At 68.0% G+C, this 57,671-nt stretch carries 33 protein-coding genes and 1 pseudogene (2 of these 34 cut by a window edge); 13 read left to right on the top strand and 21 right to left on the bottom strand.

Translation table 11 applies throughout. The annotated features are described in order from the left end of the window. Window positions 1-271, top strand: the 3' end of a protein-coding gene (locus MOQ72_RS08435; protein ID WP_242181660.1) for an isocitrate lyase/PEP mutase family protein. 521 nt of this gene lie to the left of the window's left edge; only the last 271 of its 792 coding nucleotides appear in the window; the start codon falls outside the window, past its left edge; its stop codon occupies window positions 269-271. Between the two features lie 28 nt (window positions 272-299). On the opposite strand, the gene MOQ72_RS08440 is transcribed toward MOQ72_RS08435, so the two are convergent. Next, a complete protein-coding gene (locus MOQ72_RS08440; RefSeq protein WP_242181662.1) occupies window positions 300-770 on the bottom strand; it encodes an MEKHLA domain-containing protein in 471 nt (156 codons plus the stop codon). A gap of 261 nt (window positions 771-1,031) precedes the next feature. On the opposite strand from MOQ72_RS08440, the gene MOQ72_RS08445 reads away from it, so the two are divergent. Further along, window positions 1,032-1,673 (top strand): VC0807 family protein, encoded by a 642-nt coding sequence (locus MOQ72_RS08445; RefSeq protein ID WP_242181664.1) that lies wholly within the window; start codon window positions 1,032-1,034, stop codon window positions 1,671-1,673. Window positions 1,674-1,709: 36 nt separating this feature from the next. On the opposite strand, the gene MOQ72_RS08450 is transcribed toward MOQ72_RS08445, so the two are convergent. Next, on the bottom strand, window positions 1,710-2,636 hold the full coding sequence (locus tag MOQ72_RS08450) for a ketopantoate reductase family protein (protein ID WP_242181666.1): 927 nt from the start codon (window positions 2,634-2,636) through the stop codon (window positions 1,710-1,712). Between the two features lie 200 nt (window positions 2,637-2,836). Continuing rightward, a complete protein-coding gene (locus MOQ72_RS08455) occupies window positions 2,837-3,337 on the bottom strand; it encodes a winged helix-turn-helix transcriptional regulator (RefSeq protein WP_242181667.1) in 501 nt (166 codons plus the stop codon). A 174-nt stretch (window positions 3,338-3,511) separates the two neighbouring features. On the opposite strand from MOQ72_RS08455, the gene MOQ72_RS08460 reads away from it, so the two are divergent. Together MOQ72_RS08460 and MOQ72_RS08465 are read left to right on the top strand one after the other, a co-directional pair. Further along, a complete protein-coding gene (locus MOQ72_RS08460; protein WP_242181669.1) occupies window positions 3,512-3,967 on the top strand; it encodes a lipocalin-like domain-containing protein in 456 nt (151 codons plus the stop codon). Window positions 3,968-3,974: 7 nt separating this feature from the next. Then, window positions 3,975-4,487 carry a DUF302 domain-containing protein gene (locus tag MOQ72_RS08465; RefSeq protein ID WP_242181671.1) on the top strand — a complete coding sequence of 171 codons (513 nt, stop codon included), beginning with the start codon at window positions 3,975-3,977 and terminating at the stop codon, window positions 4,485-4,487. A 258-nt stretch (window positions 4,488-4,745) separates the two neighbouring features. On the opposite strand, the gene MOQ72_RS08470 is transcribed toward MOQ72_RS08465, so the two are convergent. Then, window positions 4,746-5,333, bottom strand: a complete 588-nt coding sequence (locus tag MOQ72_RS08470; protein ID WP_242181673.1) for a TetR/AcrR family transcriptional regulator — start codon at window positions 5,331-5,333, stop codon at window positions 4,746-4,748. Between the two features lie 126 nt (window positions 5,334-5,459). Between MOQ72_RS08470 and MOQ72_RS08475 the strand changes: the two genes are divergently transcribed. Beyond that, a complete protein-coding gene (locus MOQ72_RS08475; protein WP_242181675.1) occupies window positions 5,460-6,494 on the top strand; it encodes an MBL fold metallo-hydrolase in 1,035 nt (344 codons plus the stop codon). A gap of 37 nt (window positions 6,495-6,531) precedes the next feature. On the opposite strand, the gene MOQ72_RS08480 is transcribed toward MOQ72_RS08475, so the two are convergent. Continuing rightward, a complete protein-coding gene (locus MOQ72_RS08480; protein ID WP_242181677.1) occupies window positions 6,532-7,290 on the bottom strand; it encodes a methyltransferase domain-containing protein in 759 nt (252 codons plus the stop codon). Window positions 7,291-7,486: 196 nt separating this feature from the next. Here MOQ72_RS08480 and MOQ72_RS08485 point away from each other — a divergent pair, with 196 nt between their 5' ends. Further along, window positions 7,487-8,140: an MOSC domain-containing protein gene (locus tag MOQ72_RS08485; protein ID WP_242181679.1), complete on the top strand. Its 654-nt coding sequence runs from the start codon at window positions 7,487-7,489 to the stop codon at window positions 8,138-8,140. Window positions 8,141-8,228: 88 nt separating this feature from the next. Beyond that, on the top strand, window positions 8,229-9,491 hold the full coding sequence (locus MOQ72_RS08490; protein WP_242181681.1) for an MFS transporter: 1,263 nt from the start codon (window positions 8,229-8,231) through the stop codon (window positions 9,489-9,491). 7 nt (window positions 9,492-9,498) lie between these two features. Here MOQ72_RS08490 and MOQ72_RS08495 read toward each other — a convergent pair whose 3' ends face one another. Next, window positions 9,499-10,389 carry an alpha/beta fold hydrolase gene (locus tag MOQ72_RS08495; protein ID WP_242181683.1) on the bottom strand — a complete coding sequence of 297 codons (891 nt, stop codon included), beginning with the start codon at window positions 10,387-10,389 and terminating at the stop codon, window positions 9,499-9,501. Window positions 10,390-10,795: 406 nt separating this feature from the next. Between MOQ72_RS08495 and MOQ72_RS08500 the strand changes: the two genes are divergently transcribed. Both MOQ72_RS08500 and MOQ72_RS08505 read left to right on the top strand, forming a co-directional pair. Continuing rightward, on the top strand, window positions 10,796-11,185 hold the full coding sequence (locus tag MOQ72_RS08500) for an FAD-dependent oxidoreductase (RefSeq protein WP_242181685.1): 390 nt from the start codon (window positions 10,796-10,798) through the stop codon (window positions 11,183-11,185). Then, window positions 11,182-11,733, top strand: a complete 552-nt coding sequence (locus MOQ72_RS08505; RefSeq protein WP_242181687.1) for an FAD-dependent oxidoreductase — start codon at window positions 11,182-11,184, stop codon at window positions 11,731-11,733. The genes MOQ72_RS08500 and MOQ72_RS08505 overlap by 4 nt, the downstream gene beginning before the upstream one ends. A 59-nt stretch (window positions 11,734-11,792) precedes the next feature. Here the strand turns inward: MOQ72_RS08505 and mhpA are convergent, their stop codons facing one another. After that, window positions 11,793-13,334, bottom strand: coding sequence for a bifunctional 3-(3-hydroxy-phenyl)propionate/3-hydroxycinnamic acid hydroxylase MhpA (gene mhpA, locus MOQ72_RS08510; RefSeq protein WP_242181688.1), 1,542 nt, complete (start codon window positions 13,332-13,334; stop codon window positions 11,793-11,795). 228 nt (window positions 13,335-13,562) lie between these two features. Here mhpA and MOQ72_RS08515 point away from each other — a divergent pair. After that, window positions 13,563-14,120 (top strand): annotated as a pseudogene (locus MOQ72_RS08515) (sigma-70 family RNA polymerase sigma factor); the annotation flags it as partial. A gap of 417 nt (window positions 14,121-14,537) precedes the next feature. On the opposite strand, the gene MOQ72_RS08520 reads toward MOQ72_RS08515, so the two are convergent. Both MOQ72_RS08520 and MOQ72_RS08525 read right to left on the bottom strand, forming a co-directional pair. Beyond that, entirely contained in the window at window positions 14,538-16,958 is a 2,421-nt protein-coding gene (locus tag MOQ72_RS08520) for a right-handed parallel beta-helix repeat-containing protein (RefSeq protein WP_242181690.1), read from the bottom strand. Next, window positions 16,955-19,861 (bottom strand): helix-turn-helix transcriptional regulator, encoded by a 2,907-nt coding sequence (locus tag MOQ72_RS08525; protein WP_242181692.1) that lies wholly within the window; start codon window positions 19,859-19,861, stop codon window positions 16,955-16,957. Before MOQ72_RS08525 ends, MOQ72_RS08520 begins: the two co-directional genes overlap by 4 nt. 267 nt (window positions 19,862-20,128) lie before the next feature. Between MOQ72_RS08525 and MOQ72_RS08530 the strand changes: the two genes are divergently transcribed. Further along, entirely contained in the window at window positions 20,129-23,002 is a 2,874-nt protein-coding gene (locus MOQ72_RS08530; RefSeq protein WP_242181694.1) for an AAA family ATPase, read from the top strand. Window positions 23,003-23,103: 101 nt separating this feature from the next. On the opposite strand, the gene MOQ72_RS08535 is transcribed toward MOQ72_RS08530, so the two are convergent. The 12 genes from MOQ72_RS08535 to eccD all read right to left on the bottom strand — a co-directional run bounded on the left by MOQ72_RS08535 (window position 23,104) and on the right by eccD (window position 53,038). After that, window positions 23,104-23,658 carry a type VII secretion system-associated protein gene (locus MOQ72_RS08535; protein ID WP_242181696.1) on the bottom strand — a complete coding sequence of 185 codons (555 nt, stop codon included), beginning with the start codon at window positions 23,656-23,658 and terminating at the stop codon, window positions 23,104-23,106. A 68-nt stretch (window positions 23,659-23,726) separates the two neighbouring features. After that, the gene (locus tag MOQ72_RS08540; RefSeq protein WP_242181698.1) at window positions 23,727-24,185 is read right to left on the bottom strand and encodes a YrhB domain-containing protein; all 459 of its coding nucleotides are present in this window, start codon (window positions 24,183-24,185) and stop codon (window positions 23,727-23,729) included. Continuing rightward, entirely contained in the window at window positions 24,185-42,652 is an 18,468-nt protein-coding gene (locus MOQ72_RS08545; protein WP_277953745.1) for a DUF8616 domain-containing protein, read from the bottom strand. The genes MOQ72_RS08540 and MOQ72_RS08545 overlap by 1 nt, the downstream gene beginning before the upstream one ends. A gap of 128 nt (window positions 42,653-42,780) precedes the next feature. Then, on the bottom strand, window positions 42,781-43,098 hold the full coding sequence (locus tag MOQ72_RS08550) for a hypothetical protein (protein WP_242181700.1): 318 nt from the start codon (window positions 43,096-43,098) through the stop codon (window positions 42,781-42,783). A 45-nt stretch (window positions 43,099-43,143) separates the two neighbouring features. Beyond that, complete coding sequence (locus tag MOQ72_RS08555) at window positions 43,144-43,614, bottom strand: YbaB/EbfC family nucleoid-associated protein (protein ID WP_242181701.1); 471 nt, start codon at window positions 43,612-43,614, stop codon at window positions 43,144-43,146. 33 nt (window positions 43,615-43,647) lie between these two features. After that, window positions 43,648-45,210, bottom strand: coding sequence for a flagellar export protein FliJ (locus MOQ72_RS08560; RefSeq protein WP_242181703.1), 1,563 nt, complete (start codon window positions 45,208-45,210; stop codon window positions 43,648-43,650). Between the two features lie 36 nt (window positions 45,211-45,246). Then, entirely contained in the window at window positions 45,247-48,402 is a 3,156-nt protein-coding gene (locus MOQ72_RS08565) for a WXG100 family type VII secretion target (protein ID WP_242181705.1), read from the bottom strand. A 270-nt stretch (window positions 48,403-48,672) separates the two neighbouring features. Beyond that, window positions 48,673-49,065, bottom strand: coding sequence for a hypothetical protein (locus MOQ72_RS08570; protein WP_242181708.1), 393 nt, complete (start codon window positions 49,063-49,065; stop codon window positions 48,673-48,675). A 113-nt stretch (window positions 49,066-49,178) separates the two neighbouring features. Continuing rightward, the gene (locus MOQ72_RS08575; RefSeq protein WP_242181709.1) at window positions 49,179-49,469 is read right to left on the bottom strand and encodes a hypothetical protein; all 291 of its coding nucleotides are present in this window, start codon (window positions 49,467-49,469) and stop codon (window positions 49,179-49,181) included. Between the two features lie 45 nt (window positions 49,470-49,514). Then, window positions 49,515-49,862, bottom strand: a complete 348-nt coding sequence (locus tag MOQ72_RS08580) for a WXG100 family type VII secretion target (RefSeq protein WP_242181711.1) — start codon at window positions 49,860-49,862, stop codon at window positions 49,515-49,517. 143 nt (window positions 49,863-50,005) lie between these two features. After that, a complete protein-coding gene (gene eccB, locus MOQ72_RS08585) occupies window positions 50,006-51,442 on the bottom strand; it encodes a type VII secretion protein EccB (RefSeq protein ID WP_242181713.1) in 1,437 nt (478 codons plus the stop codon). A gap of 51 nt (window positions 51,443-51,493) precedes the next feature. After that, the gene (gene eccD / locus MOQ72_RS08590; RefSeq protein ID WP_242181715.1) at window positions 51,494-53,038 is read right to left on the bottom strand and encodes a type VII secretion integral membrane protein EccD; all 1,545 of its coding nucleotides are present in this window, start codon (window positions 53,036-53,038) and stop codon (window positions 51,494-51,496) included. Between eccD and eccCa the strand changes: the two genes are divergently transcribed. Together eccCa and MOQ72_RS08600 are read left to right on the top strand one after the other, a co-directional pair. Beyond that, window positions 53,031-57,062 carry a type VII secretion protein EccCa gene (gene eccCa / locus MOQ72_RS08595; RefSeq protein WP_242181717.1) on the top strand — a complete coding sequence of 1,344 codons (4,032 nt, stop codon included), beginning with the start codon at window positions 53,031-53,033 and terminating at the stop codon, window positions 57,060-57,062. The two genes, eccD and eccCa, sit on opposite strands and share 8 nt — an antisense overlap. 310 nt (window positions 57,063-57,372) lie before the next feature. After that, window positions 57,373-57,671, top strand: partial view of a VOC family protein gene (locus MOQ72_RS08600; RefSeq protein WP_242181719.1) — the 5' portion only. The gene runs 55 nt beyond the window's last position; 299 of the gene's 354 nt are visible here — the first part of the coding sequence; its start codon is at window positions 57,373-57,375; the stop codon falls past the right edge of the window.

Genomic DNA, 57,671 nt, shown 5'->3' on the forward strand with positions numbered 1-57,671 from the left:
GCCCGGTCTGCTCGACCCGCAGGTTCTGCGCGAGATCGTCGACGCCGTTCCGGTGCCAGTCAGCGTCATGGCCGCGATGGGTGGTCCCACGGTGTCGGAGTTGGCGGCCGCCGGGGTGCGGCGGATCAGCGTCGGCGCAGGTCTAGCCGCAGCTGCTTTCGACTTCGCGCACACCATGGCTGCGCGCATCCTCGACGAGGGCGTGTTCCCCGAGGCGGGCACCACGGTTGGCTTCGTGCAGCTGAACCAATGGTTGTCCCGGAGCGCATGACGCATCGAGGATTCTCCGCGGGATGTGATCAGGCGTCGCGCCACCGGCGGAACAGCGCTGCCTGGCCGTGCTGGATCCCGTTGTCGTCGATGAGGTTCCACATGGTGACGTCTTGGATCCAGAACCGCCGTCCGGGCTTCGCGATGCGGATGCCGTTGTAGCCCTCGGCGAAGCCGTGTTCGTGCACGGCCGCGATGAGTTGGTCCCGGTCCTCTTGTCGATCCGGCTCTGTCGACAGGCGGGACGGCAGCCGCGTGAACTCCGCCCAGGAGTACTCGAAGCACTTCTGGGAGACGAGGTTCGCGTAGACGAAGACCGGGTCTGCGGCGGCGTCGTGGGCGAGCAGGCCGAATGGCGCGTCGCGGTAGAGCCATGCCGCGGGCTCTCGCGTCGACTCCGGCAGGAGTGGCTTGCCGACCAAGCGGTGGTAGCTGCTGGCCATCAGATCGGCGAAGGCAGGATCCAGAGCCAGGGATGTCGGGCGGTCGCCTGAGTTCATGTCCACGAGCGTAGGACGGATGCGGCCCGAGCCCACCGCGGGAGTCGTCAGCGTCATAACCGCCCTCCGCCGATAAGGTTCCGATCGTCCCTTGTAGCTATGCCAAGCGACCCCAAATAGGGTACTGTAGTATCTAAATTAGGGACGAGGGTTTCTTGCTGGAAGCTTGGGTGTTGATGACATGACGAACCACCATCCCACTGGCGCGGGCGCCAACCGTGGCGACACCACCGTCTTCTCCGCTGCGAGGAGTGAGCACCGATGAACCGATCGGCAACGCTCAAAGGGATCATCGCCGACATAGGCCTGCCTATCGTGGCGTATTGGGCGTGCCGCAGCGCTTTCGGCTTGAGCGAAGAGGTTTCGCTGGCTGTTGGTGGGGTCGTCGCGGTGGGTCGTGCTCTGTTCGTCGCCGTCGCGCGGCGTCGGTTCAACGGACTGGCCGCCTTCTTGGCCGCTGGCATGGTGGTGAGCCTGTTGCTGACGCTGGTCACCGGCAACCCGCGCCTGATGCTGGCCAAGGAGTCGGTCGATCTGGGCCTGCTCGGGCTCCTCGCGCTCGGTTCGTGCCTGGTGGGTCGCCCGCTGATGTACGCGCTCATGCGGCGGTTGAACGTCGCCGACGAGGCGAAACTGGCGCGGTGGGACCACCTCTGGCAGACGGCTCCGCCGTTCCGCCGGGTTTTCGTCACCCTGACCGCGGTCTGGGGGAGTGGCCTGCTCTTCGTTTCGATCGTCCGGATCCCGCTGATCTACTCCCTGTCGGTCGACGCCATGACGATCGTGTCCCCTGTGCTGCAGTGGGGCACGATCGCCGCGCTGATCGGCTGGTCCCGGCTGTACCGCAACCAGCGGAAGCGCAAGGCCGCTGTTGCGATGGCCGCACCCGGCCGTCGCGGATAGCGGTTCGGCCTGGTCGTGGTCCGCCAGCGGTGGTGGTCAGTTGTCCTTTGTGGACAGCAGGTGGTTGTGGACGCGAAGCGTCAGCGCGGCTGCTTCCAGTCGCGGGGTCGGCAGCCCGAAGTCGTGGGCGCGATGGATGAGATCGCCGAGGACGTTCTCGACCTCGGTCGGGCGTCCGGCCAGTAGTTCGCGAGACATCGACGAGGTGGTCGGCGCGCCAGCGGCCGTGACCACCGCGCGGGTCGCCTTGCGATCAGCTTCGCTCAGCGGATGCCCGGCGGCTTCGGCGACTGCGGCGGCTTCCGCGAACATCGCCTCGGCGAACTCCGCGCCGCCGGGTACGGCGACGGCGTCGCCGATGGTGGCGCGCGCGAGGCAGGTGACGGCCCCGATGCTCGCGATGAAGACCCACTTGCTCCACATCGCGTCGACGATGTCGGATCTGACCTCCACCGCGAACTCCGGTGCGGACAGCGCTTCGGCTGTCCGCGCGAGCCGTTGCGTGCGACTGCCGTCGAGCTCACCGATGTCGATTCGGCAGCCAGGGGCGAATTGGCGGATGTCGCCGTTCCCGTCGAGCTGCGTGACGACCTTCAGCACGCCGCCGAGCACCGCGTTCCCGAACCGCCGGGTGAGCGAGTCTAGGTGGGCCATGCCGTTGAGGAACGGCACGATCACCGTCTCCGGTCCGACCGCCGGAGCGAGGTCGGCCATGACCTTCTCCAGAGCTGTCGGCTTGACCGACAGGAGGATCAGCCCGGCTGGTCCGGTGATCTCAACGGCCGTGACCACGGACGGGGACACGATGTCGACGCTGTCGCCGTTGATGATGCGCAGTCCGCGTTCGCGCAGCAGCGCGGCGCGGGCGGGCCGCACCAGGAAATCAACATCGCGCCCGGCCTGTGCGAGCCGGGCGCCGACGAAACCGCCGACCGCGCCAACTCCGGCCACCAAGATCTTCATGCCGCTCCCCGCCTGGCTTTCACAATGAAAGTCATGCCCCGAGTTTAGGCTGCTAACTTTAATTTTGCAATCGATGCTGAACGTGCCCGCGTCGACTGGGTGCGTCTGTGGTGAATCATATTGGACAAACAGGAGTCAGGCTGGTGTACGGCGAAGCTCTTGTCGTGCAAGGAGAACTGGTCGGGTGCCGCGGCGGGGCATCAGCCTGCGGTGACCGCTGGCGCCAGGGGAGTCGGCTCCGCTGATTTCCACGGGCGCAGCCAGGCCAGGCTCTCCCGCTTGAGCACCTTTCGGCAGTGGGCGCAGCGGGTGCCCGAGCCCGCGGGTTTTCCGCAGGTCTGGTGGATGACCTGCATGGTGCCGTTCGGGTCGTCGGTGCGGGTGTGCGCGTGGCCCCACTCGGCGAGCGCGTGCAGCACGGGCAGGGTGTTGGCGCCCGCCTCGGTCAGCCGGTACTCCTGGCGGGTCCGACCTCCGTCCGCGCGGTACGGGACCTGGATGAGCAGGCCCGCGGCGAGGAGGCGCTTGAGGCGGACGGAGAGGATGTTGTCGGAGATGCCGATGGTGTTCCGGAACTCGTCATAGCGCGTGCAGCCGGTCATCGCCTGGCGCAGGATCAAGAGGGTCCACGGGTCGCCGAGCACGTCGACGGCGCGGCCGATCGGACACGGCACGCCTTCCCAACTGATTCGTATTGCCATGAATACCTCCGGGTTCTCCTGTCCCGTTGGAGGACTGCGGAAACAGCAGACCCTCCTCCTCCACCCTGACTTGCATTATGGGAGTTTGTTGCTAGGGTAACAGGAGCCTGACTTCTGATATGAAAGTCAAAATGGTGTCTCCAGGCCGCGCGGCTGTCCATCGAAGGGCGAGGGATGTTTGGGGACGATTTTTCGAAGTGGGACCTGATCGGGTCGTGGCGCCTGGTGACGTTCTACGCGAGGACGTGGGACGGGACACGGACGGTCTACCCGCTCGGACAGGACGCGACCGGATTCCTCATCTACGGGGCGGATGGGTACATGTCCACCCAGATCATGCGCGCCGCGCGGCCCGCGTACGAGGCGAACGGCCCGATCGAGGACAGCGACTGCGGGTCGGCGTTCGCCGCGAGCGGCTACCTCGCCTACTCCGGGCGTTACTGGGTCGACGGCAACTCGGTCGTCGGGCACGAAATCGAAGTGAGCCTTTTCCCCAACTGGCTGGGAACCACGGTGTCCCGCAACGCCGTGCTGAAGGGGCAACAACTGGAGCTGACCACCATCGAGCCGGTCCTGTTCGGCGATGAACAGCTGACCGGGGTCCTGGTGTGGGAACGCACCGGAATGTGAGGCGAACATGAGTGGAACGGAGAATGTTCACGAGGTTCGGCGGCTGGCGGTGCCGTTGCCCCTGCCGTACGCCGAGGCCGTGGCCAAGTTCGAGGAAATCGTTCCGGTGGTCGATGCGCCCCGGTTCATGGAGCTCTCTTCGTGGGCCGAGGTCGAGGCCCTCGCGGAGAAGGAGGCGCCGCTGGGGTTCATGCGGTACTGGACCGCGGACATCTCTGAGTTGATGGTCGGTGGCACGGCGTTGTGGGAGTGCTCGGAATACCTGATGGGCAACCACGTGATCGCCGAGCGCATGTACCGGTACGACCCGTCGGTGATGCTGCACGCCCCATTGCGCGTGGTGATCCGGGCCGACGACAGTGGTACGGCCGTGTTCGTCATCGATCAGCCCAGCACGCTTTTCGACAGTTACGAAAGACGGGAGATAGCTGAGGTCGGCCGGGAGCTGGATGCGAAAGTCGCCGCGGTGCTGCGGGCACTGGGCGCGGAGCCACCAGCCGTACTCGTCCACGACGAGTGAACTCCCGAGACTTGGGGAAGGATGCGGATCGCCGAGGGCTTCGACGATCCGCAGTGTCCGCAATGGACTAGTCCGGGGCAGTCCGGCAGAACGACGCGGTCACCGCGAACCTCGTTCCGGCCAACAAGGGGGCTGCGCTGTCGATCCTCAACCTGAACGCCGGTCTGTCCATGCTCGCCGGGCCGTTGATCGTGCCGTTTTCGCGACCACGATCGGTTACGTCGTCCCCGAGCGAACCGCCAAGACCGCGAACTGAAGCTACCGGGAGGCCAACAGGCGCTCGGCGATCGAGACGAGGAAGGCCCGGTGGTCGGCGCGGGCCTGGTCGGTTCCGGGGTCTTCGCCGAGGATCATCTCGCCCAGTTGCGGCACGTAGAGGGTCCACTCGGCCATCCCGATCAGGAGCAGCAGCACGCGGCGAGGATCGAGCCGGGCATCGATGTGGCCCTGGCGCTGCGCTTCAGCGATCGCGTCGACTTTGCCCTGGTAGGCGGCTGACCGCTGGGTGAAGCTGGGGGCCTGGCGCGGGGAAAGCGACAGCGCCTCCCACTGCACGAGGCGGACGAGTTCGGGATGGGCGGCGCAGTAGTCGAACAGTTCCCCGGCGAATTCGGGAATGCTTTCGCCACGCAGCTCAACGGCTTTGGCCAACCGGTCGAGGTGATCGGCGAGGACGATGCCGAACAACTGGCTCTTGTCGCCGAAGTGGTCGTAGATCGCGCGCTTGTTCGCTTCGGCCCGAGCCGCGATGCGGTCGATCCGGGCGCCATCGATGCCGTGCTCGGCGAACTCCGCCGTGGCGGCGGCGAGGATGCGCTTCTTGGTGGGGGTGGCGTCTCGGGGCATGGCTCGCGCCAGTCTGCCAGACCTGTTTCGAACGAACCAGTTCGTTTGATACGGTCCCGCTTCGAAACGATCAACGGCTCGTGATGTGCGATCAGCCGAGCCGGATGCTTCCTGGGAGGACCAACCATGTGCGCATCGTGTGACGCACCGGCCAATGAGCCGAATCGGCGGAGCGTGCTGCGCACGACGATGGCCGCCGGGGTCGCGGGTATCGCCGCGCTGACCGCCGGGTGCGCCCCGGCCGCACCTGCGGCGGCACCTGGTGGCCCCAGCGGGGTGCACTTGCGCTGGCTCGGGTTGGCGGGCTGGGAAATCACCTTCGACGGACACCACCTGCTCGTCGATCCGTACTTCACGCGCCAGCAGTACGCGGGCCCCGACGGCAAGATGGACGCGGACCGGCCGCTTGAGGTGAACGCCCGGATCATCGACTGGGTCCTGGACGAGCACCTGCGCACCGCGCCGGAGTTCATCCTGACCACCCACGGCCACTGGGACCACCTCGCCGACATCGCCCCGCTGCTGAACCACCCGCGGTGGAGGGACCAGCGGATCCGCGTCCTCGGCGGCGAGACGCACCTGAACCTGATCCGGGCGATGGACGCACCACCCTCGCGCGAGGCCGACCTGGTGCTGGTCACGGGCGGCGAAAACCTGCGCTATCCGCTCAGGAGTCCCGAACAACCCCGGCCCGCTTACACGATCGAGGTCTTCCGGAGCCTGCACAGCCAACTCGGCGGATACGGCTTCGCACCCGCCGGAACCCTGACCGCGCCACCGAAAACCCCGACCACTCTCGGTGAACTGGTCGAAGGCGGCACGCTCGGCTACCAGGTCACGGTCGGCGACCGGCTGCGCGTGATGTTCCTCAGCGGAACGGCCAACTTCGCCGAGCGCGAGGTCGCCGGGGCGACGCCGGACGTGCTCGTCCTCGGTGCCAGCGGCAATGCGGCGGTGCACGACTACTTCGAGCGCGTGCTGGCAACACTCGGTTGGCCCAGGGTCGTCATCCCCAGCCACCACGACGACATGGTGACCCAGCTCGACAGACCCGAAGTGCACGACACCGTCAACCGGGAGATCGTCGCGACCCTGCAGGAGGTCCTGGGCGACCGCGGCCGCGTCCTTGACCCCCGCCATCTCCAACATTTCGAGCTCTGATCCGGCTCATCGACCGTCGTCGCCGTCGACCAGGAGATCAGGTGGGTTTGCGCGCCTCGATCAGCGTGCGAGTCGAGTGCGCGACGAACACGCCGTCGTGCTCGATCTGCTCGTGCAGGTCGCGCAGCCGATCGCGATAGGCGTCCACCGCGAAGTCGGGCACCGTCCAGATCACCTTGCGCAGGAAGAAGATCACCGCGCCCACATCGAAGAACTCGGCGCGCAGTCGTGCCCGGCGCACGTCCACGATCCGCAGACCCGCGGCACGCGCCTCCGCGATCTCCTGGTCCGGATCGCGTTTGTCGCGCGCTCGCCGCTGCGGCCCGAGGAAGTATTCCGCGAGTTTCGACATGGTGCCCGGACCCACGTGCTGGGCGAAGTACGTTCCGCCCGGCCGCAGCACCCGCGCGATCTCGCCCCACCGCGGGGTGACCGGATGTCGGCTGGTCACCAGGTCGAACGCCGACCCGGCGAACGGCAGCGGCGGTTCATCGGAACTCGCCACGACCACGACGCCGCGCGGGTGCAGCAGCTTCGTCGCCGCGACCACGTTGGGCGGCCATGATTCGGTGGCCACCATCACCGGCGGGAACCGCTGCGCCTCGGCCAGCACCTCCCCGCCACCGGTCTGAACATCCAGCGCCGCCGACGCCCGAGCCAAGCGCTGGCCCATCAACCGCTGATAGCCCCAGGGTGGCCGCTGCTCGGTCGCGCGCCCATCCAGCCACGAGAAATCCCAGCCCTCCACCGGGGCCGCCGCTGCTTCACCCACCAACTCCTCGAACGAACGGGACATGCTCCGATCGTCCCAGCGCGCGCCACCGAATTGTGGTGCCGCAACTCCTGGGCGACCGCAGCCACGACGAGATGGTGACCCACCCCGATCCCGCCATCAGACCGCACCTGGTCGGAATTTGCCGCGCGGATGATGCTGTTCTGGTCGGTTCGAAAAGGAGTTGAGGCTCGACGGTCGCGAGCCATACCGTCGTGCCGTGCTGGTCGAATCGGTGAACATCGGCATTGCCCGTCCTGTTGCGGCCAAGTCCGGGTACACCGGGATCGACAAGCGGCCCATCGATGGTGCTGTCCTCGTCCGAGCTCCTGGGCCGAAGGGCTGTGGAAGTGGTTTGGTCGGGGACCAGATCTGCGACAACAAGAACCACGGTGGCGACGATCAAGCCGTCTACGCCTACGCGCGGGAAGATTTGGACCGGTGGCAGGACGAGGCGGGACGTTCGATGCCCTCCGGTACCTTCGGCGAGAACTTGACCACCAGCGGTGTGGACGTCAACCACGCCATCATCGGTGAGCGGTGGCGCATCGGTGCGGAACTGCTCCTGCAAGTGACCACACCGAGGATTCCGTGCCGCACGTTCGCCGCGTGGCTGGGGCTTCGCGGTTGGGTCAGGACGTTCACGAGGAGAGCTCTTCCCGGCGCTTATTTCCGCGTCGTGGAACCCGGACACGTGCGACGCGGAGATCAGATCGTGGTGGCGCACCGTCCCGGTCATGGCCTTGACGTCGAAACGGTCTTCCGCGCGTTTACGACATCGCCTGAGCTGTTGCCGGAGCTCGTTGATGTCGAGGAACTTCCTGCGGAAGGCCGGGAACTCGCTCGTCGGAGGGTGTGCTTCGACCTGGATTAACGGGCATGCGCGGCCGATCTCGTGGAAGTGCTGGGGAGGCGCGGGAATTCGGTTGACTTCGATCACGGCACCAGGCCACGGTGGAGCGATGCGCGACCGGCCAGCAGCTCCGTGGTCGGGCGGAAGCGGGATCGCGTTGGCCAGGCACCGGGACTTCCGGCTGTTCCTCGGTTCGCACCTGTTCAACGACACCGGCGCAGCCGCCACGCAGGTCGTCCTCCCGCTCACCGCAGTGCTCGTGCTGGAAGCCTCGGCCTGGGAGGTCGGCCTGCTGCAAGCCGCCAACCACGCCGCTTACCTCGTGCTGGGGTTGCCCGCTGGGGCGTGGGTGGAGCGGATGCGCCCGCGCCGGGTGATGCTCAGCGCCGACCTGGTGCGCCTCGCGGCGTTGCTGTCGCTGCCGGTGGCATGGGCAGGTGGGCTGCTGTCGCTGCCGCTGATCTGCATCGTCGCGCTGCTGCTGGGCACCGCGCAGTTGTTCGGTGACATCGCTGATCACACCTACCTCCCGCAGCTGACCGGTGGTGGCAGGCTCATCGAGGGCAACAGCGGCCTGCAACTGGTCCGCTCCGGCGCCGAGTTGGGTGGTCCAGGGCTGGGCGGGCTCTGCGTCCAGTGGCTCGGAGCCCAAGCTGCGGTGGTGGCGAACGCCGCTGCCTCGGCGATCTCCGCCGTGCTGCTGTGGCGGATTGCGACCCCAGATGCCGAACCGGCCTCGTCATCGGGTGGTTTGGCCACGCAGATCGGGCAGGGCATCCGATTCCTGTTGCGCCATCGAGTGTTGCGGGGGCTCGCGCTCTCGGCCAGTCTCAACAACCTCGTCTTCTCCGCGATCTTCGCGCTTGAGGTCGTCTTCCTGACCACGGTGGTCGGTTTGTCGTCGGGAACCGTTGGACTCCTGCTGACTTCCGGTGCGGTCGGCGCGCTGGTCGGCGCCAGGGCAGCCCCGAGGCTCGGCCGCGTCTTCGGGGGCGCCCGAGCAGCGCTGCTCGCGGTACCCGTCGCGGCGCCGTTCGCGCTGCTGATTCCGCTGACCGGCAGCGGATGGTGGGTGGTGCCCTTCGTGCTGGGCAACGTCGCGATCGGCGCTGGTGTCACGGTTTTCAACATCATGCAGGTCAGCTACCGCCAGCGCGCGTGTCCTCCGCACCTGCTCAGCCGGATGTCGGCGATGTTCCGCTTCGCGGTGTGGGGAGTCGCGCCGCTGGGCGCGTTGTTGGGCGGTGCGCTGGCCCAGCAGCTAGGCGTGCGGACGGCTTTGTGGTTGCTGGCAACGACTTTGCTCGTGATCTCGCCGGTGCTGCTGCTGTCGCCGCTGCGGCGGATGCGCCACCTCGACGACTGCAAGTGAGCAGTCCTCATGCCTGGTTGGCGAAGAACGTGCGCAGGAGGGCAGCGGTCTGCTCCGGCTGCTCCTCCGGCACGTAGTGGTCGCACGGCAGGGCGGAGCCGCGCAGGTCGCTGGCGTAGTCGCGCCAGGCGGCGAGCACGTCGTAGTTGCGGCCCACGAAGCTGTGCTCGCCCCACAGCGCGAGCACTGGGCATTCGATCGCGCGATCGGCGTCGGCGTTGTCGTGTTCGAGGTCGATCGTCGCGGCGGCGCGGTAGTCGGCGCAGGACGCGGCGATGGCGTCCGGATCGGCGAAGCAGCGGACGTACTCCGCCATCGCGCCCGAATCGAACGGCGTGCCGCCGTGATGCCGTGCGCTCATCCGCGCCGTGATCCAGAACTCGGGGTCCGCGCCGATGAGTCGTTCCGGAATCCCGCCACCGGCGGCGAGGAAGAACCAGTGGTAGTACCCGAGGCCGAACTCCTTGTCCGCGTGGGCGAAGGCGTAGCGGGTCGGCACGATGTCCAGCACGGCGAGCGCGATGACGTGCTCGGCCGCGTCCAGCGCCAGGCGGTGGCCGACCCGCCCGCCGCGGTCGTGCCCGGCCACGCTGAACCGGTCGAACCCGAGTTCTCGCATGACGAGCAGCTGGTCACGGGCCATCGCGCGCTTCGAGTATTCGTGGTCGCCGGGACCGGGTCGAGGTTTGTCGCTGTCGCCGTACCCGCGCAGATCGGCGAGGACGACGGTGTGGTCGGCGGCGAGTTCCGGCGCCACGTGGTGCCAGATCAGGTGGGTCTGCGGGTAGCCGTGCAGCAGCAGGACGGGTGGTCCGTCGCCGCCGACCGCGCAATTGATGCGCACGCCGTCGGCATCGATGCTGTGGTAGGTGAACGTGCTCGGCAGTGGGATGCTCATCGGAAGTCCTCAGTTGTCGCGGACGCGGGTGGTCAGCTCGGCACCGATCTGGACGAGCAGCCGCCTGCTCAGCTCGGGATCGGCCGCGCATCTCGGGGCGCGGTCGGTAAGACCGTAGACGGCGGAGAATCCCGCCGCAGACCATTGATCGGCGTTGCCAGCGGAATTGGCCTGCGAGCGGCGTGGGGGTGGGGGGGGGGGGGGGGGGGGCGCGCGCCCCCCCCCCCCCCGCCCCCCCCCCCCCGCGCCCCCCCACGACCCTGATGTGACCTGCGTCCCACCGGGGTTCGGGTTGTTACGTTTCGTCCAACCCGCCAAGTCAGACCTGCATGCACCGAGTTCAGCAGTTGGTCAGCATCGCGATTTCAGCGGGCGGGTTCTGGATTCAGCACGAAGGGGGAGCGCGATGAGTCACCACGTGGTTGTGATCGGCGCGGGTTATGCGGGCCTGATGGCGGCGAAGCGCACCGCCCGACAAGTCCGCCCCGAGCTGGTTCGGGTGACCCTGGTCAACGGTCGGGATCGGTTCGTCGAACGGGTTCGGCTCCACCAGGTCGCCTCGGGTCAGCGGCTGCGCATGCGTCCGCTCGCCGAATTGGTGGCTGGCACAGGTATCGAGGTCGTGGTCGGCGTGGTGCGCGAACTCGATCGAGAGGCGAAGCAGGTTCGAATCCAGCGAGAAGGTCCACTTCGGACACTTGGCTACGACACGCTGGTCTACGCGTTGGGCAGCGCGCCGCGCATACGTCTACCGGGCTCTTTCCCCGCCTCGGCGTGCAGATCCGGGAGAACGTGAAGGTCGCAGAGGTCTCCGGCGGCGGTTTGAGCCTTGTCGACGGTACGTTCCTCGCTGCTGACGCCGTGATCTGGAACGCCGGATTCACGGTTCCCGAGCTGGCTCGCAACTCGCTGCTGGCGGTGGACGCGAGCGGCCGCATCGTCGTCGATAACACACAGCGCTCGGTCTCGGACCCGGCTGTGTACGCGGTCGGTGACGCCGCCACGGTGCCCGGTCCGGGCGGACGGGAACTGCGCATGGCCTGCGCGACCGGAACGCCGATGGCCGTGACGGCGGCAGACGCCATCGTCGCTCGCCTGACCGGCCGGACGCCGCGGAAGCACAAGTTCCAGTACATGGCGCAGAACGTGAGCCTGGGCCGCCGTGACGGCCTGTTCCAGTTCGTGCGCGCCGACGACACCTCGCGCTCGATCATCTTCACCGGACGACCTGCGGCCTGGGTGAAAGAGCGGATAGTCCGGTACGCGGCCATGCGGTCCCAACGGCTCAACGGCCCGTATCCTCGCGTTCGCCGACGCGAACCGGCGCACCTGCACTCCGACTGACCTGTCCCGTACCAACCGCCCCAGCAGGGCGGTCGGAGGCTCGGGTGCGAAGACAGGCTTCAGGGTTCCGTTCCCGGCTGGGCCAGGTGCGTGCCGCTGAAGTCGGGTAGGGCGGTGCACACTGCCTGGAGTTCGCGGCCGGTGCGCAGGACTGTTCCGTCTGGTCGGACGATCGCCGCGCGGGCACGGCCGCCCCGCAGCCAGCGATGCAGGGTGGTACCCGAGCGGGCGACCAGGAGTACGGCGCCGCGCCGGGTGATCTCGGCGCGTTGGGTCTCCTCCGGTTGGTCGCAGGTGACGACCGCGAACCGGCTCGCGGCCACGTCGTCGAACCGGCGACCGTCTTCGAGGACCGCGTTGGGGCACAGGGTGCCGTCGAGCGCGCGGCCGAAGCGAGGGCGCGCGACGAGCTCGGAGCGGTGCAGTGCCGGGGTTTCGCTGTTGAGGATCTGGTCCTTGAGGCCCGGCAGGAGGTGCAGGCGCGGAGCCACCACCCGGCGAATGGCGTTGCCGATCTTGCCGCCTTCCGTCATCACGGTCCCGACGAGTTTCGCTCGGCGGATCATGGCCAGGGCATGGGGCTTGCGTTCGACCTGATAGGTGTCGAGCGCGGTTGGCGGCAGGGCGCCGTCGAGGACGCCCGCGAGCTTCCAGGCGAGGTTCGCGGCATCGCGCAGGCCAGCGCCGAGGCCCTGGCCGATGAACGGCGGGGTGAGGTGGGCGGCGTCGCCCAGCAGGAAGATCCGGCGATCTCGCCACTGCTCGGCGATCTGCGCGCCGAAGGTGTACTCGGCCACCCGCACGATCTCCAGTTCCGTCTGGGGTATCGCCTTGGTCCAGGGCGAGAGCAGGGGATGCAGGGTGGCGATGTCGCGGTAGTCGTCGGCGTTCTCGTGCGGCGCGAGCCGGAATTCCCAGCGGTAGCGGGTTTTCCCGATGCGCATGTAGGTCGCGGCGCGGAGCGGGTCGCAGACCTGGTGGACGCCTTCCCATTCGGCGAGGTCGGCGCCGGTGGCCACGTCGACCACGAGCCACCGCTGCGCGAAGTCGAGGTCCCGCACAGTGGTCTCGATGGACGCCCTGACCAGGCTGTTGGCTCCGTCGCAGCCGAGCACGTACTCGGCTGCGACCGTTTCGCGCGCACCCGTGCTGCGGTCCGCGCAGTCAACGAGCACCTGCCCGCTGTCCTGCGCAACAGCGGTGACTTCCGTGTTCCCGCGCAACGTGGCGGTGGCGAAGCGCTTGAGGTTGGCACGCAGGACGGTCTCCAGTTGCTGCTGGTCGAACATGTTGGCCTCGGGGTAGCCGTGCTTGCCGCGTGTCGCGTCGCGGGCGAACTCGGCGAGCACCCGCATTTCCGGGGTGATCAGCCGAAGTCCCCGGCACGGCCAGGAGATCGCGGCGAACTCGTCGCGGACGCCGAGGCGGGCGAGGATGCGGTAGACCTCGTCGTCGAGGTGGACCGCGCGGGGTTGGGGGTAGATCGACTCCCACCGGTCGAGCACCACGCAACCGAACCCGCGCTGGGCCAGCAGCGTCGCGGCGGTGAGTCCGGTGGGACCGGCACCGACGATGACCACCGGGAGTGGCCTCGCGGTCATGGGGCGCCCACCACACGCGATGCGATGGCGTACCGGACCGGCGCCGCCTCGACCGTTTCGGCCAGGGCGTCGCAGGCAGTTCGCAGCAGGTGCTCGGTCAGCGGGTCCACCTCACGATTGTGCGCTGCCTGCCCAGTTCGATCGCGCCGTCGGTCGCCCGATGGGGCCAGATCGGCCACGCGCGTCACCCGCGTGCGGCCGGACCACGTCGGCCCGTTCTCGATCTTGATGTGGTCAACAGGTCCTCCGCTCAGCGCTGGAGCTGGCAGGCTTGCTGGCGTGGACCCGCAGGAGCTGGCGCAGTTCGAGACCTACCGAGCGCGCATGTTCGGCTTGGCCTATCGGATGTTGGGCGAGGCGTCTGAAGCAGAAGACGTCGTCCAGGACGCCTACCTGCGCTGGCGGGAAGGTCGGGACATCGCCACTCCAGCCGCGTGGCTGACCACGGTGGTCACCAACCTGTGCCTGACGCGCCTCTCGTCCGCGCGCGCCCGCCGCGAGCGCTACGTGGGGCCCTGGCTACCCGAACCGGTGCTCACCGGTCCGGGGCACGAGCTCGCTCCAGAAGAGGCTGCGGAGCAGCGGGACTCGCTGTCGTTGGGCTTGCTGGTGCTGCTGGAACGGCTCACGCCGCCGGAACGAGCCGCCTTCGTGCTCCGCTCGGCGTTCGACTACAGCCACCGGGAAATCGCCGAGGCCCTCGGCATCGACGAAGCGAACGCCCGCCAGCTCTACAGCCGGGCGCGAGCGCGTGTCGGCGATCGTCGCCGTCGGTTCACCGCAAGTGCCGAGCAGCGTGGAACAGGGATCGCCAGCTGGACCACATGATGTCGGGGATTCCGAGGTCGAGAGGGCACCTGCGGTACCGCTGCCCGCACCGCCAACCAAGTCAATCCGCGCACCCGCGAGTTTCGCCAGACATAGGCACGTTTTCTGTCGAGCATGCGGCCACTGCGATCAACAGTGTCGGTCAGGGTTATCCGTCACTGCCGTCAAAAGCAGGGCGCAGGTTGGTGTTGCCGACGCGGTAACTGTTCGTCAGTGGACTGGATAGTGCAGCTCGTACCGCCGGGGCATTCACGACTACTCTCCCGGCGCCGCAGCGGCCCTGCACCTCGCCTGGACCCACCGAAAATTTCTGATCACCTAGTGCACACCACCGGAACAGCGCCCGCGTTCGCCTCCGGCGTGGCGCCGTTTGGGCTAGGCGGTCAGGAAGTCGAGGTCTTCGGCGAGGAGTCGGGTCAGGTCCGTGGTGGAGGCGTCCGTCGTGGTGCCCAGGCGGGACGCTTGGTGGGCGACCATCGCTTCGAAGATCTTGCGCGCCGTGCGTCCGTTGCCGAACGTGCCGTCCTTGGGGATCCGCTCGAAGTAGTCGTGCAGCACCTCGCCCGCCTTCGGGTCCAACTGGTAGTCGTGCTTGTGGCACTGCAGGCGGACGATCGTGACGAGTTCTTCCGCGTTGTAGTTGGCGAACTCGATCGTCTGGTTGAACCGGGACTCCAGGCCAGGGTTGGACGCCATGAACTCCCGCATCTCCTTGGAGTAGCCCGCGACGATCACGACCACCTCTTCGCGGTGGTCCTCCATCAGCTTGACCAGCGTGTCGATGGCCTCCCGGCCGAAGTCGGGCCCGGTTCCGCCCTGCTGCGAACTGAGCGTGTACGCCTCGTCGATGAACAGCACGCCGCCGAGCGCTTTGTTGAACGCCTCGGTGGTCTTGATCGCGGTGCCGCCGATGATCTGGGCGACCAGATCGGCGCGGGCGACTTCCACGAGATGTCCGGAAGTCAACACGCCGAGTTCGGCCAGGATGGCGCCGTACAGCCGACCCACGGTCGTCTTGCCCGTGCCGGGCGCGCCCGCGAACACCAGGTGACGGCTCATCGGCGGCACCGACAGCCCGGCCTGCTGGCGGCGCTTGGCCATCTTGTTCAGGTTGACCAGGGTGGCTACATCCCGTTTGACGCCTGCCAAGCCCACCAGCCCGGTGAGTTCCTCGAACGGTTTGCTGGTCGGCTTCGCGGCCGGGGCGGGCTGCTCGTCCCGCTGCGCACTGGAGGACGGCGTGCTTCCCTGCGGGGCTGCGTCCTGCGGGCCCGCCGTGCCGTGCGCGTCCGGAAAGCCGTTGCCCGTACTGGTCAGGTCGGCGACGTGCAGCGCGGCGGAGGGAACGACCTGGCGCAGCCCGGCGCCGCCGTTGTCGCGCGCTGTGCAACGCTGCACCGAGACCTTGTTCTCGGTGTGCACCCGGATGCCGTCGCCTTTGTTCTCCAGGAATTCGCAGGCGCTGATCGCGGCACGTCCAGCCGCCGTGATCTGGATGCCGTTGGCGTCGCCGGAGCGGAGCCGACAGCGGGTCAGCGACACCTCGGCATCCGCGCCGACCAGCACACCGTCTTCGCCGCTGCCGTAGACGTCGCAGTCCTCGAACACCGACTGCCCGGCTTCGACCACGGCGAGCCCGGCACCAGCAGCGGCTCGGATGCTGCATCCCTCGACCCGCGCCCAGGCATCGCCCGTGACGAGCACGCCAGCGCCGCCGCTTCGGTCGATCTCGGCGTTCTCCAGGTTCGCCCGGCTGCGGCCGGAAACCTCCACCCCGACACCGCCGCAATCGTGCACCCGCAGCCGACGCAGTTGCGGGTTCGCCTCGGAACGCACGGCGACCCCGGTTTCCGCGCAACCGCTCACGGCGAGGCGGTCGAATTCGAAGGTGGCACCGTCGTCGACGGAAACCCCGGTACCGGTCACTTCCGCCACGGCGCACTCCGTCGCCACTCCGGAAGAACCGGCGGTGACCCGGATTCCGTACTTCGCGCTCCGCCGGACCTCGCACTCGTCGAGCTTCGCGGCCCTCGCCCCGGCGACCAGCACCCCGTCCGCCCCGGCGTCCTCGACGGTGCAGGACTCCAGCTGCACCGGTTCCGTGGTGGCCAGGTAGAAACCGATGCCTCGGGTGCCGCGCACGGCCACCCGCCGCAGGGTCGCGGAAGCCTGCTGTTCGACGGCCACGGCGGGCTTGGTCGCACCGCTGACCGCGAAGTTCTCGACGGTCGCCTGACCCTGGCCGTTGAGGCAGATCCCGTTGCCGTCGGCGCGTTCGCAGCCGCCGCCGTGCACTTCCATCCGCCCCTGCTCGGCCACCACGATCGCCGAGGTGCCCAGGTCGTGCAAGCGGCAGTCCGCCACGGAACTGCCGTCCGGAGACGTGACCACCACGCCCGCGCCCTCGGTGTTGCTGACCTGGCAGGCGCGCATCGCCAGAGTTCCCGAGCCGAAGGCGTAGACCGCCGCCCAGGAAGCGGCCTCGACCTCGCATTCGGTCAGCGCCAACCGACCCTGGCCGACCACCACGGCGGGCTGCTCGGAGTCGGTGCCGCGCAAGGTGATCCCGCTGATCGTCACCGCGCCGCCCGCCACGCCGACCGCGCTGCCCTCCAGAACTCGGACCTCCACCGTGCCCGGCCCGTCCTCCGCGGTGATGGTCACCGACTTGGTGAGCACCAAGCGCTCGTGGTAGGTACCGGCGCTGACGTTGATCACCGAGCCTTCGGGCGCGGTCGAGACGGCGTCGGCGATGGACCGGTGACAACCGGGCATCGCCGTCGAAACCGAGATCATCGCTGAGTCATCCCCTGGGGTGCAGTGGCCCGCAGGACTTCCCCGCGGCGTTGCCGCTGGTGCGGCAGGTCCTCGGCGGTCGCGGCCAGCCGCCCTTCCAGCTGCGCCGCGGCCAGTTCCAGCCGGGATCGGCATCCGGTGCGGGCGAACAGGCGGGTCAGGTGGCTTTCCACGGTCTTCTCGCTGACCCCGATCAGGGCCGCGATCCGGCGGTTGGTGAAGCCGTCGCTGACGAGGTCGATGATGCGCATCTCGGTGCTGGAGAAGGACGTCTGCCGGGTCCGCGACCGGGGCAGCGGGACACCGCGCTCCCGCATCAGGTCGTACAGCGGACCGCGTCCTCGGGTGCACCCGAAGCGGTTCGCGAGTTCGTAGTACTCCTGGTGCCAGGGCTGCGGATCGGCGCTGAGATCGCCCACCAGCAGGTACCCCATGGCCGCCCGTGGCAGGTCGCCGCGTCGCCGGGTCAGTTCCAGGGCCTGCAGCGCCTGTTCGCGGTCGCGGTCCAGCAACGCCTGCATGAACAGCACCGCCTCCCGCGAGGAACTGGACCTGAGCTGGTCGTCCAGCGCTTCCAGTTCGGCCAGCAGGCGGTTGGCCAGCGACCGGTCCGTTTCCCGCCACGCGTACCTGATCAACCTGGTCAGCAGGCGCTCCAGACCGGCGAGCGCGCCGCGTTCGCGGTGCCGGAGGTAGTCGCGCCAGCCGACGCGGAGGGCGTCCTCGGGGTGTCCCAGGTGGTAGAGCAGACCGCACCGCGCCCAACTCACCAGGTGACCGCCAGCCATCGCGCGGGGAATCCGGTCGAGCCATCCGGCGGCCCGCTGGAAATCGCCTCGTGTGCAGCAGATCTCGGCGGCGAACACGCGGGCCAGGTGCCGAGCGGTCCCGCCGTGGCCGTCGCGGTGGTCGGCTTCGATCCGGCGCGCCACCGACAGCGCGTTGTCCCAGTCCCCGGCGTGGTAGGCGCGCAACACCTGTTGGTAGCCCAGCAAACTCCCACCGCCCGGACGTCCGTAGTCCTCGCCGAGGATGAGCTCCAGCGCGGTGGCGTAGTCGCTCAGCGCGCCTGCCTCGCGCAGCTGCTCCTGATCGACTTCGCGCGGCGGGTCGTCGGGTTGGTGCCAGGCCGACCACGCCTGCTGGAAGTCCTGGTGGTTGCCGCTGAGCGCGTTCAGCAGCACCAGGACCTCGCCGAGGTCGACGATGCGCCGGTCCGGTTGCGGAGCTTCCCGATGCCACCGGCCGAAAACGGTGTTGATGATGGTGGCCGCCTCGCGGACCCGGCCGCCGAACATCGCGGACAGGAACCGGCGGATGTCCGCGTCGAAACCGGACGCGCCGCCCAGCGCGTCGAACATGCCGATCGAGTCCCGGATCTCGGCCGGGCGTTCCTCGTGCATCAGCGCCGACAGCCAGCAGGTGCCGATCTCCACGAGCAGCGCCATCCGCTCCCGCTCGGCGCGGTCGTCGTCGCTGGTCGCGGCGAGCACCGGCGGCGTGACCAGACCGACGTCCGCAGCAAGTTCGCGGTACTGGCCCAGCGCCATCCGCAGGCGCAGCAGGGTCCGCACCAACCGCGGCCACCGGGGGTCGGAGTGCGGCAGCCGTCGCAGCGCGCCGCGGTACCACGTCGCGGCGCGGGCCGCGTCGCAGTCCGCGATCCGGTCGGCTTCGTCGATGAGGATGTCGGCGCACAGCGGGGAATCCGGCTCCGCCCCGGCCCGCGCCAGGTGGTTGGCCAGCAGCGCCCGGTCCACCGCGGCCCCGCTCTCGACGTGGCTGAGCATCCGCTGGGCGAGCGCGGCGTGCACGGTGCGCAGCAGGTCCGGGTCGATCGCCTGCCGAACGGTGACCGCGAGCGCCGGTACCGCGAACCACAGGCGACTCTGCTCGTCGACGCGCAGGATCCCGTCGGCGACCAGCTCGTCCAGCATCCGGCCGGTGGATTCCAGATCCTCGGCAACGGTCTCGATCACCACGGCCAGGTCGTCCACGGACACCGGATCCCAGGTCGCCAGGATCGCGGCGAGACCATGCGGGGAGTCCCCGGAATCGCACAGCGCGCGGACGAGTTCGTGGTCCTCGGGCAGCGCTATCGGCTCGTCCGAGGAGGACAGGCAGTAGTGGCCGTCGACCACGACCAGCCGTCCCTGCTCGTGCAGCGCTCGCACGGTGGACAGCAGGGTGCCCGGATTGCCGTACAGCGGACCGAGACCGGTGCGCAGCGCGTCGATCGTGAGCGAGTCCAGCGCCGCCCGGCCGGTAGCCGCGCCCCACTTGGACAGCAGCGCGCGAGCATCGTCGGCGGGCAGCGGCGCCAACTCGACGATCTCGTCCGCGAGATCGACGAGCTGCGCCGGAACCGGGGACGGGCGGGTCTGCGGCCGGGCCGAGACGACCACCAGACATCCTCCCGCGCGCAGCGCTTGGACCAGCGCGCACAACGCGACCGCCACCAGCGGCTCGGTCCGGTCCACGTCTTCGACGATCACCGCGGTGCGGCGGCGCCGGGCGATGCGGATCACCGCGCGGCTCAGTTCGTGCGCCATGGCGAGCAGGTGTCGCTGCGGGTCTTCGGCGATCAGCTGCCGCCGCGAGGTCGCCTCGGCGACCGCTTCGAGCAGGTCCGGGTCGAGGCCGCGGTCCACGTACCGCCGCACCGCGTCGAGCAGCGCGTCCACCAGGCTGGTGTCCGGGTGCCGGGCAGCGCTCAGCGAGATGATTTCGAGGCCGTCCCGCCGCCAGTCGGAGGTGACCGCGTTCAGCAACGCCGTCTTCCCCTCCCCGGCGCGGCCGCGCACCACCAGCAGGGCACCGTTCCCGGTCCCGAACTCAGCCGCGCGGTCGAGCGTCGCCCGCTGCTCGTCACGGCCGAGCACCGGAACGCGTTCCCGCGCCATCGGGCTCCTCACTTCGCTCTGCTGCTGTCGGGTTCTGCTGCTGTCGTGTAACAGACGGTCGTCAATGCGGTAATACAAACACCCTGAACCGGTCTTCGGATGCCTACGTTCTTGATAATGGTCCAGGCCGTGATTGCGCGGGGTAACGACGTTAGCGTCCACCTAGGTCAAGGGAGATCCCTCGCGTAAGCCACAATGATTATCTATGGAAGCGGAGCGTTTGGGTCCGTGCACGCAGGGTTCGATGTGAAGTGGGGAGCAGGGGCGGTGCCCCGATCGAGCACGGCGGAGGGCGGGGCGGTTCCGTCCGAATCGGCGGCGGACGTCGGTTGCGTCGCTGGTCGGGAGTCCGGGCCGCCGCGCCTGATCGGGCGCGATGACGTCGTCGCCGAAGTGGTCCGCTCCGCCCGTGACTGTTCGCCACCGTTGACCGTGCTCGTCGGAGACGCGGGCGTCGGTCGCAGCGCGGTGCTGGCCGAGGTGCGCGCCGCTCTCGCGGACGGTCCGACCAGGGTGTTGGCGCTGCGGGCCAGCGCGCACGATCAGCACACCCGCTACGGCGCGCTCTACCGACTGCTCACCGATGTGGACGGCCCCTCGGCCGGTGTCGGGCGGAGCGCGCGGATGTCCGTGCTGGGGCTGGTGGCGAAGCTCAGCGCCATCCCCGATCCGCACGACCCGCGGGCCACCACGGTGCAGTTGGCGTCGGCGGTGTTCTCCGTCGTACGTCGCCACGCGCCGATGGTGGTGCTCATCGACGACGCGCAGTGGCTGGACGAGGGAACGGCATTGCTGGTGGAGCCGTTGGTCCGGCGGTTCGTCCACGCGGGATGTTCGATCGTGCTCACTGTGCGGTCCGACGCGATGCCGAAGCCGGGCGGTTCATCCGGGGGGATCGTCGATGCGATGCGGCGGCTGAGCGAATCCGGGCTGCTCCGCCTCGTCGCGCTGCGCCCGCTGACCCGTCGGCAAACCGGCGCGATGATCGCCGACACGCTGCGGGCCGTCCCGGATGCCCAATTGGTGCACGAACTGCACGCGGCGAGCCGGGGCAACCCGTCCGCCCTGGTGTCGGGGATCAGCTGCTACCGGGAAGTGGAGGCGCTGCGGATCACGGACCGGCACGCGTACCTGGTTCCGGCCGTCGACCGGCCGGTGCCCGCCACCTGCCACCAACTGCTGGCGCGGGTCCGCGACTCCGGGTCGCTGGCCTGGCCGGTGGCCCGCGCGATGTCGGTCCTCGCGCCGCTCGGTCCGGCCGCGCCGCAGTTGGTGGCGGAGTGGGTCGGGTCCGACGAGCTCGCCGTGCGGGATGCGTTGGCCCTGTTGGAAAAGCGCCACGTGCTCCTCCGGCGGCGCAGCGCCGACCGGAACGGGCCGCTCGGCTGGCGGTTCCGGATTCCGATGGTTCGGGCGTTGGTGGAGTCGTGCTTGGGGCCCTACGAACGCCGTCGGCTGTCGGCTCTGGCGGTGACCGCGATCTGGAACGGCGCGGCGCGGGCGGCGGACCCGCACTTCCTGCCCGACCGGCTGGTCGATGCGGGCAAACTGGTTGACCCCAAGCGGGCGAGCACGGAACTGCTCGCGCACGGCGGCGCGGCGATGTTCAGCGACGGTCCGCGGGCGGCCCGCTGGCTGCGCGTCGCGGCGGACCGATCGGTGAACCCGCACACCCGCGCGATGGCGTTGTTCGCGCACACTTCCACGTGCGTGGTCCACAACCGGATGGCCGATTCCCTGGACAGCGCCCGCACCCTGCTGCGGAACCATTCCACCGAGTTGTCCGCCGACCGGCTCCAGGAGGCGTTGAACGCCTACCTCATGTCGCTGGTGAGGTGCGGCGATTACGCGGAGCTGACCCGGATCGCGGAGGATGACCCGCCGCCGATTCCCGGCGGTGCAGCCGCGCAAATCGTGGTCAAGGCGTTCGCGTTGGGCCTGCTGAAGAGGTGGGAGGAATGCTGGCGGTTGCTCAGCGGAACCCGCGAAACATGGATTCGTGCCAACGATGTCACCGCCGATTTCGGCAACCAGCTCCGCAGCGGAGCAGGGGTGCTGCTGGGCGAGCCGGGTGAGCTGTTCCGGTACGTCGCCGAGCCGGAGCGCTGGCACACCCACGACCAGCCGCAGCACCGGTTCGAGCAGGTCCGGCACGTGATGAAGATGCTGCTCATGCTCGGCGAGCTGGACCGGGTGCAGGAGGTGATGAGCTCCTACGACCTGGTGCTGGAGCAGTTGCCCGACGCGCTGCAGTTCATGGTGCGGTGCCTGCGCGGCGACTGGTCCAAAGCGATGGACGTCGCGCGGCGCGCCATCGCCGCCGGGACCCACCTCGGCTGCCCGGTGGAAGGACCGATGCTGCACCTCGGTGCGGCGCGGATGCTGATCGCGAGCGGCTGGCTCAACCGGGCCCGCCAGATGATCGAGCTGGGCCGCCGGTACGACCTGGAATACCTCTTCGACAGGGCCGAAGTGGCGGTGCTGTCGACGCTCGGCGAAACCGACGACGTCGTGGGACTGCTGCGGGACGGCCTCCGGAAAGCCGAGGCGAGCGGCTACGAAGTGGGCACCGAGGACATGTGGGCGGAGCTCGCGCACCACGAACACCTGGCGGGCAACCACGAGGAGGCCAGCCAAGCGCTGGACCGCGTCCGGCGGCTGGCCGAACGGATGGGGACCGGTCGGGCCGAACTCTGCCACCTGGTCACCAGGGCGCAGTTGCTGGACGACCAGACGAGCGCCGAGGCTGCGGTGAAGCTGGCGCGGGACCGCGCGCAGCCGTACGAATCCGCACTGGTCTTCACCCGGCTAGCCGTGCACGGCTTCCGCACCACCGAACTGCTCTCCGAGGCGTACGAACTGTACGGGGAACTCGACGCGCTGCTGCTGCGCGCTCAGATGCGGCAGACGATGCGCGCGCACAACATGCCGGTGCCCGGCCGCGCCGCAACCACGAACGAGAACGAGCGGCTGCTGGCGGTCCTGGTCACCGAGGGCTTGACCAACCGCCAGCTCGCGGCGGTGTTCGGGACCACGGAGAAGAGCGTGGAAGGACGGCTGACCCGGATGTTCGCCCGCATCGGCTACCGGTCCAGAGTGGAACTCGCCGCGGCGATGCTCACCGGCGAATACCCGGGCTGACAACGTCGTCATCCCGGTCGTGCGCGCTCAACCGAGCTCCGGTCGTCCGGCTGCGGTTGGATTCCGCGGCCTGCGCGCGTCGGCGGCTATGGTGCGGTCGGTCATGGAGCGGGTGTGCTGTCGCGCAGCGGTTCGGCCATCAGGCGCATGGATTCTTGGGCGCCCGGGTTGAGCAGGATGTCCACGCCGTCGGGTAGCGCGTCCAGGATCCGTTCGAGCGGCAGTTGTTGCCATACCGCGGCGAGGTCTGGTCGGTGGTGTGCCGGTGAGCTGGCGACGAGGGCGCAAGTCGCTTCGTCCGGGGAAGGCGCGAGCACCAGTTCGCCGTTTTCGGTGAGGCCGAGGTCGAGCATGGAGTCCCGCAGGGTGGCGAGGAGGTCGTCGGTGTCGGATTCGCCGCGGGAGAGGGATTTCATGACGGCGTGCGTGGGGTCAGTGGGCACGTCGGGTCCGGAGGGGGTGTAGTCCGGGTTGGGGAAGAACTTTCCCGGTCGTCCTTCCTCGTCGAGCAACCATCCGCCGACCATGACCTCCGGAGGCGCTACTTGGTCCGGCTGGTCCGACTGCCACGAGGGGTCGAGGACTACAGCCCACACCGCATCGACGGTGTCGGGTTCGCTGTCTTCTGCCTCGGCTGGTTTCGGCTCGTTGTCCATTGGCTTTCCGTTCTGATGGTTGTGATCCGTGGTGTTCACGCCCCAAGGTCGCAAAGCGTCGCGAGCCGTTACCCGGAGTCGCGAGCCGTTACCCGGAAAGGCTCAGTGGGTTCGGGTTCGGTTGACGGGGCGGGCTTCGATGTCGAGATTCCCGCCGAGTCGCCAAAACCACCATCTGGCAAGTCATCCGGGGATGGGCGAGTGGTGCCAAGATCGCGCCATGCTCCCAGTTTCCGGCCGCTTTCTCGGACGTCTTCCAAGAACTCCATGACAGGCCGGGAAGTTGGCGGGAAAAAGGCCGGACCGCCATCCTTGGGAACCACGATCATGCTCGGAATGCAAGCCTTGTCGAAATCCCCGGTCTCCAGGAACGCGACACTGTTGAAAGGCACCGTCCAAGCTAGCTCGTGTTCGCCGACGAATTCTTCCTCGATAACTATCTTTCCAACACTTGGATGTATCAGATCGGGTCCGATCTGATCGGCAACGAATCGCGTCGCGATACCTACGACGTCTTGTTTGTTCATCAGTACGGCCGCCACCTTCCCGGCTGAAATAGTTGTCCGCTTTGCATCATCGGTACGGGTTCAATCGATGGATAGTACTGGAAGTAGGTGACGCTGTGTATGTCTGGGTCCAGCCTGCCCAGTCTTCCGGATTGGCCGTCGAGGAAAACGACGCCTCGTGGTGTGTTGATGACGTTCATGACGTGTGCCGAACGGTCGGCGCGGTACACGATGACGTATCCCCGGCTGTTGGGGACTTGGGCTGCCATGTGGATGACCTGATCCCAGGTTTCCACGTTGACCGGCTGTGCCCAGGGGTTTCTTTGTCGAAGCGGGTGGTTTCTGTCGACGTTGGCTCCGATTCGGAGGTGCGCGGGTAGTTCCGGCGCTGGCGCATGCCTGCCGTTGAGCATCTCGTCGACCGCGATAATGGTTTGAGTGCAGTTGTATATGTCCCTGGATGGGTTGAGGTATCTCAGGTTGGGGAAATAGGTGCTGGCAAACCCGCTCGCGCCACGTGTGTCGGCGTTGATCGACGGAAGGGAGGTAATTCCGCGTACCGGCTGAGGCTGAACGTTTTCGGGTGAGACAAACGCGCCGGAGATTGTGTTGAGGACCGAGCTAGTTCCCCGCCCGTGCACGGGAACGGCCGGGTCCGGCGCGGGATTCCTGGTCGGCGAGTCGCCGAAACGCACGGGGCGACTGTCGTCGGTCGGCCCAAAGCCGTCGGTCCTGGAGGAGCTGTCTGAGGAAGACGTCGTGCCGCTGGTGGTGTCGACATCGCCCTGGCCCGGCGTGGTTTCGCCGGACGTGACCGCGCCGTCGGGCGTGCTGGTCGTGTTCGGCACGTCCTGAGCTGTGCTAGCCGGACCTGCGGTCGGCGGGACCTGCGCCACCGGTGGTGTGCCAGGGGTGTCCGTCCGTTGGGGTGCCAGGAAACTCGCCAACGACTGGCTCGACTCCGGCGTACCCAGGTCCGGGTTCGGCTGCGTTGCGGACCGCCCCGGTGGTTCGGTGGCCAGGTCCTGCTGGACCGGCTGTCCGCGATCGTCCACAAAAGATGATCCCAGGTCGTCTTCGGCATTCCACAGTTCCTGTTCGAAGTTCCGCAACGCCGCGTCGTAATCCGGCATCAGCGACAGGACCTGATCGGGGTCGGTCAGGGGAACGCGAACGTCTCGCAGCGACCGCAAAGCGTTCTCCACCTCGCCAAGCCGGGACAGCACGCCTTCCATTCCGGCGGGAATCGGTGCTTGCTCGATCTCGTTGATGCGATCCAGCGAGCTGATGCTGATCCTGGACATCAACTGCCAAGCCCGGTTCGTCAACCCTTGGCCCTGCCTGGTGACGGTCTGTTGGAGGACGGAGAGGTTCGTCCATACCTGGTTGAGCCGCTCGGCGAACTCCTCGGCGCGGGGCTGCGGCGAAGCGGCCCGCTGATCTGGCAGCAGGGAGCTGTTGTGGCGGGTGGCGTTCCGGTATTCGCGGGCCACCGCGTGGAAGGCCCGCCCGTTCAACGGCAGGTTTTCCGGCCGGTACGGGGCGCCGCGGATTTCGAACAGCACGAGGCCGTTCACCTCGTCCACGCCCATCGCGCCCATGCCGTAATCGACATCCAGATCACCGGTGTGCAACGGGTACCCGGGAGGCGGGGACATCAGATCCTTCTTGAACGCTCCCTCATTCCGGCCGTGCACGATCGAATCCAACCAGTCGACAGTCCGCGGTCCGGGGGATTTCGCGCTACCCGAGATGTCCGTGTAAGGCCGTGCGAAGACCATATCGGATTGCTTGCGCCCCAGCGCCGCCATGAAGTCCGGAACGTCCTGCCCCGGATCCGCAAGCAGCAGCCTGCGGACTTGTTGCCGGTCGGACTCGGTCAGCAACTTGTCGTGGATGGAGACGAAATCACTTCGGGAGTTCATTCGGAACAGTGCATGGACATCCCCGCCAAGCGATGTCTTGGCCTGAGCGCGTTCCAGGTACATGGCGAGCAACTCCACGAATCCGCTGGCGTTGCTCGACAAAGGTTCCGAATGCTTCTCCGCGTAGAACCGGCGGATTTTTTCAGTGTTCTTATGAATCGCCTCGGCCTGCTTCTCCGTCAGCAGTTCGTCGATGACCTTCGATATGTCGGTAAGGCCGATTCCGTAGGTCGACTGCATACGCGCTCGAAACCGGATGTCCTCGACCGTCACGGGGGTGTCCTTGCGGATGAACACCTGTCGTGTGGACCCGCTGGCCGCCGCTGACAGAGAGAAGGTCCGATCGGTCGACGTAAGCTCGCGCATCCTGGAGACCACGCCGACGATGTCCCGCATCGCCTCTTCGATCTGGCGCATGCTGGACATGGGCGACAGCACGAATTCCAGATCGGAAGGAGCGGAAATCATCATGTCGTCGGTCTCCAGCTTCCACCCGATGCCTTCGAGCAGGACCTCGCCCCGGGAGCTGAACGGAACTCGCACCCCAGGAAGCTCCAGTTCGAATCCCACTTCAGCAATCACCGACGGCGAGTGGTGGACGTCGGCGGACAACTGGTCGGCCAGGACTTCCAGGGACGCGGTCTCCGTCGGTGGCCCGTCAACCGGAGTGCCTGACCATCGCTGCGGGGTCGCCGTGGCCGCTGGGTGTTCGCGTGCGGTTTCTTCCGGACTGGTGGGTTCGGGTGCGGTGGGACTGGTTGGGCGTTGGGCCGACGAACCAGCGATGTGCTGCGCATGTTCCCGGCCCGCGGCCATGCCGCCGTCGGCGATCTTGGCCTTGATCTCGTTGATGGACTTGACCAGCGCTGCGTTCGCCTGCTCCGGGTTCGGTTCGTTGCGCTGGTGCAGTTCGAGCAATTCGTGCTCGTTGGCGATCAGCATTGCTCGACCGAGCACGTCGGTGTCGCGGGATTTGAATCCGAGCATGCTCTGGATCGCGTTGCGCAGGTCTGACACGTCGCTCGGGGTGTCGGCGGGCGGTGCTTCGACTTCCGAGCCGTTCTCGATGAGGCCGATGGTCCAGGCGACGTTCGGTCGGCTTCCGCCGGGATTCTGGAACATCACCTTGAACTCGGTGCCAGGTGTGAAGATCGCCTCGGTGTACCGGTGCTCCAACGAAACGTCGCGCACGGATCGACCGGTGCGGGAATGCACGATGAATTCGACGTTGCCGTTGGTGATCGATTCGACCGAAGCGCTGGTGAAGGCGGACTCCCGCACGATGGCCCCCGGGGTGTACCTCGCCAGCAGGGGACCGAGGCCGCTGTCATCGACCTCGATGCCCCGGACGAGAGCGCCTTCGTGCTTGGGCAGCTGGTTCAGGCCCGAGGTGATGCACCGGATGGTTGCCTGGTACTTGGCCAGCGCCGTTTCGTCGTCATTGCGCAGGGCCTGGTTCACCGCCGCGTAGAAATCCGTCTTGGTGTAGGCGTGGACGGCTACCAGGTCCTCTTCGGGGATGTCATCCAGCGCCACCATGTCGCGCGTGTCAACCGCGTAGTCCTCATAGGACTCGAACAGCGTGCGGAACTCGTGGCGGTCTTCCGCTGACGACCGGAAATCCGGGTCGACGAAGAAGGCATCCGCTTTCAGCTGCCCGCCATGCGACTGCGTGATCTCCGGGCTGAGCACTGCCGGGTCCGTCTCGACGTGCGCCTCGTCCGGCTGCTTCGGTGGTTCGGTGACCGGGTCCTGCTGGGTCGGCTGTGGTTGTGGGGCCGGATCGCTGGCTGCGGTCTGCTGCGCCGTCGTGGCCGGTGGGTCGTTTTCCGTCGGGGTGTTGTTGGAGTCGTTGCCGCGGTGGTCTCCCCAGCGGACCGGGTGTTGGTAACCAGCATGGGCCGTGCCGTGGCCGCGGTTTCCGGCTGTCCAAGTGTTGGTGTTGACGGGTTGGTGGGTGGTCCGCCATGCGGGGAATTGGGTAAATCCGCCGCGGGACTGGGGGTCTTCGATCGCACTTACTCCGTGCGTCCGGCCATCGGGGTATGTCCAGATGTTGTTGCCGAAGTCGCCGGTGGGGGCGTAGACGTGCCGGTTGCCGAGGCGGGGATGGTGCCCGTGGATCGTGTTGGCGAAATCCATTCCGGAGGTGGCTTGGGCGGCGCCGCTGGAGCATGCGAGGAGCACGATCGGGCCGTGTTGGTTCGCGGCGGCGGCCTGTCTGAAGTAGGGATTGGCCGCCGTGGCGTTGGCCAGGTCGTCGCCGTGGAGGAAGACTTTCCGTCGGCCGTGGGGGGTGTTCACCATGGTGGTGAACTCGTGATGGGTGCCGTGCGCGAAGACGTACAGCGGGTCTCCTTCGCGTGCGGCCCGCCACGGTGTTTGGTAGGTCGCGGCGCTGGGGTCCTGGTCCCAGTCTCCGGTGCCGAGGTCGGGCACGGACCAGTATTCGGTGTCGCTGGCCAGAACGTTCGTCTGGGCCCATGCTTGGGTTCGCTGGGCGTCTGAGGGGGCGCGGTGGAAGAGAACGCCGATCGTCGTGCCGTGCTCGTCGACGACGGGAGCGCTTTGCAACTGGTCCGGGCGGAAGGTGATGGTTGAGTCGTCCGCATCGACGCCCTGGATCGTGCCTGCGGTGGCCGGGTGTGCGAATCCACTGCTGGACGGACCGAAGGACCCGCCAGGTCCCGCGAAATCGGCCCACCGCTGAGGCGACCCCTCGTCGCCGTCCGAGGAAACGACGCGCTCCGCGGAAGAGTCGGTCTCCTCCTGCTGCGCTTCGGTGGGTGCGCCGGCGTCGATGCGCGCCTGCGACTCGGATGATTCCGGAACGGCCAGTACGACGTGGCTGGTCGTGCCGGTGTCCGTCTGCTCACGCGGAGTGCTGGTCGAGCGCTCGGAGTTCGGGGAGGCTGGATCGCTGCTGCGGTTTCGCGACGTCTCCGCGGGGGTGCTCGGTGGGGTCGAGTCCTGCTGGTGGGAATGGCCGGTCCGGGGGTAGGTGTCCGAGTGTCGCGTTGCGGCTCCGGAGGTGTCGGCGTTGTCCGGATCGCCGATGGTGTCGGAGGCACTGGACGAAGGCGGTGACAACGGCTCCTGCGGGGCGAAGAAATCGACCAGCTCCTGCCGCGGTGACAGCGGAGGCGTAGCGCTGTCACCAGTGGAGCTGCGGTCGCCCGACGCATCCTCGTCGTTGAGCACGTCGGGGCGGTTGGCCGTGAGCGCCGAGTCGTCCGAAGTGGACCTCGTCGTGATCGGGTCGGTGTTCGTCGTTGACGACGAGTCCGCAGTGGTGGTGTCTTCGAGCGATGCGGTCCGGGAGCGGTTGAACTTCGTAATTTGCCGATCGAGCTCGCGTTTCGCATCCCACCACTTCTGCCGGGCCTCGTCGGCCTTTTCGCGGGCGGCTGCCACCTCGTCGAGTGCGGCAGCATAGCGGGATCGCTGGTCGGCGGAGTCGCTGCGGTGTTCGTTCAGGGCCTCCTGGATTTGGCGCGCCCGGTCTCGCGCCGCCGCTTGCCGGCGCTCCAGGTCCCGCAACCCGGCCTCCAGGTCCGTCACCGCCTGCGCTTCCCGGGCGTGTTCGCGCAAGCGGTGCAGCTCCGTGTTGCCTTCCTCCAGCGCGGCGCCGATCTCCCGCGCCTCCTTCACCGCGTCGACCAACGCCCGGCGCATCGCACGCACCGGGTCACCGGCCACCGGTGTTCCGGCGGGGGCTGCCTTCGCCAGGCGCTGCAGGCCGGATTGCTGGTCGAGCCACCGGTCGTCGGCGCTCCTTTGGGCCCGCTCGACAGCCTGCTCCGCGGTCCGCCACGCCTCGGCCGCGTCCTTCACCGCATCCTGCGACGTCGTCAGCGAATCCGGCAGCCCGAGGCCGAGCTGCGACAGGTCGGTCGCGGTCATCCGCACCAGGACCGACCCCGGCACGCTCAGATCGACCGCAACCTTGCGACCGCCGCGTTCGGCGACCACCCGGTACTCCACGTCCAACCCGACCAGCGCGGTACGGCCATCCGGCTGCACCACCACGGATCGCTGCGAGTCGGCTTTGCCCGTCGGATCCGTGAGCGGCGCCGGAGTGCTCACGTCCACACCGCCTGGCGAGTGCCAGTTGCCGTTCGAGTCGGTGACGAAGCCCTCGCCAGCGTTCCTGATTTCACCACCGCTGGTGGACGCGCTGGCATCGCCGGTGAACGTCGCCGTGGTCGAGTTGGACTGCATGAGCGTCACGGAGTCGCTGAGTGCCGCCAGTTCGGGGTTCTTGACCCGTCCGTACACCTCGACCTTGCCGTGCCCGTTCCGGAACAGAGCGGACTCGTGCAGTTCCGGCGCGCCGAGCGGCTTGTGGAGCATGGTGGGCAGATTCGCCAGCACTGTGGAGTTGGTCAGCGCGGTGGCAAGGGTGTGGGCTGCCCCGGTGCCCGCGCTCGTGAGCCGGTCGCCCGCACCAGCGGTGCGCAGGGCGTTCTCGGTGGCAGCGCGGAGGTTGGCCGCACCGCGATACGCCTCGACCATCGCGGTCGAGGGCAACTTGCCGAGGCCAGCTTCCTGCCACTCCTTCAGCCTCTCCGGGGTGATCTCCTCGGCCGGGACATCGTCGGTCGTCGTCTCGTGCGGCCGCTGCTGGCCGGTTTCCCCGGCGCTGATCTTCTGGTCGTCCGCGGAGGACCGCACCGTCATCTCGGTGTCCAGCGAGGTGACCGGATACGTCCGGCTGCCGCGCTCCACCACGAGGTCGAACCGCACGTTCGCGCGGTAGCGTGCGGCCGGGCCAGCGGCGGATGCGATCCGGGTGGTGGTAACCCCGTTGGCGACCGTCGTCTGGTCGCTCTTGGACCGGGTGCCCGACCTCCCCGTGGACACGCCTTCTGAGCCGCTGGCCCCGGTGTTGCTGTCGGTGAACAGGCCGCGGCCGACGAAGCGGAGCTGGCCGCCGTACGAGGAGCTGTGCTCGTGGGTCTCCTTCGAAGCCGTCGTAGCGGTGACGGTGTCGTCCACCTGGCTGCCGTCGTGCACAACGTCGAGGAACTCGGTGTCGGTGACGGTCGCCTTGAGGAGCACTTGGTAGGTATCGCTGGTCACAAGACCGGGGTCGTGCAGCAACAGCGGCACACCGCCGTCCAACGCACCGTCCACGAGGGACGTGATGCTCTCCGGCGCGGCCACGTCGAGCAAGCGCTGGAGGTTGTTCATCGAGTCGTCCAGCACGGACTTGGGCAGCAGCCGCTTGCCCGAGCCGCCGAGCGCGGTGCGCGCGTTCTGGACGAGTTCGGTGAGGTCGGGAGCGTCCTCGACCACGGCGGCACCGAACGAGCTGGACTGCTCGCCCACTAGCGCGGGTGTTGTGAGCGTGCCGGGCGCGGCGGTGCGCGGTTCCAGCGGCGGGAGCAATCCCTCCGCCCGAGCCTGGTCTTCGGTCATCCGCACGAAAACAGAGCCTGGCAGCTGCACGTCGGCGCCCGCGCGCGACTTCGCACCGTTGAGCAGGCTCTCTTCGCGGGTCTCGGCCACCATCCGCACGTTCGCGTCGTAGGCCACCAGCACTGTGCGTGCGTTGACCGCCGCCCGCTTCGTGTGGCCGACCTTCCCGGCGAGATCCTCGGACTTCGCCGATTTGCTGCTCCACGGTGTCCAGTTGATCCCGGTGGAGAACTGCCCGCGTCCGCGAGCGTCCGCGGCGGACGAGCGGGCGTAGAAGCCGAGGCTGGCGCTACCGGCCACAGCGCGCTTGCGCGACGACTCCGCGCTCGCCGTCCCGCCGCCGGTGAATGTGGTCTCATCGGGACCGCCTTCGGAGGCGAGCACCAGCTTCGGGTTGCTCAGCGACATGTTCATGCCGAGCGCACCGACCCGGTCCGCCAAGCGCCGTTCGTAGCGGAACCCGCCGGATCGCGCGCCCTGCGCGAGCAGCTTCGGCAGACCCGCGCGCAACGTCTCCGGCGCGAACATCCGATCGATCCGCTTGTACGCCTCGCTGCCCGGCAGGCCCAGCACACCGTCGCCGTCGGCAGCTCTGGTCAGTTGCCGCACTGCTTCGTCGCGCAGGGCCTCGGTCCCGGCGAACGCCGCCACGTCCTGGAACGCCGGAGCTTCAGTCCGCTGGTCGAGCAGATCGTTGATGGACGGCGTCTCCTTGGCGGTCAGCGCCACCACACCGGGCTTGCCGGGCATGAACTCCGCCGGATCGGTCCGCAGCGCAGCGGAATCGCTGACCCAGAGGTCGACCTTGCCGGTTATCTTCGGCAACTTTTTCGGCGCGTCCGGCCCGGTGCCCGCCACGGTGGACACCGTCGGCGTGACGCGGAACGGTGAGCCTGGCGTCAACCGCCGGACCCACGGCCGGGCGCGGGTGTAGCTGGTGATCTCGACGTCGAATTCGATGTCGTGCTCGAACACCTGCGAATCCGGGCTGCCGACCGCGATGGTCGTCGTGCTGGTGGTGGGCCCGGCGGTGTTCTTCGACGTCCGGGTATCGGAGTAGCGCGCCGGAACGACGGTGGGGGAGGTGAACGTGTCCACACCCGCGTTCGTGGCCGGAATCATGATCCGGCCCTCCACGCCCAACGACCAGCCCTTCTCCGTGGTGGTGGCGCTGGTGAGCGCCGGACTGGTCGTCGTCGTGCCGGTCACGCTCCGACCGGTCGCCTGGCCGAGGTGGTGGCCGGGCGACACCTTCGCCTTGACCGTGACGCTGAGGAACTCGTCGGTGAACAGCCCGCGCCGCTTGAGCTGCACCGACACACCCGGCCCGAGCAAGCTGTCGAGCTTGGACCGCAGTGCCGTCGGTGAGAAGGCCGCCGTCAGCTTGCGCAGGTTCACGAGGCGTTCGGCCGCGTCGAAACCGGACCCCTTGACCGTGTCGCGCTGCAGTTTGTCCCAGCGAGGCAGGAATTTCGCGAACCCCGATCGGTCGCGCAGCGCGTTCTCGATCTGCGGCTGGACGCGAGTCGCTGGGGCGAAGGAGCCAGCGCGCACGTGGCCCGCCGCGGCGGCAGCCGCCAGGTACGGCGGCTCGAACCGCTCGCCGGAATCGACGAGCTTGTCACGGGTGCCGTCCGGCACCGGCAGCCCCTGCGCCTTCGCCTCGGGCAAGCCCATGCGGACATACGCGGTGGCCGGTGCGGTGATCCGCTCCCCGCTGGAGGTCACCACCTCGACGTCCACCGCGAGCTTGTACATCCCGATGTCGCCGGTGACGTTCAGCCCGCTCCCGGATGTGCTGCCGGTGCCGCTGTTCGAGGTTTGCGTGACACTCGTGGACACACCACCGGTCGCGCCCGCGACTCCGTAGACGACCCCGGGCACGTTGCCGCCGCCGCCGAACGCGGCGCTGGTCCCGAACGCGGACTTCGACGCGGCTGCGTTGCCCTCATCGTGCTGGGAGGAGTCGTCGAAGTACAGCTCCCCCTTGCCGGGAACCACACCCACCAGTTCGGCCGCCGTCGTCTTGGCGCTCAGCTGCACGGCCTCGCGGTAGCTGCCGTGCGGGCTCGCCAAATCGGGCGATACCACCGGACTGCCGGAGAGTGCCGTGGCGAGCGCGGTGCGGATTCCCCCGTTGCCGAGGAAGTTCTGCAACACCGTGCGCCCGTGTGCGCCGAACTTGGTGACGGACGGATGGAGGTTGCTGCTGACCTCGTCGAACAGGGCCTGTTCGTCGAGCAGCACGGCTTCGGGAGCGATGAACTCGATCCGTTCGGCCCAGTCCTCCCGCGGCGGACCGGTTTGCTCCGTCGGCTGGTGCGGGATGATGTTGCTCAGGTCCGTGGGCAGCAGCAGGGTCGCCTGACCATCCACTGTGGACCCCGTCACTCCGCCGGTGGAGTCGGTGATCGTGACGTGGAAGCGGACCGGGACGTCGGCCCGTTGCGCTTCGCCCTTGGGGCGGATCACGCTCTGGGCCGTGGTGGTGACGCCGGAGGAGTGCTCCCGCGTCGGCGCCGCGGACTGGCCTTCGAAACCGAGCGAGGCGTACGGGCCGACGGCGGGGGACATGAAGAACCCGGACACCCCGACATTGCGCGCGACGGTGTCCGTGTGCGGGTCTGAATGCGCGACCTGGTGCTGGTCGGTGACTTCGCCGCCGCTCAGCGACGACGGCTGCTGCACGTCGTCCGCCGTCACCGAGTCGAGGTCGAGTTCGGCCCGGACGTGCACCTCGAACCACTTCGCGCCGACCCGCACCATGGACTTGCGGCCCGAGCCCACGAACGACTCGAACCTGGAGCGCCCCAGCCTGCCCGTGATGGCGGAGACACCGACCGGCTCACCCTCGGCGAGCGTGCCGAGCATCGCCACGATCCGCTCGTGGAGTTGCTTGCCGCCCTTGATGTTCATGGGAACCACGGACCCGAGGGACTGCCCATCGCGGGCGTACTCGGGCAGGCGATCGCGGAACGGCCGGGTGTCGGCGGGTTCGTGGTCGTTGGCCGCCGTCGTGTCGGTGTCGTGTTGGATTTGGTTGATGCCTAGCGCGTTCGACCACCGGACCCAGTCGCGCAGGTGGTCGGGTAGCTCGTTGTGCATGGAGTTGGCATCGGTGGTGTTGGGCGAAGGGCTGGTGGATTCGGGTTCGTTCGGCGTCGCGGATGTACTGCCGTGTTGCCCGTGGGCCCCGTCGCGTCCGCCGACCTCGGCCCACCTCTGCATCAATCCACCGAAGTCCACGAGGCCGCCGGTGGTGCTTCGTCGCGTGGCTTCGTCGCTGGTTGGGAAGTCCGGCGTGGACAGGATTTCCGCGACCGGCACCGCGGTGTCGGCGCTGCGATGACCGGTCTCGGTGGCCGTCTCGGAGTTCCTGGATGGCGACAGCTGGTATGGCGCACTGTGCCCATCGATGGGGGCTGTACGTTCCGGGCCTTCGGGTTGGTGGTCGCTCTGCGAAGCTCCGCGATCGTCCCCGTCCGGGGATCTTCCTGGGTCACCACCGTCCCGCTCGTCCGGGCCGGAGTCCGCGCGGTGCTTCTGCTCGGCCTCGACCGCGTCGTCGAAGAGTTTGCTCAGCGCCTGGAACTTCGCTTCGGAGGCGCCGGTGGTCCGCTGCGGATCGTAGGCGAAGCGGCGACCACCATCCGCCAAGACCAGGCCGTTGTCGTCGGTGGCCAGACCCCTGAGCTGGGTATAGCCCTCGTCGAGCTGGCCGCTGGTGTCGTTCACGAACCGCGCGTACTTGGTGTAGGAGGAGAAGTCCGCTTGGTAGTACTGGTGGAACTCGTGGAAGAAGTTCCGCACGTCCACTGCGGTGGGCGCGGCTCCGTCCGAGCGCCCGGCGCGATGGGCGAGGTCGTGGACGAAGTCGTACACGCCCTTCGCGTCGACACCCATGTCGCGGAAGTAGAACCCGAACGGATCAGAGTCGACCACGGACCTCGCCAGCTCGAATTCCCGTCGACTGGTCCACAATCCCTCGTGCCGGTTCATCTGGGTGACGGCGCCGCGATGCTCGGGCTCGCGGTCGTGCCTGTCCTGGGCGTCACCGAACTGGTTTTTGGAGTTCACCTTCTCCATGTCGTGGAACAGGATCGCCTTCACCAGGGCTTCCCGGGAGACGAATCGGCTGGCGTCGTCGTCGTTCTTGGTGAGCTCCAGGTACTGGTTGAGCACCATCTGCGCATGTTCGCTGAAGGTGTTGGGCCGGACCTGGTCCTTCGACCGGTACGGGTCACTGTGGGGTACCACCACCTCGTCGAATTTCCGTTTGATCTGGTCGTGGTAGTCGGTGACACCGCGGTCCAGATCGGACACCAGTTGGTCGAGGATCGCTTTCGCCGAGTGCCCGTCCGGGTTGGCGAGGCGTTCGGCGATCGTGGTGTTGAGGTCCTCGCCGATTCGCCGGTGGTTCTCGAACACGCCGGGCGCGTGGCGCTGGGTGTAACCGACCGCGTTCTCCGCGCGCCAGCGCCCGAACTCGTTCGCGAACGGCCGCCCCCGAACGTCGCCGCGATCCTCGTCCAGCGCGGCCTCGCGGGTGTTGAAGTCGACCTTGGTCCGTTGCTCGTCGATCGCGATGAACGAGCCGATCGCGGCCTGGGTGGCGAAGAAGGGCACCTTTTCCATGAACGCGTCGGCCTCGGCGCGGCTGACGCCGTCGAACCGGAAGCCGTCCAGCAGCCCGGGGTCCCGCAACGAGGGAGAGACGGCGCTGACGATGTCCTTCCGGAAAGTCGGGTCAACGAGCTTGGACATGCCCTTCTTGATCTCGTTCTCAAGCGCATCGGCCACGACGGACTGCCTGGTGCGGAAGTGGTTCTCCAGCTCCGCGGAAGCGCGGTCGACCAGGTCGGACTTCGTGATCTCCTTCAGCGCCTTCGGCACGAATTGCTCGCCCAGCCGCCGGACGAAGACGTCCCGATCGATCCGGACGTCCGAGTCCCGGAAGAGCCCCTTGAGCTGCGGGCTCTTCTCCAGGTCGGTGATGACGCCCTTGGTGAAGGACTCGCCCCGCGCGCCGGAGAGCCAGCCGCGCTTGCCCTGCTGCTGCTGCGCCAGCTGATCGCCCCAAGCCTCGTGGAGCTGGTCGAACCGCTGCTGGACCGTGGTCCTGACGACACTTTCGAGCTGTTGCCGGAACGCCGTGGCGCTGGCGGACTCGCCCACCTCCGCGTCGAACTGCGCCAGCAGTCCGCTCGTGACCTTCTCCGCGGCACGCGCGGACACGCCGGGGTCATCGGTCATGGCTTTGCGGATGTTCTCAAGCGTGTCCCGGTGCGGGGACTTCGTGGGGTCCGGAGCCGTCGTGACGTCGACCAAGACCTGGTGGGGGACCTTCAGCGCATCACGGACGCCGTTGACCACGAAATTCTTGAGCGCCTTGGTGCTCACCGGGATGCCGGACTCATCAACCCGCTGCCGGACTGCGGTGTCGAGTGCGCTGCCGATCGCGTCCGCGAACTGGCGAACCGTCTCCCGACCCGGACCACGCGTGTTCAGGAAGACGTTCATCCGCTCCCGCTGCGCGTTCGCGGCCGGATCAGACCGGGGCCCGGCGCCGGGACCCGTGTCCGCGGGATGGGTTGACGAACTCGCCGGTGAGTTGTGCCACGTGTAGTAGAACTCGCTAAGCCGTTCTGCCAGGTCGTTGAGTTCTTCCGGGTCGTTGCGGAAGTATTTCCGGCCATCGGGCGTCCACTTGAACCACGGATCGTTCTCCCGGCCGAACTCGGCGGAGTCGAAGTCCTCGGGCAGCCCGAGCCGCACGTGCAGATCGGAGATGTCCTCCTGCCGACCTGCCACCTCGCGCAACTGGTAATCGCGTCCGCTCTGCGTGTACGTTACCAGCGATCCCTTGAGGGTGTGCTGCTGAAGCTGTTCGAAGTCCTCGCCGCGCAGGCCGAACTGGTTGACATCACCGCGCTGGTCGGTGTTGAGGGACAGCTCGTTGTCCTTGGACACCGGCTCGACGATGGCTCGTTGGCTGATTTCCGTGAACTTGCCCAGCGGCACCAGGTATGACCGCAGCACGGGCTGCATGTCGGGTTTGCGGTTGACGTCGTGCTCGTACTTGGCGACCCACTGAACTGCCCGCAGCGGCCGACCGCCGCCCACCCAGAAGACGCTCTTCTTCTCCGCGCCGATGAACGGCTCGACGGTGCCGTCCGGGTGCTGGTGCACGTCCTTGAACGAGGAGTCGGTGGTGACGGGGTTCAGGACGGCGGTGTACAGGCGCACGTAGTGCTCGCCCTTGACCGTCTCGACCTCGAACTCACCGCGGTGGATGACGTGCCTTTCCTGGTCCTCCGACCGGATCACCGTGGAGCCCGGATAGCTCACCGATGGTCGTCCGATGTGGACCGCCTCTCGGGTGCCCAGGTACGCGTCCACGCCGTCGATCGTGGACTTGACGATGTGGACCGGACGGCCGGTTTCCGGACCGTAGCTGTCCCATGTGCCGTTGGGGTTGAGAACGTGGACCTGCACGTCCGCGGCGTGGGCGAGAGCGGCGAAATCGGTGTTGCCGGGATTGTGCGCGGCGAAGTCGTTGAGTTTCCCGGTGATGCGGGCGTGTTCTTTGGGTGCGTTGTCCGGCAAGCTCCGGGCGACGGCTTCGCGGAAGTTGTCGTGCGTGGTACCGCCGCCGGTGAAAACGGCCTCCACGCCGTGCATGTCGAGCAGCGCCTGCTGCTCGGACGTGAAGTGTTGCTTCGGAATGACGGTGGTGGTGTGGCGGCCAGCCGATTCGTCGCGCAGATCGCGCACGAGGTCATCGGCGGAGCTTCGGTCGTTCGCCCCAGGTGTGTCGGCGGTGTGCGGCTCGGACGGCGGGGCGGGCTGTTGCTCGGCCTGGTCGAGCGAGCCGAACGGGAAGAACTCGTCGGCGGAATCGTCCTTGATCAACCCGCCGAAGAGCGAGTCTCCGTGGTCGCTGCTCCATCCCCCGTCGTCGAGGTCCGGAATGTCGATCCGCACGTCGCCGCGCATGTCGTCCAGACCGTTGCGAAGATCGAGGTCCTGCCCCCAGCGAAGCGCGGTCGCGATTTGGTCCAGGGAGAAACCGCCGGAGAACAGGTGCGACATCGAGGGTGTGATGACCGGCTGGAAACCGTTGGTCTGCAACAGCCTTGGCAGCAGCAAGTTCACGTTGAGCCGGCCGTTGCCGTCACCGAACAGGTGCATCACGTGCAGAGTGCGCACCGCCTGGGCAATCGCTCGCAGCCGTTCATGTTCGGTATGAGCTTGCTCGATGCTGTCGTAGTACTGGCGGAACACCGCGTTGACCAGGTTCGGCACGCGTTCGGCGCGGTAGGCGGTACCGAGCGCCAGATGCCCGTTCTCCGGGGAAAGCGTGGTGATCACATTGGCGCGTTGGTCCGCTGGCATGTCCTCCAACCGCTGCTGGGTAACGAGCGCAACCCCATCGACCTGTTCGGTGAGCAGATCATCCGCAGGTCGCTCGGCGCCCAGGTGGTGGAAGACGCGTTCGTCCGGGTCGGTTCCCGTCACGTTGAAGTCGGTCTGGTCCGCGGCCCTGCTGCGGGCGTGCTGGGACGCCGACCTGTGCATGTTGAGGTATTCGTCCCAGTTCATCGGGCGACGCAAGGTATCCGGGTCGTCCAGGAAGGATCGGTAGGCATTGACCATGCCCTCCTGAAATCCCGGCGAGCGCTGGTGGTCGTACAGACCCCCCGGATTCGCCCAGTCCTGAACCTGAGCGTCGAAATGGTGCTGCGGATCGATGTACATCCGCCACCAATGCGACTCCGGCAGAACGTCGCTCAGCCGGACAACGTGGTCGCGCGCCACATCGGGCCACTCGCCGCCGATTTGATCCAGCCACCCGCGGATAGCGCGGTTGCTCGCGTAGAGGTCGTTCGCCGTGGCGGGGTCCATGGCGGGTGGCTGTTCCGCGACATGCCGCTGCTCGTGGCCGTCGCCGGGGTCCCGGCCGGAGTTGCCTCGGGCCCCGGCGTCATCTGGGGCTTCGCCCAGATCGTCGCTGTCGTGGGCGGAGTGGAAGCCGTCGTTGCCCGCGGGTGTCGTGGTGCCGTCGGGGCGGTGGGTGTCCCAGCCGCCGTTCGGGGGCCAGCCGGGGCGGCCGTCCTGACCTGTGTCGCTGGCGAAGACCCGACCTGTGTCGTCGGTCCAGGCCAGGCCACGGGGGGCGGTGACCGGAACCCCGAGCTCCCGGGAGAGGTCACGGGCCAGGCCGCTGGTGCCTGCGTCGCAGGACAAAAGGCGGATCGGTTTGCTGCTGTCCCAGTTCGGGTCGCGGCGCAGCATGTCGGCGAATTCCTTCGCGGTGAAGGTGTGATCGCCGATGCGCACCCGCCCGTCGGGCAGCGCGTGCACGTCCACCGTGTGGTGCACGCCGTCGTCGGGCACTCGCCGCGCGAGTTCCTGCATGTTCGGATCGGTGTGGTAGGAGGAACCGCTCGGCGTCGCATCGCGCCGGGACTCGGCCGCGTCGATCTGCTCCTGGCGTTCGGGCGTTCCGGGGTCCGCGTCGCCGCCCGAGTGCTGTTGGCCACCGCGGTCGGAACTGCCGGTGGGTTCGGTCCTGCCGTCCGGACCCGTGTTGGCCGACGGTTCCGGTGTGCGGAATCTGGCGAGGAACGTGGCCACAGGGTGGCCTTCGGTCGAGTCGCTCTTCGAGGTTTCGGGTCGTTGTGCGGAAGGGTCGCGTAGTTGTGGGCTCGGCCGTGCTGGGGTGGATCCCGTGTTCTGGGACTGGTTCGGCGGCTGAGTGGTATCCGCAGTGGTGTTCTGCGACGGACTGGTTTGTGACGTCGTGGCCGCTGCGGTGCCGGTCTGGGGCCGCGCTGGGGCCGGACCGGAGTTGGTCGTGTTCGGCCGTTCCTGGTTGGCGGTCGTCCGGGTGTCGCTGGGCGTGGATTCGGTGTGCACCGGCGGTGTGGTCGTCCCGCCCTGGCTCGTGACGACAGGCCTGGCCGGGCCGGATTGCACGTTCGCGGTGGCCGACTGCGAGGTCGGGTTGGGCGAACCGGTCCCCGTGCTGTTCTGCGGGGTGGTGTTCGCAGTCGTCACGGGGCCCACGGGCGAAACCACGCCGCCTGTTTCGGAGGTGCCGGGCGGCCGGTTGGTGGTCTGCGAGGGCGACGGGTCGGGGGAGTGGGTGTTTGGGTCGGCGTTTCCGCTGCCGCGCCCGACATCCGCGTTCGGCGAGTTGCCGTGGCCGTGCGGCTGCGGCGTGTTCTGGTCGACTGCGGGCTGGGACTCCGGCTGCGGATCCGGCGTGCCGGGGGTCGAACTCCCTTGTGACGCGGTGGAAGTCGCGGTGGTTCCGGTATCGGGCTGGTTCGGGCTTGCGCTGGTTGCGTCGACGCGGCCGGGATCCGGGGGAGCGCTGGTGGTGTTAGGGGTGTTCTGCCCGGGCGGGGTCGTGCCGTTGGCTGCACCGGAGTTCGGCGAGCTGGTCGTGTTCGGCGTACCGGACCCGCTGGTGGTGTTGGGGTTTTGTGCGGGCGTGCCGGTGTTCTGTCCCGGCCCGCTCGCGGTGTTCGGGGTGCCCTGTCCAGGTGCCGAAGCGGTGTTGAGCGAGTTCTGGCCAGGAGTGCCGGTGGCTCCGGGCGTGCTGCTTCCTTGGGTGGCCGTGACACCGCCGACCGGTGCGTGCTGGCCGGGGGTGCCGTTGACGTTGGTTCCGCCTCGGTCGGATGCGGACGAGGTGCTGTCCGAGGCGTGCTGGTCCGGCGTGCCGGTGCCGCTGTCGGCGACGTGGTGATCGGGCGTGGAAACGGTGTTCGGGGTGTGCTGGCCCGCCCCGCCGGTGTCGGTCTGGCCAGTGTTGGTGTGGCTGATGTCGGACTGGCTGATGTCGGACTGGCTTGTGTTGCTGAGGCTGGTGTTGGTCTCGCCGGTGTTGGTCTCGCCGGTGTTGGTCTCGCCGGTGTTGGTCTCGCCGGTGTTGGACTGGCCGGTGTTGGACTGGCCGGTGTTGGTCTCGCCGGTGTTGGTCTCGCCGGTGTTGGTCTCGCCGGTGTTGGTCTCGCTGGTGTTGGACTGGCCGGAGTTGCCGGTGCCAGTGTTGTTTGGCGCGCCCGCGGTGTCGGTGTTGGTCTCGCTGTAGTCAGGAGGCGCGCCAGTGGAGTCGCTCTGGCTGTAGGCAGGGGGTGGGCTGGCGGCGTCCGAGGGCCCTGACGACTCGGTCGTCACGTTCGGGCCGGGGCCGCCGTCCTTGGCGAGGTTGTCCAACCCCTTCGTGACATCGCCGATGTCGACGTTGGGGGAGCCGTTGCCGTAATTGCCGACTCCGCGGCCGCCGCGCCCGCCGCGGCCGTCGAGGGAGCCCAGCGCAGCGGAGGTGAAGGAGCTGTGGCTGGCGTCGCCGGAGGCTGCTTCGCCGAGGGTTTCCCCGCCGCCTTCAGCGGAGGCTTTGACGACGTCGTAGGTGAGCTTGCCGCCGATGTTGTTCAGGCCGGTCTTGACCGCCGAGCCGAAGGCGCCACCGGCTCCGAAGCTGCCGAGCCCCTTGATGGCCCCGACGAAGGCCCCGCCAGCCGCGCCGCCCACGACACCGCTGATCGCCGCGCCCTTGGTGAACTCCTCGTTCCAGTCGGTGCGCTGACCTGTCAGGAACTGCATGCCCTGGATCGCCGCGTCCAGGGCGAGTTCGAAGGCGGTGTTGAGAACGATGCCCTTGGCGATGCTGATGATCACCTGGCGGATGATGGCCATGATGACCGCGCGTGCGGTGGCCGCCGCCGCGGCGACCAGCGCCTGCCCGATTCCCGGGATCCAGGACAGTGCGAGCGTGGCCGCGAGCATGACCAGTTGCACGATGATGCTGATCTTGGCGTACTGGATGTCCGCGGCGGTGTTCTTGGTGAGGTTCGCTTGGGCTTCGGAGCTCTTGCGGAGCTCTTCGATGGCGGGGAGCAGTTTGGAGTTGACGTACTCGGCGTATGCGTCGGCGAAGTCGCCGCGCATGTTCGTCGTGACGCCGGTGGCGGAGCTCTTCACCGCGTCGGCGAATGTGTCGACGTCCTTCGCGATCTGGGACCAGGCCGCGCTCATCCGGTTCAGACCGTCTTCGTCACCTTCGGGCCACGGCTGGCCACCCACGATCTCCAGCGCCTTCTGGAGGCCGGACGGGAGTTCTGTGGGCATGCGATCGGTCCTTCGGATCAGCGCCGGGTGGCGGAGCTACCGGATCACGGTCGACGTGTCGCGCGACACGCAACCGGAGCCCGATGCGGCATCGGGCTCTCGACGGCGAGACCTACCGGCGTCTCTGGTCAGGAGAGCTTGTTGAGGGCGTCGCCACCGTCGGAGTCCACCTTCTGGAAATTCCGCACGGCGTTGGGCATTCCCTCGGTGGCGAACGACCGGAGCGACTTCGCCAGCTCGGTGAGACCGTTCTGGGTTTCGGTGGCCGGGCCCACGTAGGTGTTCTCGAAGCTCTTGCCGATCTTGTCGTCGCTCCAGCACCCCTCGTCGCGTGCCAGGCTGGCCTTCAGCTCGTCGATGGCGCCGCTGAAATTCTCGGTGGCCGAAGCCAGTTTGCGCGAGGTGTCCTCCATGCCCGGAACGTTCAGGTAGGTCTCGGATGCCACGGTGGGTCTCCTTCCGTTGGTGCCTTCAGTCGAAATCCTCGGTCGTCAGCGTTCCCAACCGTCGTCGTCCGTGTCGTCGGTTCGCTTCGGCGCGCCGATACCGCCTGCTTCCTGCACCGCCTCCAGTGACGGACCCATCACCTTGCCGAGGACCGCGGCGAGATCTGCCTGGCCGGTGGCGATCTCCTCGATGTCGAGGCCTTGCAGCGGGCCGCCGCCCATCAGCTCCTGCATCGTTTGGAAGCTCTGCGAACGGGCTTTTCGCAGTGTTTCGAGGATCAACGCGGACAGCTCCGCCGGAGCCATCGTCCGGTAGGCGGTGGTGTTGAACTTGAGGTCGCTCAGCTCGCCGCTGCCGTCCAGCGTGACGGTCAACATCCGGTTGCGGGAATCGACGACCGTGCTCGTCTCGGCCAGTTTCTGTTGGAAGTCCGCCAGTTTGGCCTGTTCCTGCTCGAACAGTTCGAGAGCAGAACCGAGGTCGGGCAGGTCGCCTTGGGAGAATCTGGATGTCATGGTGGTCTCCGGTCTGGAACGTGGAAGGTGTCGCTACCGCCCGAGGACGCCGCCGGGTACGCCGGAAGTCGAGTCCCAGGTGTCGGTTTCCTCCAGGTTGAGCGTGTTGTGGTTGCGTTCGCCGCTGCTGCCATCGGCGGCCCCGGCCCCGGTCATCGGCGGCATGAGCGGCGATCCGCCGGTCGCCGCCGAAGTGCCCGGCGGCGTCGCCGCAGTCGGTAGTTGTTCGGCACGGGGGAGATTGGCGGAGGTCGGAACGGAGGAAAGCACGTCGTCGGCGAGCGCGGGATTGGTCAGCGCACCCCCAACGGACCCGCTGGGAACGGCAATCCGGCTGCCGGACGCCGATGTCGCGGCAGTCGTACTCGATGCTGGCGCGGGCGTGTCAACAGTGGCGGGTGCTGGCTGGACGCCAGGAGCGCCGGTGGTGGACTGCGCCGTGTTTCCGAAGGCACCGCCCGGCATACCGGCTTCGAGTGCCGAAGCCGTGCGGAAATCCGGCGACAGCGCGGTGAGGGTCTGCTTCCGCGAACGCTGGTCCTGCTGCCCGTCGCTGCCGACGGACATCGGTACCGACGGAGAGGTGACCGTTCGTCCCGTGTCGGCGGAAAGCACCTGCCCGCCGGACGACTCCAGGGTTGGTTGGGACAATTCCAGCATGTTGGGATCCACACTGGACAGATCGGTTTGGGCGGACCTGGATTTGTCCTGCGATTTCCCGACAACCCCCGCGCCGGTAAGCCCCATGACCGGGGACGATGGACTGGCAGTAGCGAAGACGCCACCGGAGAGCGAGGCGGGTGAGGCGTCGGTTGCGGAAGCACCACCGCTCAGCTCCGAACCAGTGCTTCGGCCCAGCACACCGGAATCTCCCCCGGCCGACGGCGTGGCCGCCCGCACTCCGGTTCCGGAAGACACCACGCCGGTGTTGGCGCCGCCCGATCCCGCAGCCGGTCCCGACGATGCCCCGGCCGACGGATTCGCATTGCCGCTCGACGCCGGGGATCCCTCCGCGGCACCGGTGCTTCGTTGTGCGAACTCCCGGAACTGGCCACCGATCTGCCGGTATGCGGCGCCCAGTTGAGCCATGATCTGCTGGGCGTGCTCGTCCAGCGCTTTTTCCTGCTGCTGGTGCGCGGTCTGCGCGGCGGGATCGCCCGCGGCCTTCGGGTCGGCCGCCAGCGCGTCCCTGGCCTGCTGGCGCTGGCTCTGCAGGTCCGAGATCTGACGCTGCGCGGTGGCCAGGGCATCGCCGAGCTGGCCCATCAGCGAGAGGTAACTCGGTGCGCTGAGGATGTCGACGAATCCGTCGATCTGCTGCGAGTACTTCTCCGCGGCTGCGGCGAAGGCATCGGCTCCTACGCCCTGCCAGGGTTGCTCCAGCCGCCGGATTTCGCCGCGCAGTCCGTCCGCCCTCGACTGCAGCCACTGGGAGACCGCCTCGAATTGCCCGCCGTCCTGGTAGAACCGCTGCGCGTCGGCCTGGGCCAGCGCGGCCGCGGCGGAATCGACCGTGTACTGCTCCGCCGATTCCGCCGCGGGATCGATTTGTGGTCCTGGCGTGGCCGGGTCCATGTCCGGCGTGGCCGGGCTCATTCGAGTTCCTCCTCGGTTCGCATGACGTTCGCCGAACTATCCGTCCCGGCCGAGCACGGGGGAGACGGTGCCGCTGACATCCTCGTCCCAGGCTCCGCCGTCCTCGCTCAGCCAGGTGCTTCGTTGCCGCTCGGCATTGCCGTTGGCCCCCATGCCTCCCATACCGCCCATCGGCGGCATCATCGGCGGCATGCCGCCGCCCATCGCGCCTTGACCCATCCCGCCCATCGCGCCGCCCTGGGTGGCGGCGACGAGGTTGCCCTGCGGGGTAGCGGGCGTCGAGGCATCCAACGACGAGCCCATGGAGTTTCCGAGTTCCGGCGAGAGACCACCGGCGCCGATGCTGTCCGGCAGCGAGACACCGCCACCACCTCCTGCGCCACCACCGGGCGAGAGGAAGTCGGCCAGTTCGCCGGTCGGATCGTCCGGTGCCCGCAGTTCGGCTACGGCCTGGTCGCCCGCAGTGCGACTGGCGTCGACCACGTCGTTCATGACGTCCTTGACCTCGCCGACATCCAGCGGCCCACCGTCCGCCGACAGTTCCCGCAGGCTCTGCTCCCCGGCGGAGCGGGCCTGCTCGACGACATCGTTGAGCGCGTCCTGGGCTTCCGGAGAATGCGCGGCCTCGGGACCGAGCAACTGCTCCAAGCTCTGCTCCCCGGCGGAGCGGGCCGCGTCCGCCATGTCGTCGACGATGCCGTCGACCTGGTCGGGAGTGATCTCGTGGCCACCGCCCGCCGTACCGTCGGAGCCGCCTCCGGTGAGTTTGTCGAGCGCATCCTGTCCCGCGTCTTCGGCGGCGTCGGTGGCGGTCCCTCCCAGGTCTCCTCCAGAACCCGCGCCGGAGTCCCCGCCGCCCAAGCCGCCGGAGTCGCCGGTGAGGCCAGCGAGTGCCTCATCACCGGCCTTCTTGGCGGCGTCGGTGGCGTTGTCGAGTGCCTTGTCCACGGCATTGGGGTCCACACTTGAGGTTCCCGGCTTGCCGGAGCCTGGAGCGTTCGGGTCGAGGGCACCGCCGGAACCGGATCCGCCACCCTGGCCACCGCCGGAGTCGCCGGTGAGGCCAGCGAGCGCTTCGTCACCAGCTTTCTTGGCGGCGTCGGTGGCGTTGCCGAGTGCGTTGCCCACGGCATTGGGGTCCACACTTGAGGTTTTCGGTTTGCCGGAGCCACCCGCCGAGTCCGATGAGGACGGTCCGGTCTTGGAGTTCCCCGAGCCGCTGCCGCCGCCGGTCGAGCCTCCGATTCCGCCGGGTCCCATGCCGCCAGCCCCGGAACTTCCAGTACCGCCACCGGAACCCGTCCCGCCATCGGAGCCCAGCTGGGAGAGTGCGTCGTCGCCCGCTTGCCGGGCACCGTCCAGCGCCGAGTTGATGGCGCCGGTGTCAATCCCGTTCCCGGTACCGCTTTCTTTCGACCCCGAGCCGCCGCCGGTACCGCCAGCGGAGCCCGTGCCGCTGCTACCGGAACCTGTCCCGCCGCCGGTACCGCCACCGATGCCGCCGCCGGAACCCGTTTCGCCGCCGGTGCCACCGCCGGAACCGGACCCACCGCCGGAACCAGTACCGCCGTCGGAATTCAGCTCGGAGAGTGCGTCGTCGCCCGCCTTTTGAGCGTCGTCGATGTTCTCGTTGGCTTTGTCTATTTCGTCGCTGTAGTCCTTGTTGTCGGACCCGTCACCGGAACCGTCGTTCTTACCGGAGCCGTCGCCGGAGCCGGAGCCGTCGCCCGAACCCGATCCGCTACCGGACCCGGACCCGCCGCCGGAACCCGATCCGCCGCCGGAACCCGATCCACCGCCGGAACCCGATCCACCGCCGGAACCCGACCCGCTACCGGAACCCGATCCGCCACCAGAGCCCGACCCGCCACCAGAGCCCGACCCGCCACCGGAACCGCCGTCTCCGGTCGTGGGCAACTCGGCTTGCAGCGGTGTCAGGCTGCTTCCGTTCGAGTCGTAGTTGTCGGCGACGGTGCCCACCACTTTGCGCGCGGTGTCGAGGAGTTCCTCCGCCACATCCGACGCCACCTTCGCGGCCGCGTCCTTGCCTTGAACCGACGACGGCAGGGAGGCGAAGGCGTCCGCGTAGGCCGCGGCTTTGGTGTACGCCTCGACGATTGGAACTATCGCGCTCTTCGCCCGAGCGGCCATGTCCGCGGCGTTCGCGATGCGCTCCGCGTACCCGCTCTCCTTGAGCGAGTCCACCACTTCACCCGCCGAGTCGAGCAGCCGTTTCCCGAAGCCCTGGAAGGCATCTCCAGCGGCACCCTCGAAGGAACCCTTGACCTTCTCCACCTGGCCGCGCAGTGACTCGTGCGCGTCGGAAAGATTCTGGGTCATCGTCTGGAACGACTGGGCGGCGGAGTGCAGCGTGGTGGGATCACCGTTGAGCGCCTGGATGACCTGTGACATGGAGAAATTGCTGTAATCCTCCAGCGGGGCCGCGGGCGTCGCACCAATGGAGCCGCCGGAGCCGGAACCACCGCTGGAGCCGGAACCGCTGTCCGAGTCGGAGTCCGCGTCCGAGTCGCTGTCGGAGTCCGAGTCGCTGTCGGAGTCTGAATCGCTGTCGGAGTCTGAATCGGAGTCGGAGTCTGAATCGGAGTCGGAGTCTGAATCGCTGTCGGAGTGTGAATCGGAGTCGGTGTCCGAGTCGCTGTCATCGGCGGGATTCGATCCCAAGATGCCGGTGTAACCCTCCGGAAGTGGGTTGTCGTAGGAGTCGTCGTCCGAATCCGAATCCGAGTCATCGTCCGAGTCGGAGTCCGAATCCGAGTCATCGTCCGAGTCGGAGTCCGTGTCCGAATCGGAGTCCGAGTCGTCGTCCGAGCTGGAGTCGGAGTCCGAGTCGCTGGTGCCATCCTCCGAATCCGAAACGCCGACGGCCTCGTCCGCATTGCGGACGTCGTCCTCCATGCCGTCCAGGTAATCCTCGGCACCGTGGATCTCCTCGTCGGAGAAGTTCCCGTGCCGCCCCATGAACTCGTCCGACTCGCTGCGCGCATCATCGCGCATGCTGTCGAAATAGCCCGGATTGGCGCTGATGCTGCCAGCGTCCTTGCCCCGTTCCCGTACTTCGTCGACCGTGTCGATGACGTCGCCGGGACCGTCATCCTTGGGCGAATCAGTGCTCGAACCGCCGTCGCCGCCCGAACCGCTGTTGTCCTCGTCATCGGGACCAAACATGCCCATCGGTGTGCTTCCTCCGTGCTCGGTGGCGAGGAGTCCCCTTGGGGCGAAGGCGGTTCTGCTACCAGACGCCGTGGACCGCGGGAACTCGTGGTTGGCGGGTTGATCCGGTCAAGGCCGAAGAGCGTGCTATGCGCGTCGCGTCCAACGCCTGAGCACCACCTTCGGTCGGTATTGCATGGGGAATGGCCCACCCGGAACGTGGCGGTTGGCGGCGGAGACCTTCCTGGGTGAGCCGGGCGATGGGATCGGATGTCGCATCGGGTCGCGAACTCAGACCTTCTGCTCCGAACCTCCGCTGAGACTCGGGGCCAGGTTGTCGACCCGAGTCTCCATGTCGCTGACCGTGTCCTCCAGGTCGCCGTTGAGCTTGCGCACCTTCTCACCGTTGCTCTGGTCCGTGGACTCGATCTCGCTGGCGATCTGCTGGAGCTTCTGGCCCACTTCCTGCAGGGCCGCGCTCAGCTCGTTGCAGTGCTGGTGCAACTCGTCGCGACGGGTCGTGATGAGTTCCCGGAGCCAGTCGCCGACCTGGAAATCACCGGGTTTCGGGTTGATGTCGTTGAGCGTGCTGTAACCGCGGACATCCGACCCGAGCGTCTTGATCGCCTCGCCGGAACTCTTGACCGCAGCGGGTTCGAGAGTGGTCTTGTCACCGTTGGGCATGATGTAACGCTCCGCAATCGCGCATGATCAGGTATGGGTACGTGCCGATAGCAGCGCGGTGCCGGGCGCTTTCCGGCACCGCGCCACGTGAAGCGGGTGCTGACAGCCGCCAGTTACGCGAAGGTCTGGGCCGTGGACCTGTCGGTGTTTTTCATGTTGTCGACAGTGTCGTTGGTGGTAGCGGCCGTTCTGGCCAGGTGTTGACCCATGTCGTTTAGCGCAGTGCTGAGATCCTGGGACTTCTGGCCGTACGTCACGGCTGTCTCGGCGTCGAAGTTCGCCAGCGCTGCTTTGGTGTCGTTGGTCAACTCGCCCGTCAGTCCGTCGATCGTCCTAGTTCCTTGCTGCATGCGCTCGATGCCAGCAAGAAGTGCGTCGTACTGGTACTTGATTTCATCGGCCATGGATGTACTCCTCTGGTCTCGGCTGGACGGCTGCTCTACTGGTGCTCACGACAGGAAGCTGGACATCGGGGTCGCCGGGCTCCCTGAAGACATGGGGATGGCCCCCTCCAGAGGCTTCAACTGAGCGCCGTTGTCGACGTCCCCTTGCTGCAGCTTGCGCGCGCCCTCGCGAAGCGTTTGCGCCATGCTCAGCAGGTCGTTCACGACCCGGGTCATCTGCTCCTGCCACTGCTGGTGCAGGTTCTGCAGGGCGACCATCATGTCCCCCTGGTTGGGGCCGACCAGCGCTTGGATATCAGCGGCCAGCTTCTTCTGCTCCGCCTTGACCGACTCCGCCGTCTGCTCGTGCTGATTCGCCTTCGTCTCCAGGTCGGAGACGGTCAGATTGGTCACTGGGGCCATGTTCCACCTCTTCGGATCTGGGCGTCCCGCGCGTTCATGGAGACGTCCGGGAGCTCTGACAGCGCCAGTTCACCACCGGTCGGTGATTTCGATTACCCTCCGGGGCGGAATCTGCTTCCACGCGGGGGTATCCCTCAGTTGATCGCGGCCGGTTGCGGACTGGCCGGATGCATCCGGACCGCAGCGGCGGGATCCAGTGCCGGACCGGTCGGCAGCAGCGAGAGCAGCGGAGTCGGGACCGGAACCGGGGGCACCCCGCCATATCCGAGGGTTGCCGCCACATCCAGGCTCGGCAGCGGATATTTCACGCCGAGATCCGACACCAGGAAGTGGGTCCCGGTGGGGACGCCGGGAGCGGGCTGGTCGCGTACCAGGACGCCCCGGTTCGGGGGCACCGTGATCCGTTGGGACGCGCCCGGCGACATCTGCCCGGTGCCGGTCGCTTCGGCACGGCTGACCAACCGGATCGTGGTTTCGCCCGCGGTGCGGCCGGTCACGGCGAACGCGGCGCAGGGCCGGAGGCTGCCTCCGATGCCGACCGACCGCACGCGCGGTGGGACCGGTGGATACCCCGCGGGCGTGCCGAGCGACGCGGACCTCGGGATGGCGGCCAGCACCTCCGGGCCGACCGCTATCGGTGCGGGCGGCTTGCCCGGGTAGGCGGCGGAGATGGCGGGATCCGCCAGCAGCAGGCTCGCCATCGTCGGCGTCAGCGGCGCGAAGCCGTCCGCGAGCAGCAGGTAGAAATCGGTCTTCCCGAGAACTGGGTTGCGCACCTCGTAGATCTGGCCGACCCGGCTCGGTTGGCCTGCCACGCGCATTCCCGCGGAGCCTGCACCGGGAACCTTCGCCGAAACCAGGTCCGGCCCGGTGGCCAGCGCGTTGATCCAACCGGTCGGCACCGGGAACGGGATGATGTCGCCGTAGCCGAGGGCGTTGACGGCGGTGGCGTTCGGCATGCGCAACCGCTTTCCCTGCCACACCAGGAAGGTTCCGGAGTCCGGTGTGGACACCAGTAGCCCTTCGTCATCGGTGAGCGGGGCACCGGGTGGGGCGCCGACCTGCAGATCGATGATCGGCACCTCGGCGCCGGAGGGCGATGCGACGGTGGCGACGCACGCGACCCACGGGTCGCTGATCAGGTTCTTGGCCGACGGCAGCGAATCCGGCGCGTCCGCGATCCCGATCGGTGCCCCGCGCGGCACCCCTTGCAGGGAGTTCTGCGACACCGATTTCACCGTCGACTGCGGACTGTTGCTGGCCAGCATCGCGGAGGAGTAGTTCAGCACCGGGTGCAGCACGCCGTCCAAGTACAGGAACCGGGTGCCGGTCTCCTTGGCCACTATGACAGTGCCCGGCGCCCGCCAGGAGTTGTTGCCACCGGGCACGACCATTCCGTACACGCCGAAACCGGCCACCACGAGCCCGCCGAGGAGGGTGCCGATGACCGCTCCCACCACGAACCGCCGGGTCGGGGTGGCCTGTTCGTCCGGGCGGCCCCGCATCAGCGCCGAAACCAGCCGCCCCACCATGAAGAAGTAAGCCTGCACCTGGTCGCGGCGGGACTGCATGCGTTTCTCCTGATGTTTCGTAATCCGATGCCGGACGTTTGGTCGAGTGCGTCAGCCCGCGAGTCCGCGCACGAGCATGTAGACGTCGAGCACGGCCAGCAGCAACGGGATGATTGCGAGTGCGGAGAGGGTTTCCAGGATGTCCACCGCCCGGCCCCAGTAGGGGCGCAGCTTGCGTCCGGGCAGAGTCTTGCTCGCTACCACGAGCAGCAGCGCCAGCAGCAGCGCGCAGGCGAACGCGAACCAAAACCTGTTGAACGGATCGAAACCAGCGACGAGCCGGAGCGCGTCCGCGCTGAGGCCGAACCCGGCGGGCACCAGCAGCGCCCACCGCTGGCGGGCCCCGTCGATGTGCCGGGAGCGCAGCAGGAGCAGCAACCCGGCCACCGCGACCATGATCATTTCCCACATCGCGCCGGTGTGGACGACGATGGCGAACAGCACCACCTGCAAAGCGCCCAACGTCAGGTACAACCCGGTCATGTAGCGGTTCGCCACCGCCGAGCGCTGCACCACGATCTGATGTGGAATCGGATCGGTGTCCTCGGTGAACTCGTCGGCGGTGGTCGGGAGCATGGGCAGGCTCAGCCCGGCGAGTCGGAACGCCGACGTCGGCACGAAACCGAGCGTGATCAGGCAGAGTACGAGCCCGATCGCAGCGGCTTGGCCGGTGTCGGCGGGCGTGGTGGTGTTGATCAACGCCGTGACTGCGCCGAGCACGGCGGCGAACAACGCGCTGACGAACAGCAGCGCGGAATCGGCTGTCCCGAGCAGGCCAGCGGCCAGTGCCACGACGACGAGCACGGCGGCGCACGTCACGTTCAGGTCGATGCCCGCGCCTGCCTGCACGGCCAACGGGAGCAGCCACCCGCACAGCGCGGCGTAGGGCACGGCCAGCAACGCCAGCACCGTTGCGGTCATCGTGTCCGCTGTGCTTCGCGCGATCGCAGTCGCAGCGACGAGCAGGGCCAGCCCGGTCGCTCCCGACGCGATCGTCCGCACGAACGTCGATCCGTCCATGGTGAGCACCAGCAGGCCGAGCACGAGCGAGAGCCCGGCGAACGCCAGCAGCATCCACCTGCTGAGCGCGTTCGTCCACGCGTCCGAACGGCGGCGGACCTGCTCCGCGATTCCGTCCACCAGGTCGTCGAAGTCGATTTCCGGCAGGCTCGCCGCTCGAGGTCGCAAGTGGACGGTCTCACCGTCGAGCAGCCCCAATTCGGTGGCGGTGCGGTTTTCGTCCAGCGGTGCTTTGCCGAACCGTTGCAGCACCCACCCTTCGTGCTCCACACCCTCGTCGGCCAGTTCAGGACCGGCGTGCTGCAGGATCGCGGGCAGCATGTCGACGAGCGCTACATCGGTGGGCAGCGCCAGTTCTACCGATCTGTCCTTGACGAGTACCCGTAGTCGGCAGAGCTGGCTTGTGACATCCTTGGCGGCGTCTTCCACGTTGGTGTCCGGTTTCCTTCCTGGCTGGCTGGCCGAGACCGCGACACGGCGGAACGTAGTGGTTCGCGCGCCGGGCGCGCGGGCCGGGACGGCTCCGCCGGGCAATCCGAGGGGAACCCCGCACCAGAGGAGACTTGCGTTGAGCACGACGCTGTTCCGCCGACCCGCTCGCCGCGCGGGCCCGGCGATGCCCGCGGACGAGGTGGAGCTGCAGGAGCCGCCCGCGGTGCCGGAGCCGCAGAGCGGCGGCCTGAGCATGGTGCTGATGTACCTGCCGATGGCGGTGATGGCCGGTGCGATGATGCTGTTCTTCATCCAGCCCGGCCGGACCGGTCCGCTCACCTACGTCGCCGCTGGCCTGATGGGCGTGGCCATGGTCACCATGCTGTTCAGCCAGCTGCTGCGGGTGGCCAGCGACCGCAAGCGCCAGCTCGGCGGCGACCGGCGGGACTACCTCCGCTACCTGGCCCAGGTACGTCGGCAGGTCCGCGAAACGCTGGGGAACCAGCACCGCGCCGCGACCTGGACCCACCCGGCGCCGGGCTCGCTGTGGTCGCTGGTGCTGAGCTACCGGCGCTGGGAACGGCGCACCTCGCACGACGACTTCGGCGAGGTCCGCATCGGCCTGGGGCCGCAGCGCGCCGCCGTGAAACTGGTGCCGCCGCAGACCAAACCGGTGGAAGACCTCGAACCGCTCGCCGCGCACGCGCTGCGCCGCTTCCTGCGCGCCTACACCACGCTGCCGTCCGCGCCGATCGCGGTGTACTTGCGCGGCTTCGCCCGAGTGCAGCTGCGCGGCGAGCCGGGGGCCCAGCGCGCCCTGGTGCGGGCCATGCTCTGCCAGACGGTTGCCTTCCACTCGCCGGGCGACTTGCGGATCGCGTTCTGCGTGGGGGAGCAGGAGCGCGCCGAATGGGACTGGGCGAAGTGGTTGCCGCACGCCCAGGACGACGAGCGCCGGGACGGCGCCGGACCGCTCCGGTTGCTGTCGGACAACGTCACCGAACTCGAAACCATGCTCGGCGGCGAGCAGTTCACCGAACGCCCCCGGTTCGAACCGTCCACCCCGATCACCGCGACCGAACCTTTCGTCGTCGTGGTCACCGACGGGGCGACGATCCCAGCCGGTCACCGCCTCGCGGGCGCTGGCTTCCGCAACGCCGTGCTGATCGACATCAACAGCACGCTGACCTGGCAGGCGAACCGTGCGGTGCTGCACCTCGAAGTCGCGCCGGGCGAAGTCGGGCCGCCGGAGATCAGCACCGTGAACTTCGACCGCGCCGGGCGGGAGAGCACCAGCCCGCTGTGCCGCGCGGACGCGATCAGCATCGCCGGGGCTGCCGCGCTGGCCCGCTGCATCTCGCCGTACCGGGTCGGCGTCGCCAACGACAGCAGCGAACCGCTCACCACCGACTACGAACTGACCTCGCTGCTGGGGATCTCCGACGCCCGCACCTTCGACCCCGATGCGCTGCGGCTCGGCCGGTCACCGTGGCAGCGGCTGCGCGTGCCGATCGGGATCGCGGGCAACGGCACGCCGATCGAGCTGGACCTCAAGGAGTCCGCCGAGGACGGCATGGGGCCGCACGGAATGCTGGTGGGAGCCACCGGTTCCGGCAAGAGCGAGCTGCTGCGCACCCTGGTGCTCGCGCTGGTCGCGACGCATTCCTCCGAAGAGCTCAACCTCGTGCTCGTCGACTTCAAGGGCGGCGCGGCGTTCCTCGGCTTCGACAAGCTCCCGCACACCGCGGCGGTGATCACCAACCTGGTCGACGAGCTGGAGCTGGTGGACCGGATGCAGGACGCGCTCACCGGTGAGATGAACCGCCGCCAGGAACTGCTGCGCTCGGCCGGGAACTACAACTCGCGCCGGGAGTACGAGAAGGCCCGCCGCTCCGGCGTCCCGCTGGACCCGATGCCAAGCCTGTTCGTGGTGGTCGACGAGTTCAGCGAAATGCTGGTGAGCAAGCCCGAATTCATCGACACCTTCGCGATGATCGGACGGCTCGGCCGCAGCCTCGGCGTGCACCTGCTGCTGGCCTCGCAGCGGCTCGACGAGGGCCGGATCAGCAAGGTGGAAACCCACCTGTCCTACCGGATCGGGCTGCGCACCTTCTCCGCGATGGACAGCCGGGCCGTCATCGGCGTGCCGGACGCCTACGAACTGCCCTCCAGTCCGGGCAACGGCTACCTGCGGACCGACACGCAGACCCTGATGCGGTTCAAGGCCGCCTACGTCTCGGGGCCCTACCGGACGGCACGTCGCCAGCGCAGCCGCGAGGTCGTCGAGGAGCAGCTGGTGCCCTTCACCGGCCGGTACCTCGAACCACGAGTGCGCCGCATCGAGGAATCCGACGACGCCGAGCAGGCCCCGGAAAGCGAGTCCCGGCAGTCGCTGATCGACGTGCTGATCGAGCAGTTGCGCGGGCACGGCCCGGCCGCGCACCAGGTTTGGCTGTCCCCGCTGCGGAACTCGCCGACCCTGGACGAACTGCTCCCGCCGTTGCGGGACGACCCGGCAACGGGTCTGCGCGTCGCGCACCGCGGCACGCCGGACGGACTGCGGGTGCCGGTCGGCCTGATCGATCTGCCCGCCCAGCAGCGCCGCGACCTGCTGGTCGCCGACCTGAGCGGTGCCGAGGGCAACGTCGCCGTCGTGGGCGGCCCGCAGAGCGGGAAGAGCACCCTGCTGCGCACCTTGATCACCGCGTTGGCGCTCAACCACACCGCCGCCGAGGTGCAGTTCTACTGCTTGGATTTCGGCGGCGGATCACTCGCGCCGTTGCAGGGCCTGCCGCACGTGGGAAGTGTGGCCGGACGGCTCGACCGGGACCGGGTTTCGCGCACCGTGCAGGAGATGGTCAGCCTGCTGGCCCGCCGTGAACAGTGGTTCCAGGCGCACAACATCGATTCGATGGCCGCCTACCGGCGCGCCCGGCGGGAGGGCCGGTTCGTGGCCGAGGACCCGTACGGCGACGTCTTCCTGGTCGTCGACGGCTGGTACACCATCCGGCAGGAGTTCGAGGAACTGGAGGACAAGTTCGGCGAACTCGCCGCCCGCGGCCTGACGTTCGGCATCCACCTGGTCATCGCCTCCGCCCGCTGGGCGGACATGCGGCCGTGGTTGCGCAGCGTCCTGGGAACCCGGTTCGAGCTGAAGCTCGGCGACGCCATCGAGTCGGAGGTGAACAGCAAGCTCGCCGCCAAGATCCCGGCCGAGCCCGGCAACGGGATCACTGTGGAACGCGAGCACTTCCGCTCCGCGCTGCCGCGCATCGACGGCCGGGCCACCACCGACGACCTGCCCGACGCGGTGCTGGACCTGGTGGACGCGGTCGCCGTGCCGGGAGCTCCGAAGGCACCGCCGGTGCGGATGCTGCCGATGGAGGTCAGCGCCATCGACCTGCCCGCGCCGGAGACCGTTGCGGACACCGACCTGCCGAAGATCGCGCTCGGGATCGACGACGTCGACCTGGCCCCGCTGTGGCACGACTTCGACCTGACCCCGCACCTGATGATCTTCGGCGACACCGAGTCCGGCAAGACCAACCTGCTGCGCCACATCGCGTGGTCGATCCAACGGCACTACCCGTCGGACCGCGCCCGGCTGATGTTCGCCGACCTGCGCCGAGAACTGCACGACGCGGTGCCGCAGGAGTACCAGATCGGCTACTCGGTGTCGGGAGACACCTTCGGCAAGACGATCGAGGACGCGGCCGGGTTGCTCACCAAGCGGTTGCCGGGCCCGGAGATCACCCCGGACCGGCTGCGCAAGCGCGACTGGTGGACCGGCGGGCGCCTGTTCATCGTGGTGGACGACCACGAGCTGATCCAAAGCGGCATGACGAATCCGCTGGCGCCGCTGACGTCCCTGCTCCCGCAGGGCGCGGACATCGGGTTCCACCTGATCATCGCCCGAAGCACCTCGGGAGCATCGCGGGTGATGATGGACCCGGTCCTGCGCCGGATGTGGGAACTGGGAACCCCGGCCCTGCTGTTCTCCTGCCCGAAGGAAGAAGGAAAGTTCCTCGGCGACGTCCGCCCGAAGACCCTCCCGGTAGGAAGAGCCCAATTCATCAACCGCCGCCGAACAGTCCGCCTACTCCAAACCCCGGTGCTCGACAGAGAAGACGCGAACCAACGCCCAGCAATGACCACCCGACGAGAATGACCAGAACGACAACGAAATGCGGCACCCAACGCGGCGGGTGCCCGGATTGGTCGTGAGTGCACAACCGGGCTCCAGCCCCTTTCGCACTCACGACCCCATTCAGGTGAGAGGTGAGGGGCACCCGTTACCAAGTAAGTTGGTAAAGGGTGCCCCTCACCCATCCTCGTCACGCTGTGGTGGGAGGCACCATCCACCTGTCAAGGACCAGCGGCGACCCCCACCCCCGAGAGCAGGCGCGGCTCTGTCCACCGATGGTGGGACTTTCCATTCGTCCAAGTCAGCGGGAGAGCAGGGCTGGGAGGATGTGGTGATGATCAGGCGAATCATTCCTTATGCTGACGGAGGCGATCTTTCCGCGTCTCGGGACTTCTACGTCGAGGTGCTCGGGCTTGAGGTCGCGATGGAAGATCCGGTTCTTGGTTTGCGGTCCCCGGACAACCCCACGGCTCAGCTGATCATCCCGCCACCAGGAATGGAAAATCCCGCGCCACGATTCGGGATCGACGTCGGCGAACCGGCGGCAGTTGATATGGTGCACGCCGAAGCCGTGCAACGCGGATTGCGCATCGTCTACCCGCTCACCAACGAGCCCTGGGGTGTTCGTCGCTT

The sequence above is a fragment of the Saccharopolyspora soli genome, assembly GCF_022678645.1.
GTDB lineage: Bacteria > Actinomycetota > Actinomycetes > Mycobacteriales > Pseudonocardiaceae > Saccharopolyspora > Saccharopolyspora soli.

Excerpts from the sequence above, each read along its gene's own strand:
- MOQ72_RS08500 (WP_242181685.1), top strand. The coding sequence starts at position 10,796 with ATGAGTCACCACGTGGTTGTGATCGGCGCGGGTTATGCGGGCCTGATG.
- MOQ72_RS08475 (WP_242181675.1), top strand. The coding sequence starts at position 5,460 with ATGTGCGCATCGTGTGACGCACCGGCCAATGAGCCGAATCGGCGGAGC.
- MOQ72_RS08570 (WP_242181708.1), bottom strand. The coding sequence starts at position 49,065 with ATGCCCAACGGTGACAAGACCACTCTCGAACCCGCTGCGGTCAAGAGT.
- MOQ72_RS08470 (WP_242181673.1), bottom strand. The coding sequence starts at position 5,333 with ATGCCCCGAGACGCCACCCCCACCAAGAAGCGCATCCTCGCCGCCGCC.
- MOQ72_RS08525 (WP_242181692.1), bottom strand. The coding sequence starts at position 19,861 with ATGGCGCGGGAACGCGTTCCGGTGCTCGGCCGTGACGAGCAGCGGGCG.
- MOQ72_RS08520 (WP_242181690.1), bottom strand. The coding sequence starts at position 16,958 with ATGATCTCGGTTTCGACGGCGATGCCCGGTTGTCACCGGTCCATCGCC.
- MOQ72_RS08460 (WP_242181669.1), top strand. The coding sequence starts at position 3,512 with ATGTTTGGGGACGATTTTTCGAAGTGGGACCTGATCGGGTCGTGGCGC.
- MOQ72_RS08575 (WP_242181709.1), bottom strand. The coding sequence starts at position 49,469 with ATGGCCGATGAAATCAAGTACCAGTACGACGCACTTCTTGCTGGCATC.
- MOQ72_RS08445 (WP_242181664.1), top strand. The coding sequence starts at position 1,032 with ATGAACCGATCGGCAACGCTCAAAGGGATCATCGCCGACATAGGCCTG.
- MOQ72_RS08450 (WP_242181666.1), bottom strand. The coding sequence starts at position 2,636 with ATGAAGATCTTGGTGGCCGGAGTTGGCGCGGTCGGCGGTTTCGTCGGC.
- eccB (WP_242181713.1), bottom strand. The coding sequence starts at position 51,442 with ATGCAGTCCCGCCGCGACCAGGTGCAGGCTTACTTCTTCATGGTGGGG.
- mhpA (WP_242181688.1), bottom strand. The coding sequence starts at position 13,334 with ATGACCGCGAGGCCACTCCCGGTGGTCATCGTCGGTGCCGGTCCCACC.
- MOQ72_RS08480 (WP_242181677.1), bottom strand. The coding sequence starts at position 7,290 with ATGTCCCGTTCGTTCGAGGAGTTGGTGGGTGAAGCAGCGGCGGCCCCG.
- MOQ72_RS08465 (WP_242181671.1), top strand. The coding sequence starts at position 3,975 with ATGAGTGGAACGGAGAATGTTCACGAGGTTCGGCGGCTGGCGGTGCCG.
- MOQ72_RS08560 (WP_242181703.1), bottom strand. The coding sequence starts at position 45,210 with ATGAGCCCGGCCACGCCGGACATGGACCCGGCCACGCCAGGACCACAA.
- MOQ72_RS08440 (WP_242181662.1), bottom strand. The coding sequence starts at position 770 with ATGAACTCAGGCGACCGCCCGACATCCCTGGCTCTGGATCCTGCCTTC.
- MOQ72_RS08495 (WP_242181683.1), bottom strand. The coding sequence starts at position 10,389 with ATGAGCATCCCACTGCCGAGCACGTTCACCTACCACAGCATCGATGCC.
- MOQ72_RS08540 (WP_242181698.1), bottom strand. The coding sequence starts at position 24,185 with ATGAACAAACAAGACGTCGTAGGTATCGCGACGCGATTCGTTGCCGAT.
- MOQ72_RS08535 (WP_242181696.1), bottom strand. The coding sequence starts at position 23,658 with ATGGACAACGAGCCGAAACCAGCCGAGGCAGAAGACAGCGAACCCGAC.
- MOQ72_RS08565 (WP_242181705.1), bottom strand. The coding sequence starts at position 48,402 with ATGGGCATGTTTGGTCCCGATGACGAGGACAACAGCGGTTCGGGCGGC.
- MOQ72_RS08545 (WP_277953745.1), bottom strand. The coding sequence starts at position 42,652 with ATGCCCACAGAACTCCCGTCCGGCCTCCAGAAGGCGCTGGAGATCGTG.
- MOQ72_RS08455 (WP_242181667.1), bottom strand. The coding sequence starts at position 3,337 with ATGGCAATACGAATCAGTTGGGAAGGCGTGCCGTGTCCGATCGGCCGC.
- MOQ72_RS08555 (WP_242181701.1), bottom strand. The coding sequence starts at position 43,614 with ATGACATCCAGATTCTCCCAAGGCGACCTGCCCGACCTCGGTTCTGCT.
- MOQ72_RS08490 (WP_242181681.1), top strand. The coding sequence starts at position 8,229 with ATGCGCGACCGGCCAGCAGCTCCGTGGTCGGGCGGAAGCGGGATCGCG.